At 62.2% G+C, this 54,685-nt stretch carries 58 protein-coding genes (1 of these 58 cut by a window edge); 39 read left to right on the plus strand and 19 right to left on the minus strand.

Translation table 11 applies throughout. The features are described from left to right. Positions 1-100: 100 nt before the first annotated feature. The gene (locus NKI49_RS25140; protein WP_352605297.1) at positions 101-1,072 is read right to left on the minus strand and encodes a hypothetical protein; all 972 of its coding nucleotides are present in this window, start codon (positions 1,070-1,072) and stop codon (positions 101-103) included. Positions 1,073-1,391: 319 nt separating this feature from the next. Next, complete coding sequence (locus tag NKI49_RS25145) at positions 1,392-2,420, minus strand: CapA family protein (protein ID WP_352605295.1); 1,029 nt, start codon at positions 2,418-2,420, stop codon at positions 1,392-1,394. Positions 2,421-2,568: 148 nt separating this feature from the next. On the opposite strand from NKI49_RS25145, the gene NKI49_RS25150 reads away from it, so the two are divergent. The 9 genes from NKI49_RS25150 to NKI49_RS25190 all read left to right on the plus strand — a co-directional run bounded on the left by NKI49_RS25150 (position 2,569) and on the right by NKI49_RS25190 (position 13,923). Beyond that, positions 2,569-3,825: a hypothetical protein gene (locus tag NKI49_RS25150; RefSeq protein ID WP_352605293.1), complete on the plus strand. Its 1,257-nt coding sequence runs from the start codon at positions 2,569-2,571 to the stop codon at positions 3,823-3,825. A 484-nt stretch (positions 3,826-4,309) separates the two neighbouring features. After that, positions 4,310-5,920, plus strand: a complete 1,611-nt coding sequence (locus tag NKI49_RS25155) for a DUF2778 domain-containing protein (RefSeq protein WP_352605291.1) — start codon at positions 4,310-4,312, stop codon at positions 5,918-5,920. Between the two features lie 128 nt (positions 5,921-6,048). After that, positions 6,049-9,336: an excinuclease ABC subunit UvrB gene (uvrB, locus tag NKI49_RS25160; RefSeq protein WP_352605289.1), complete on the plus strand. Its 3,288-nt coding sequence runs from the start codon at positions 6,049-6,051 to the stop codon at positions 9,334-9,336. Positions 9,337-9,683: 347 nt separating this feature from the next. Further along, on the plus strand, positions 9,684-10,589 hold the full coding sequence (locus NKI49_RS25165; protein ID WP_352605287.1) for a DMT family transporter: 906 nt from the start codon (positions 9,684-9,686) through the stop codon (positions 10,587-10,589). A gap of 237 nt (positions 10,590-10,826) precedes the next feature. After that, on the plus strand, positions 10,827-12,353 hold the full coding sequence (locus NKI49_RS25170) for an ABC-F family ATP-binding cassette domain-containing protein (RefSeq protein ID WP_352605285.1): 1,527 nt from the start codon (positions 10,827-10,829) through the stop codon (positions 12,351-12,353). A gap of 63 nt (positions 12,354-12,416) precedes the next feature. Beyond that, on the plus strand, positions 12,417-12,695 hold the full coding sequence (locus NKI49_RS25175; RefSeq protein ID WP_352605283.1) for a type II toxin-antitoxin system RelE/ParE family toxin: 279 nt from the start codon (positions 12,417-12,419) through the stop codon (positions 12,693-12,695). Positions 12,696-12,722: 27 nt separating this feature from the next. Then, positions 12,723-13,031, plus strand: coding sequence for a HigA family addiction module antitoxin (locus NKI49_RS25180; protein ID WP_140567050.1), 309 nt, complete (start codon positions 12,723-12,725; stop codon positions 13,029-13,031). A 128-nt stretch (positions 13,032-13,159) separates the two neighbouring features. Continuing rightward, positions 13,160-13,342: a hypothetical protein gene (locus tag NKI49_RS25185; RefSeq protein WP_352605280.1), complete on the plus strand. Its 183-nt coding sequence runs from the start codon at positions 13,160-13,162 to the stop codon at positions 13,340-13,342. A gap of 158 nt (positions 13,343-13,500) precedes the next feature. Next, positions 13,501-13,923, plus strand: a complete 423-nt coding sequence (locus NKI49_RS25190; protein WP_352605278.1) for a VOC family protein — start codon at positions 13,501-13,503, stop codon at positions 13,921-13,923. A 184-nt stretch (positions 13,924-14,107) separates the two neighbouring features. Here NKI49_RS25190 and NKI49_RS25195 read toward each other — a convergent pair whose 3' ends face one another. Together NKI49_RS25195 and NKI49_RS25200 are read right to left on the minus strand one after the other, a co-directional pair. Next, entirely contained in the window at positions 14,108-15,742 is a 1,635-nt protein-coding gene (locus tag NKI49_RS25195) for a tetratricopeptide repeat-containing sulfotransferase family protein (protein ID WP_352605276.1), read from the minus strand. 306 nt (positions 15,743-16,048) lie between these two features. Then, positions 16,049-16,246: a hypothetical protein gene (locus NKI49_RS25200; RefSeq protein WP_027024501.1), complete on the minus strand. Its 198-nt coding sequence runs from the start codon at positions 16,244-16,246 to the stop codon at positions 16,049-16,051. 319 nt (positions 16,247-16,565) lie between these two features. Between NKI49_RS25200 and NKI49_RS25205 the strand changes: the two genes are divergently transcribed. From NKI49_RS25205 to NKI49_RS25225, 5 genes are all read left to right on the plus strand, one after another. Beyond that, entirely contained in the window at positions 16,566-16,772 is a 207-nt protein-coding gene (locus tag NKI49_RS25205) for a cold-shock protein (protein ID WP_023809797.1), read from the plus strand. Positions 16,773-16,979: 207 nt separating this feature from the next. Next, positions 16,980-17,249 carry a hypothetical protein gene (locus tag NKI49_RS25210; RefSeq protein ID WP_027024500.1) on the plus strand — a complete coding sequence of 90 codons (270 nt, stop codon included), beginning with the start codon at positions 16,980-16,982 and terminating at the stop codon, positions 17,247-17,249. Then, entirely contained in the window at positions 17,246-17,494 is a 249-nt protein-coding gene (locus NKI49_RS25215) for a hypothetical protein (protein ID WP_352605273.1), read from the plus strand. The genes NKI49_RS25210 and NKI49_RS25215 overlap by 4 nt, the downstream gene beginning before the upstream one ends. Positions 17,495-17,572: 78 nt before the next feature. Next, positions 17,573-17,710, plus strand: coding sequence for a hypothetical protein (locus tag NKI49_RS25220; RefSeq protein ID WP_164482279.1), 138 nt, complete (start codon positions 17,573-17,575; stop codon positions 17,708-17,710). Positions 17,711-17,825: 115 nt separating this feature from the next. Further along, complete coding sequence (locus NKI49_RS25225; protein ID WP_352605270.1) at positions 17,826-18,035, plus strand: hypothetical protein; 210 nt, start codon at positions 17,826-17,828, stop codon at positions 18,033-18,035. Positions 18,036-18,149: 114 nt separating this feature from the next. Here NKI49_RS25225 and NKI49_RS25230 read toward each other — a convergent pair whose 3' ends face one another. Beyond that, positions 18,150-18,551 carry a Kazal-type serine protease inhibitor domain-containing protein gene (locus NKI49_RS25230; RefSeq protein ID WP_352605268.1) on the minus strand — a complete coding sequence of 134 codons (402 nt, stop codon included), beginning with the start codon at positions 18,549-18,551 and terminating at the stop codon, positions 18,150-18,152. 499 nt (positions 18,552-19,050) lie between these two features. Between NKI49_RS25230 and NKI49_RS25235 the strand changes: the two genes are divergently transcribed. The 3 genes from NKI49_RS25235 to NKI49_RS25245 all read left to right on the plus strand — a co-directional run bounded on the left by NKI49_RS25235 (position 19,051) and on the right by NKI49_RS25245 (position 20,329). Next, entirely contained in the window at positions 19,051-19,263 is a 213-nt protein-coding gene (locus NKI49_RS25235; RefSeq protein WP_006202520.1) for a cold-shock protein, read from the plus strand. A 244-nt stretch (positions 19,264-19,507) separates the two neighbouring features. Beyond that, positions 19,508-19,720, plus strand: a complete 213-nt coding sequence (locus tag NKI49_RS25240) for a cold-shock protein (protein ID WP_006202521.1) — start codon at positions 19,508-19,510, stop codon at positions 19,718-19,720. Positions 19,721-19,906: 186 nt separating this feature from the next. Further along, on the plus strand, positions 19,907-20,329 hold the full coding sequence (locus NKI49_RS25245; protein WP_352605266.1) for a BA14K family protein: 423 nt from the start codon (positions 19,907-19,909) through the stop codon (positions 20,327-20,329). Positions 20,330-20,482: 153 nt separating this feature from the next. On the opposite strand, the gene NKI49_RS25250 is transcribed toward NKI49_RS25245, so the two are convergent. The 3 genes from NKI49_RS25250 to NKI49_RS25260 all read right to left on the minus strand — a co-directional run bounded on the left by NKI49_RS25250 (position 20,483) and on the right by NKI49_RS25260 (position 22,714). Next, positions 20,483-21,121, minus strand: coding sequence for an MBL fold metallo-hydrolase (locus tag NKI49_RS25250; RefSeq protein ID WP_352605264.1), 639 nt, complete (start codon positions 21,119-21,121; stop codon positions 20,483-20,485). A gap of 238 nt (positions 21,122-21,359) precedes the next feature. Further along, a complete protein-coding gene (locus NKI49_RS25255) occupies positions 21,360-21,674 on the minus strand; it encodes a hypothetical protein (protein WP_352605262.1) in 315 nt (104 codons plus the stop codon). 146 nt (positions 21,675-21,820) lie between these two features. Continuing rightward, the gene (locus NKI49_RS25260) at positions 21,821-22,714 is read right to left on the minus strand and encodes a branched-chain amino acid aminotransferase (RefSeq protein ID WP_352605260.1); all 894 of its coding nucleotides are present in this window, start codon (positions 22,712-22,714) and stop codon (positions 21,821-21,823) included. 262 nt (positions 22,715-22,976) lie between these two features. Here NKI49_RS25260 and NKI49_RS25265 point away from each other — a divergent pair, with 262 nt between their 5' ends. The 4 genes from NKI49_RS25265 to NKI49_RS25280 all read left to right on the plus strand — a co-directional run bounded on the left by NKI49_RS25265 (position 22,977) and on the right by NKI49_RS25280 (position 26,972). After that, positions 22,977-23,510 carry a MarR family winged helix-turn-helix transcriptional regulator gene (locus NKI49_RS25265; protein ID WP_352605258.1) on the plus strand — a complete coding sequence of 178 codons (534 nt, stop codon included), beginning with the start codon at positions 22,977-22,979 and terminating at the stop codon, positions 23,508-23,510. Then, positions 23,497-24,216 (plus strand): response regulator, encoded by a 720-nt coding sequence (locus tag NKI49_RS25270; protein ID WP_352605256.1) that lies wholly within the window; start codon positions 23,497-23,499, stop codon positions 24,214-24,216. The genes NKI49_RS25265 and NKI49_RS25270 overlap by 14 nt, the downstream gene beginning before the upstream one ends. A 45-nt stretch (positions 24,217-24,261) precedes the next feature. Further along, positions 24,262-25,677, plus strand: coding sequence for an ATP-binding protein (locus NKI49_RS25275; protein ID WP_352605254.1), 1,416 nt, complete (start codon positions 24,262-24,264; stop codon positions 25,675-25,677). A 272-nt stretch (positions 25,678-25,949) separates the two neighbouring features. Beyond that, on the plus strand, positions 25,950-26,972 hold the full coding sequence (locus tag NKI49_RS25280; RefSeq protein ID WP_352605252.1) for a glycosyltransferase family 4 protein: 1,023 nt from the start codon (positions 25,950-25,952) through the stop codon (positions 26,970-26,972). Positions 26,973-27,068: 96 nt separating this feature from the next. On the opposite strand, the gene NKI49_RS25285 is transcribed toward NKI49_RS25280, so the two are convergent. From NKI49_RS25285 to NKI49_RS25295, 3 genes are all read right to left on the minus strand, one after another. Beyond that, positions 27,069-27,428, minus strand: coding sequence for a tRNA-binding protein (locus NKI49_RS25285; RefSeq protein ID WP_352605250.1), 360 nt, complete (start codon positions 27,426-27,428; stop codon positions 27,069-27,071). Between the two features lie 16 nt (positions 27,429-27,444). Beyond that, positions 27,445-27,945, minus strand: a complete 501-nt coding sequence (locus NKI49_RS25290; RefSeq protein ID WP_027024488.1) for a type III secretion system chaperone family protein — start codon at positions 27,943-27,945, stop codon at positions 27,445-27,447. A gap of 323 nt (positions 27,946-28,268) precedes the next feature. Next, positions 28,269-28,571 carry an accessory factor UbiK family protein gene (locus NKI49_RS25295; RefSeq protein WP_352605247.1) on the minus strand — a complete coding sequence of 101 codons (303 nt, stop codon included), beginning with the start codon at positions 28,569-28,571 and terminating at the stop codon, positions 28,269-28,271. A gap of 226 nt (positions 28,572-28,797) precedes the next feature. Here NKI49_RS25295 and NKI49_RS25300 point away from each other — a divergent pair, with 226 nt between their 5' ends. From NKI49_RS25300 to NKI49_RS25330, 7 genes are all read left to right on the plus strand, one after another. Then, complete coding sequence (locus NKI49_RS25300) at positions 28,798-29,034, plus strand: BrnA antitoxin family protein (RefSeq protein WP_352605245.1); 237 nt, start codon at positions 28,798-28,800, stop codon at positions 29,032-29,034. Positions 29,035-29,182: 148 nt separating this feature from the next. Further along, positions 29,183-30,043 carry a prolipoprotein diacylglyceryl transferase gene (lgt, locus tag NKI49_RS25305; RefSeq protein WP_352605243.1) on the plus strand — a complete coding sequence of 287 codons (861 nt, stop codon included), beginning with the start codon at positions 29,183-29,185 and terminating at the stop codon, positions 30,041-30,043. Next, positions 30,040-31,143 (plus strand): class I SAM-dependent methyltransferase, encoded by a 1,104-nt coding sequence (locus tag NKI49_RS25310; protein WP_352605241.1) that lies wholly within the window; start codon positions 30,040-30,042, stop codon positions 31,141-31,143. Before lgt ends, NKI49_RS25310 begins: the two co-directional genes overlap by 4 nt. A gap of 117 nt (positions 31,144-31,260) precedes the next feature. Further along, positions 31,261-32,055 (plus strand): peptidoglycan editing factor PgeF, encoded by a 795-nt coding sequence (pgeF, locus tag NKI49_RS25315; protein WP_352605239.1) that lies wholly within the window; start codon positions 31,261-31,263, stop codon positions 32,053-32,055. Continuing rightward, a complete protein-coding gene (locus tag NKI49_RS25320; protein WP_352605237.1) occupies positions 32,055-33,206 on the plus strand; it encodes a M24 family metallopeptidase in 1,152 nt (383 codons plus the stop codon). Before pgeF ends, NKI49_RS25320 begins: the two co-directional genes overlap by 1 nt. A gap of 38 nt (positions 33,207-33,244) precedes the next feature. Further along, entirely contained in the window at positions 33,245-33,874 is a 630-nt protein-coding gene (locus NKI49_RS25325; protein ID WP_352605235.1) for a hypothetical protein, read from the plus strand. 125 nt (positions 33,875-33,999) lie between these two features. Then, positions 34,000-34,935 carry a ribose-phosphate pyrophosphokinase gene (locus NKI49_RS25330; RefSeq protein WP_352605233.1) on the plus strand — a complete coding sequence of 312 codons (936 nt, stop codon included), beginning with the start codon at positions 34,000-34,002 and terminating at the stop codon, positions 34,933-34,935. Here the strand turns inward: NKI49_RS25330 and NKI49_RS25335 are convergent. Continuing rightward, positions 34,932-35,822 (minus strand): AraC family transcriptional regulator, encoded by an 891-nt coding sequence (locus NKI49_RS25335; RefSeq protein WP_352605231.1) that lies wholly within the window; start codon positions 35,820-35,822, stop codon positions 34,932-34,934. The two genes, NKI49_RS25330 and NKI49_RS25335, sit on opposite strands and share 4 nt — an antisense overlap. Before the next feature lie 153 nt (positions 35,823-35,975). On the opposite strand from NKI49_RS25335, the gene NKI49_RS25340 reads away from it, so the two are divergent. Further along, positions 35,976-37,214 (plus strand): MFS transporter, encoded by a 1,239-nt coding sequence (locus NKI49_RS25340; protein WP_352605229.1) that lies wholly within the window; start codon positions 35,976-35,978, stop codon positions 37,212-37,214. Between the two features lie 75 nt (positions 37,215-37,289). Here the strand turns inward: NKI49_RS25340 and NKI49_RS25345 are convergent, their stop codons facing one another. Continuing rightward, entirely contained in the window at positions 37,290-38,147 is an 858-nt protein-coding gene (locus NKI49_RS25345) for an alpha/beta fold hydrolase (protein WP_352605227.1), read from the minus strand. Between the two features lie 150 nt (positions 38,148-38,297). Here NKI49_RS25345 and NKI49_RS25350 point away from each other — a divergent pair, with 150 nt between their 5' ends. Then, on the plus strand, positions 38,298-38,729 hold the full coding sequence (locus tag NKI49_RS25350) for a MarR family winged helix-turn-helix transcriptional regulator (protein WP_352605225.1): 432 nt from the start codon (positions 38,298-38,300) through the stop codon (positions 38,727-38,729). Between the two features lie 80 nt (positions 38,730-38,809). On the opposite strand, the gene NKI49_RS25355 is transcribed toward NKI49_RS25350, so the two are convergent. Continuing rightward, entirely contained in the window at positions 38,810-40,816 is a 2,007-nt protein-coding gene (locus NKI49_RS25355; RefSeq protein WP_352605223.1) for a putative bifunctional diguanylate cyclase/phosphodiesterase, read from the minus strand. Positions 40,817-41,104: 288 nt separating this feature from the next. Here NKI49_RS25355 and NKI49_RS25360 point away from each other — a divergent pair, with 288 nt between their 5' ends. The 6 genes from NKI49_RS25360 (at position 41,105) to NKI49_RS25385 (ending at position 47,321) form a co-directional block, all read left to right on the plus strand. Continuing rightward, positions 41,105-42,139 carry a class I SAM-dependent methyltransferase gene (locus tag NKI49_RS25360; protein ID WP_352605221.1) on the plus strand — a complete coding sequence of 345 codons (1,035 nt, stop codon included), beginning with the start codon at positions 41,105-41,107 and terminating at the stop codon, positions 42,137-42,139. A 463-nt stretch (positions 42,140-42,602) separates the two neighbouring features. Next, on the plus strand, positions 42,603-43,247 hold the full coding sequence (locus NKI49_RS25365; RefSeq protein ID WP_352605219.1) for a 50S ribosomal protein L25/general stress protein Ctc: 645 nt from the start codon (positions 42,603-42,605) through the stop codon (positions 43,245-43,247). A gap of 23 nt (positions 43,248-43,270) precedes the next feature. Further along, the gene (pth, locus tag NKI49_RS25370; protein WP_352605217.1) at positions 43,271-43,999 is read left to right on the plus strand and encodes an aminoacyl-tRNA hydrolase; all 729 of its coding nucleotides are present in this window, start codon (positions 43,271-43,273) and stop codon (positions 43,997-43,999) included. A gap of 86 nt (positions 44,000-44,085) precedes the next feature. Beyond that, the gene (gene ychF, locus NKI49_RS25375) at positions 44,086-45,189 is read left to right on the plus strand and encodes a redox-regulated ATPase YchF (protein ID WP_352605215.1); all 1,104 of its coding nucleotides are present in this window, start codon (positions 44,086-44,088) and stop codon (positions 45,187-45,189) included. Positions 45,190-45,286: 97 nt separating this feature from the next. Next, positions 45,287-46,198, plus strand: a complete 912-nt coding sequence (gene yddG / locus NKI49_RS25380) for an aromatic amino acid exporter YddG (protein ID WP_352605213.1) — start codon at positions 45,287-45,289, stop codon at positions 46,196-46,198. Positions 46,199-46,397: 199 nt separating this feature from the next. Then, complete coding sequence (locus NKI49_RS25385) at positions 46,398-47,321, plus strand: three-Cys-motif partner protein TcmP (RefSeq protein WP_352605211.1); 924 nt, start codon at positions 46,398-46,400, stop codon at positions 47,319-47,321. Here the strand turns inward: NKI49_RS25385 and NKI49_RS25390 are convergent. Next, positions 47,276-48,028 carry a DUF5131 family protein gene (locus NKI49_RS25390; RefSeq protein ID WP_352605209.1) on the minus strand — a complete coding sequence of 251 codons (753 nt, stop codon included), beginning with the start codon at positions 48,026-48,028 and terminating at the stop codon, positions 47,276-47,278. The two genes, NKI49_RS25385 and NKI49_RS25390, sit on opposite strands and share 46 nt — an antisense overlap. Positions 48,029-48,427: 399 nt before the next feature. On the opposite strand from NKI49_RS25390, the gene corA reads away from it, so the two are divergent. The 3 genes from corA (at position 48,428) to NKI49_RS25405 (ending at position 50,465) form a co-directional block, all read left to right on the plus strand. After that, complete coding sequence (gene corA / locus NKI49_RS25395) at positions 48,428-49,402, plus strand: magnesium/cobalt transporter CorA (protein WP_352605207.1); 975 nt, start codon at positions 48,428-48,430, stop codon at positions 49,400-49,402. Positions 49,403-49,527: 125 nt separating this feature from the next. Beyond that, positions 49,528-49,998, plus strand: a complete 471-nt coding sequence (locus tag NKI49_RS25400) for a MaoC family dehydratase (protein ID WP_352605205.1) — start codon at positions 49,528-49,530, stop codon at positions 49,996-49,998. Next, positions 49,995-50,465, plus strand: coding sequence for a MaoC family dehydratase (locus NKI49_RS25405; RefSeq protein ID WP_352605203.1), 471 nt, complete (start codon positions 49,995-49,997; stop codon positions 50,463-50,465). The genes NKI49_RS25400 and NKI49_RS25405 overlap by 4 nt, the downstream gene beginning before the upstream one ends. A gap of 163 nt (positions 50,466-50,628) precedes the next feature. On the opposite strand, the gene NKI49_RS25410 is transcribed toward NKI49_RS25405, so the two are convergent. From NKI49_RS25410 to NKI49_RS25425, 4 genes are all read right to left on the minus strand, one after another. Next, positions 50,629-51,174 (minus strand): adenine phosphoribosyltransferase, encoded by a 546-nt coding sequence (locus tag NKI49_RS25410; protein ID WP_352605201.1) that lies wholly within the window; start codon positions 51,172-51,174, stop codon positions 50,629-50,631. A 176-nt stretch (positions 51,175-51,350) separates the two neighbouring features. Next, complete coding sequence (locus tag NKI49_RS25415) at positions 51,351-52,496, minus strand: alpha-hydroxy acid oxidase (RefSeq protein ID WP_352605199.1); 1,146 nt, start codon at positions 52,494-52,496, stop codon at positions 51,351-51,353. Positions 52,497-52,680: 184 nt separating this feature from the next. Then, positions 52,681-53,553 carry a cytochrome c1 gene (locus NKI49_RS25420; RefSeq protein WP_352605197.1) on the minus strand — a complete coding sequence of 291 codons (873 nt, stop codon included), beginning with the start codon at positions 53,551-53,553 and terminating at the stop codon, positions 52,681-52,683. Between the two features lie 27 nt (positions 53,554-53,580). Beyond that, positions 53,581-54,685, minus strand: partial view of a cytochrome b gene (locus tag NKI49_RS25425; RefSeq protein WP_352605195.1) — the 3' portion only. It continues 197 nt past the right edge of the window; only the last 1,105 of its 1,302 coding nucleotides appear in the window; its start codon lies off the right edge, out of view — the gene reads right to left on this strand; its stop codon occupies positions 53,581-53,583.

A 54,685-nucleotide genomic window follows, 5' to 3' on the forward strand; every position in this document is an offset into this window, starting at 1 on the left:
CCAACCGCTCCAAGCGGCGGACATCCCTTGCCCGCAGCTCAAGTGCCCGCAAAATCGCTGCTGCCAGCCTCGCGCCGAAAGACTGTGTGAGATATCCGGGCTAACTCGTCGCCTCATCCCTCGCGCCGATCTTGCGCACGAGTGCCGCCGTCGCCAGCATGGCGCCCATGTCCGATATCATCGGCGCGACATGCCTGACGTAATCGAGTGGCACCGAAATATCCGGCAGCTCGAAGAAGTTCTTCGCCTGCGGCAACAGCAGGAAACCGTCGCTGCCGTTGAGGGCGACGCGGGCTGGTTCGTCCGGCCAGGTTTCGCCCAGCCATTTCAGCGCCTGCGCCAGCCGGCCGGCCACCAACGGCCGCGCCGCCTCGACATTGTCGGTGCGGAACTCGTAGACGGCATCGAGTTCCGGCACGCCGGACGGCAATTCCTGCATCTTGGCTGCGAACATGCCGCGAAAGAACCCGACGACCGCATTGGTCCGGCGCGTCGCCACCAGCACCCCTGGAAACGGTTCGATCGCTTCGAAAGCGACAATGACACCCTTGAAGACTGTCGATGAATCCTTGCCCGACCCTATTCGCAGTTCTGCTTCGTAAAGCTCGAACGGAAACTCTTCGTAGCGGCCCGAAACGACATCGTCGAACGACTGCCGGTTGAAGGCGCCGACCGCCTCGCGCGGCAGCCGGTCGAAAGAGTTCGGCTTCCCTCCATGCTGGTAACGCATATCCGCGATGAAGCCGAAGATGATCGGCAGCAGCGTCTCGCGGAACGATTGCTGCAGCCGCGTCGCCGGTTTCATGGCCTCGAAATAGAGCACGCTCGAAGCCACCAAGCCGATGCCATAGAGAAACACATGTGGCGTCGAGAACCATTGCTCGTTGGGATCGGCGACCTTGTTGAACAGCCAGGCGACAAGCGCCACGAACACCAGCGCCAGGCCGACGAACAGCGGCACCCGCCAGCGCACCTGCCGCACAGCCGAGGCCCGCGCCGCCTCATAGCTCTCGATGTCTTTCCGGATGCCGGCCGTGACCGCCTCGCTCGGCATGAAGCCCGCTGTTTCCATCGCCACCCCCGCAAGCCTCGACAAGGTCATAATAGCTGGTTTTGTGCACTGTATCGACGGCAATGCTGCGATACGGTGCCTGTTAGAAGAACGCCGCGCCGCCCCTCATCGCCCTGCCGGGCACTTCTCCCCGTATAGTGACGGGGAGAAGGACGCTTCCGCGAAGGATTTCGCCAATTTCCAACGTTGCAGAAAGGGTGCCGAGGTTGCGGTCAGCCCCTTCTCCCCGTCGCTATACGGGGAGAAGATGCCGGCAGGCAGATGAGGGGCAGCGCCATAATAGGCGATTGGCGAATGCACCTATCCTTCCGCTGCAACACTACGGAAAGATCGCGCCCAGCCGCCTCTCGACCTGTCCCCTCATCGCACCCTCCAACCCCTCCACCGGCACCAGCCGCTCATGATCCCCGCTCCGCAGCCGCACAAAGGGATGCAGCCGATATGACGCGATCCTGCCGCGGGTGCCGGCATCGGCGCTGACATCGACGACGAATATGCCACCGATACGACCGGGCCATGGCTGGCGGGCAAAGGCGGTCCCCAGGAAATCGCCAAGTCCATAAGCGGCGACCGTGCCGTCGATCCGCTCCACCGGCTGAAGGACATGGGCATGATGACCGACGATCAGCCCGGCGCCCTGCCCGGCCAGCCGCCTGGCCAGCGCCTGCGTCTCGGCGTGCGGGAAATGCCGGAACTCCCAATCCCAATGCGGCACCGCGCAAAGAAGATCGAAACCGTCGCGCGGCCATCCCGCCGGGTCGCTGTCCATCGACACGCGGCCGGCAAACAGGTCTTCATCGGCATTGCGCCACAGCGTAAAAGCGGCAAAACCCAATGTCAGTGGTCCGATTTTGACAGGCTGCACCGGGCCACCAGCAGCCAGGCCGATGGTGCGGATGCCGAGCCGCTTCAGCGCCGCCACCGTCTCGCCGAAGCCGGCGACGCCCTGGTCGAGCACGTGATTGTTGGCCAGCGACAAAACGAGTTTTTCGCGAGCAATGCCTACCACCGCCAGCGCCTCCGTCAGAAACCGTTCGGTCATCGCATGGCGCGTGCCAAGCAGGGTGCCAAGCACAGCGCTCGGCCGGTCTACGATCGGACTTTCACAATTGCCGATCACCAGATCGGCGGAGCCCAGCAGCTTCGCGATCGCCGGATCGCATTGCGGCGCGCTGCGGTTGGCCACCGCCGAGATGTCGCCGATGAAGGCGAGCCGCACCGTCCGATCTGGCAGGGTTGCCATCAGCGTCCCCTCTGCCGGCGCAAACGTATCGATGTCACCGCCAAGCGACGGCTTCAGGAAACGCGGCAGCCAGGACAGCTTGTAGGAGAGCGGATAATTCGACACGCCATGCCCAATTTGTTTGCCCTGTTTAGACCGTCCGTCGCACGGGTTGAAGCGCATCCGTCGACAATCGTATCGCAGCACCGCCAGCGAGGCGCGATGGCGGAAATCTGTGTATGGTCGTTCACGGTCAATGCATGGGAGGGGAAAGATGACACGAATAGCAAGCCTGCTGGCATCGGCTTTCATGGTGCTCGTACCGCTGTCGTATGCGTCGGCGGCCATGCCCGAAGCGGCAACCGCTTTGTTCGAGGCAAAGACCGTGGCCGCGCGCGACAGTGCCCTGGCTACGCTCGAGGCCGCCGCCTCAAAAGATCCCGCATCGGCCTATGCCGCCGGCGCGGGCGAATTCTTCACCGCGCTGGAACTGCTGGCCAGCGGCTTGCGCCGGCATGGTTTCGAAAGTCCGCGATCCTTCATGCTGCCTTTGATGCGCCTGCCAGTGCCCGACAATCCCAATCCCGAACCGCTGACCTACGAACAATTCCGCGCCATCCTGGTTGCTTTCCGCGACCGGCTGGAAAAATCCGCCGCCACGCTTGGGGCGGTGCCGGCCAATGCCGATATCGGCATGGTCATCGACCTCACCCATGTCGGCATCGACCTCGACGAAGACGGCACGATCGCGCCGGATGAAAGCATGGCCGCGATCATCGCCTCGCTGTCGCGCGGCGGCAGCGCGCCGGACGATGCGGCACTCGCGCTTACCTTCCGCTTCGACCGCGCCGACGGTTACTGGTTGCAGGGTTACGCCGAGTTCCTGATGGCGCAGGCCGATTTCTGGCTGGCGCATGATTTCAAAAGCACCTTCGACGGCTCCTTCCACATGCTGTTCCCGCGCGCCAAACTGCCGTTGCAGGATATCCTCGTGCCGCCGAGCGGCGACATGGGCAGCAGCATCTTCTCCTCGGAATGGCGGATCGCCGATTTCATTTCGCTGGTGCATCTCGTCAACTGGCCAGTGGTCGAGCCGGAGCGCCGGCAAGCGGCGCGCCGCCATCTGCTCGAAATGATCCGGCTGTCGCGCGAGGACTGGAAGGCGATCCGCGCCGAGACCGACAATGTCCGCGAATGGCTGCCCGGCCCGCAGCAGAAGGGCGAGAACCAACTGACGGGCCTCGAAGTCGGCGAAGAGCAGGTCGCGGCCTGGCTCGCCGCCCTGACCATGGCCGAGGACCTGCTCGAAGGCCGCATGCTGCTGCCGCACTTCCGCATCGCCGGCAAGGGCATCAACATGAAGCGCTTCTTCGACGAACCGAAGCCCTTCGACCTCGTTCTGTCGATCACCGGCCCAGCCATCGCGCCTTATCTCGAAAGCGGCAGCATCCTCTCGAGCGACGATTTCGACCAGATCCAGCGCGAGTTCGGCGGCAGTGGGTTCCTGACTTTTGCGCTGTGGTTCAACTAAGGCCTCGCCGCGGAATTTCGACACCTGTCGGCCGCCTTGGTGCCGGCCAATTTCCTGCTTTGTCTCCAGCCGTCCGGCCGCGGAACTTGTGGCCCGCGGACAACAGTTTCGCCGGTGCGGCAATGTTTCGGCGATGCGGATTGGCAAGCGTTCCTGGTCGCATGACTCGCCGGATCGCCCTCCGCATATATTAGCAATGACTGTTTTGCTTGACTTGGGCGTCAAAAGCGGGCAGCAAAACAGCCTTGGATGGGCTGCAATACCGCGTTCATGGTCGTGGACAAGCCTTCTTTGGCACAAAGTCCACGTCTCTCGTTTGGTTTTGAGAGGGATTGGTTAACCAACTTTGTCCATATTTTGAAGCAGTCGGCAACTAACGACAGGCGCGGCAAACGCGTCGGGGACCACCTGGGATCACTCACAGAATGGTCGTCGCGGCTATCACAGCCGCGGACGTGGGAGCCGATTGGAGCAAGATTGGTGTATGGCGTTCTTGAGTAAGAAAATTGTCGGGGACCAGCGTTGGCAGGGCGAAACCGCTTGCGACGCGCCACGTTCCTCCTCCTTCACCCCTGAACGGATCGTCCGCTGGATCGCGGTGCCCGGCGTCAGCGCCGCCGTGGGCCTGTGGCTGATCGGCACCATGGCTGGGCTGAGTTCCGTCGGCGCCTCGTTGTCGGCGACATCAGGCGGCCTGCCGCAGACGCTGTCGACGCCGGGATCGCTGGCCCTGGCCGATCCGCTGAAGCAGCGTTTCCTGAGATCCTCGGCACCGTTCGTGCTGGCCAATGCCCATGGCGGCGCGCAGGCCTTGCACGACCATGCCGTGCAATGCGGCGCCAGCTGCTTCAAGCTGGCCCGGCTGAGCCCTCATACCGAAAAATCCGCGCGCCTCGTGGCGCAGGCAAAGCCAGCCCCTGTGGCAAAGTCGAAATCGCAGGAGCGTTTCGAACGCATGGAAGCGTCGCTGTCGCCGAGCAAACTCGCCGCTGCCTTCGCCAGTACCGGCAAACCTGCCGTCACAGCCGACGCCCGACCCCTGATTTCCCGCGCCGCGCCGCAAGTCGCGCAGGCGTCCCTGGGGCCACCCGCCAACATGGTGGCCAGCCTGTCGGACGATATGCCGGCTCCGGCAGCGGAACGCTTCGCGCGGATGGACACCGGCTCCGCCGTCGTGCAGACCGCGCCCTTGCCTACGGGCTTTGCCCAGTCGGAAACGCCAAGCGACTCGCAATTGGCGCTCCCCCTCGTCGAATCGCTGCCGGTCGAGGACGAGGCGTTCGCCTCGCCGCTGCCGATGACCGAATCCTCGGCCGATGTCGCGGTTTCGCCTGTCGAAACCCAGCAGAACCAACCCGGCGATGCCGCCTCGCTGCCGGACGCGCTCACCGACGATGTGCCGCTGCCAACCCGTCGCCCGCAATACGACAAGCCGGAGCCATCGAAGTCCGTGGAGCAGGACAAGCCGGCTCAACAGCCCAACGTCGCGCAGCAGAAGCCGGAGCCTCAGGCAAAGCCGGTCCAGCAAGCCCAGCCGACAAAGCCAATCCGGCAAGGTCGGCCGGCCGATGGCGGCGACGCGTTGGCCTATGCCAAGCCGGATACGCCTGCGGGCGGCCTCGGCCGGGCATTCAAGAACCTGTTCAACTCGCCAGGGTCCACGAGCGGTGCCAGCAATGGCGTCGCCGTCTACGACATCAGCGCCGGGACCGTCTACATGCCTGACGGCTCGAGGCTCGAGGCGCATTCGGGCGTGGGCGCCATGGTGGACCAGCCGCGCTATGCCGACCAGAAGAACCGCGGACCGACACCGCCCAACACCTACAATCTGTCGCTGCGCGAGTCGCGCTTTCATGGTGTCGAAGCCTTGCGCCTGACACCGGTCGATGGCCGCAACAAATACAATCGCGACGGCTTTCTGGCCCACACCTACCTGCTTCGGGGCCGCTACGCCCAGTCCAGTGGTTGTGTCGCCTTCAAGGACTATGCGCGTTTCCTCGCCGCCTTCAAGAAGGGCAAGATCAAGCGCCTCGTCGTCGTGCCGCGCCTGTCGTCTTCGCCGACGCGGGTCGCGTCCGCCGCCAGGGGCGCGTAATACCGACAGGCATTCGGCCGAACCTTCCCGCCTGCTCCTGACAGCCTACTGTCAGGAGCCGAGTTGTTCGGTACGCCTCTCGCCACCGCGCTCTTTCCATTTTGGCCAAGACCTCCCATATTCGGCACATGGCCAAATCCCCTGGTAAAAGAACGCCGCCGACGGCGAATGACGACCGCGCCGCGCCGAAGCGGCGCAGCCCGCTGACCGATTTCCTCGACGCGTCGGAGCCGTTGCACAAGGGTGGCTTCGCCGAGATGCCGCAGCCCGATCTGTCGGGCACGCCGCTGGCCGGCTCGATCGCCGATTGGGCCGACCAGATCGAGCAGGAAGCCGAACGCGAGGGACACCTAATCTCCCCCCTCGAGGGGGAGATGTCGCCGAAGGCGACAGAGGGGGTCGGCAAAGGAAGCGCTCGACACAAAGAAGCGTCGAGCCCGGTCGAACCGACCCCACCCGGCGGCTCCGCCACCACCCTCCCCTCAAGGGGGAAGGACAGCGCCAAGTCGAAGAAGATCCCCGAGCGCTCGGCCGCAGCCGGGCGCACCGCACGCGGTACGTCGATGGGCGGCGCCGCCTCGGCCAGGGAGCGGGCGGCCGCCGGCCTCAACCCCGTCGCCGGCCTCGATGTCTCGCTGGAAGAAGCCGAGACGATGACGTCGAGCGGCGTCACCGCGACGGTGGCTGCGCTGTCGGCATTGATCGAATCGGGCAATCCGCTGCACAAGGACGGCGTCCTGTGGACGCCGCACCGCCCGGACCGGCCCGAGAAATCGGAAGGCGGCATCGCCATCAAGATGGTGTCGGACTTCGAGCCGGCCGGCGACCAGCCGACCGCCATCAAGGATCTTGTCGAAGGCATCGACAACAACGACCGCACCCAGGTGCTGCTCGGCGTCACCGGCTCGGGTAAAACCTTCACCATGGCCAAGGTGATCGAGGAGACGCAACGTCCTGCCCTGATCCTGGCACCCAACAAGACGCTGGCCGCGCAGCTCTATTCCGAGTTCAAGAAATTCTTCCCGGAAAATGCGGTGGAGTATTTCGTTTCCTACTACGACTATTACCAGCCTGAAGCCTACGTCCCGCGCACCGACACCTTCATCGAGAAGGAATCCTCGATCAACGAGCAGATCGACCGCATGCGCCATTCGGCGACGCGCTCGCTGCTCGAACGCGACGACGTCATCATCGTCGCTTCCGTGTCCTGCATCTACGGTATCGGCTCGGTCGAGACCTATACGGCGATGACCTTCCAGATGCAGATCGGCGACCGGCTCGACCAGCGCGCTCTGCTCGCCGACCTCGTCGCCCAGCAATACAAGCGCCAGGACATCAATTTCGTCCGCGGCTCGTTCCGCGTGCGCGGCGACACGATCGAAATCTTTCCCGCCCACCTGGAAGACCGCGCCTGGCGCATCTCGATGTTCGGCGACGAGATCGAGGCGATCACCGAGTTCGACCCGCTGACCGGCCAGAAGACCGGCGAGCTGAAGAGCGTCAAGATCTACGCCAACTCGCACTATGTGACGCCGCGCCCGACCCTGAACCAGGCGATCAAGTCGATCAAAGAAGAGCTCAAGCAGCGGCTGGTCGAGCTTGAGCGCGCCGGCCGCCTGCTCGAGGCACAACGGCTGGAACAGCGCTGCCGCTTCGACCTGGAGATGCTGGAAGCGACCGGCTCCTGCGCCGGCATCGAGAACTATTCACGCTATCTCACCGGCCGCCAGCCTGGCGATCCGCCGCCGACGCTGTTCGAATACATTCCCGACAATGCGCTGGTCTTCATCGACGAAAGCCATGTCACCGTGCCGCAGATCGGCGGCATGTATCGCGGCGACTTTAGGCGCAAGGCGACGCTGGCCGAATACGGCTTCCGGCTGCCGTCCTGCATGGACAACCGGCCGCTGCGCTTCGAGGAATGGGACGCCATGCGGCCGCTCTCCGTCGCCGTCTCGGCGACGCCGGGCGGCTGGGAAATGGAACAGGCCGGCGGCGTCTTCGCCGAGCAGGTCATCCGTCCGACCGGCCTGATCGACCCGCCGGTCGAGGTGCGTCCGGCGAAAAGCCAGGTTGACGATGTCGTCGGCGAGATTCGCGAGACCACAAAGGCCGGCTACCGCACGCTGGTCACCGTGCTGACCAAGCGCATGGCCGAGGACCTGACCGAGTACCTGCACGAACAGGGCGTGCGCGTCCGCTACATGCATTCCGACATCGATACGCTGGAGCGCATCGAGATCCTGCGCGATCTGCGCCTCGGCGCCTTCGACGTGCTGGTCGGCATCAACCTTTTGCGCGAAGGCCTCGATATCCCCGAATGCGGCTTCGTCGCCATTCTCGACGCCGACAAGGAAGGCTTTTTGCGCTCTGAGACCTCGCTGATCCAGACTATCGGCCGCGCCGCCCGCAACGTCGACGGCAAGGTCATCCTCTACGCAGACCAGGTCACCGGTTCGATGGAGCGGGCGATGGCCGAGACCAACCGCCGTCGCGAGAAGCAGATGGAATGGAACGCGGCCAACGGCATCACCCCGGAATCGGTCAAGTCGCGCATCTCCGACATTCTGGACTCGGTCTACGAAAAGGACCATGTCCGCGCCGATATTTCGCAGTTCACCGACAGCGCCGGCGCCATGATGGGCAACAATCTCAAGGCCCATCTCGACGCGATGGAAAAACAGATGCGCGACGCCGCCGCCAATCTCGACTTCGAGAAAGCGGCGCGCATCCGCGACGAGATCAAGCGGTTGCGCGAGATGGAACTGTCGATCTCCGACGATCCGCTGGCCAAATATGCCGACATGGAAAGCCCGGTCTCGGGCCGCGAAAAGGGCAAGCACAACAAGGGCGTGGCCAAGCATCGTACAGCAGAAGAACAGGAGCGTTTCCGCAAGCTCGACGAAGCACGCGCCGGCGAAGAGGCAGTCAAGGCTGCCCGGCCCAACCTCTTCCGCAAGCCGGCGCTTGACGAAATGGGCGCCGATGGCGCGGTGCCGGTGAAGAAGCCGCTTTTCGCCAAACCCTCCATTGACGACATGGGTCCGGGTACCGACATGCCGACGCCGGCCGGTGCGGTCTCCCGTTCGCTGTTCAAGAAACAGTCGGTCGAAGAAGCACACGGCTCCGACTTCGGCATTCCCGGTGACGCCACCAAACCGCTGTTCAAGAAGAACTCGCTCGATGAAATGACCGTGCGGCGGACCGAAAAACCGGTCGAAGGAAAGGTGCCTGCCAAGCCACAGCCAATCTCCCCCCTCGTGGGGGAGATGTCGGGCAGGACAGAGGGGGGCGCGAAGGAACGCGACGACAAACCAATCGTGCGCCAGCGCGCTGGCATCGGCTCCTACGAAGATCCGGGCGATGCCCGCCGCGAGAAACGGCGGCCGGGGAAGACGGGCAGGCCGGGACGGTAGCGATCCTTCGCGCCCCCCTCTGTCCTGCCCGTCCTCCGCAGCAGCTGCGCTGCAGCTGCGGAGGGTGGACCGGACATCTCCCCAACGAGAGGGGAGATTGGCAGCTTCCGCCGCAAGCGCTTTCTTTTCTCCGTTGAAAACTAAGCGAAAGCAGTCGTGTCATCCGATTTCCCCTCGGCGGGGAAATGTCCGGCAGGACAGAGGGGGCGCGCTGTACCGCCAACCCAGCGTAACCGGCAACTCCCCTCCTGCACGATGCGCACGCCCTTGCAGCGAGCATGCGGAAACGGTAGGTCGACCGCACGGCTTCCACTCCGGAAGCCAACCTCTCACCAGCCACCACACCCATGAAACCCAAGGACATCGCCGCCTACGTCTTCCTGGCCGTCACTTGGGGATTGTCGTTCCTGGTGCTGCTCAAAGTGGTGCATGCCTTTGGCTGGGTCGGCGCGGTCACGCTGCGGTCGCTGACCGCCGGCATCACACTCTTTCTGCTGGCCGCCGCGACCCGGCGCAGGCTCGATTTCAGCGCCGGCTGGCGGCACTTCGCCGTGGTCGGCGCGACGACGGTCGCCGCGCAGCTGATCGGCCTGTCCTATGCCACGCCGCGCATCGGGACGGCCATGGCGGCGATCCTCGTTACCGCGATCCCGCTGTTCTCGATGATCATTAGCCAGTTGTGGGGGCTTGAGCGCATCACCATTCGCGGGCTGGCTGGGCTTCTGCTCGGTGCCACCGGTATTGTCGTTCTGGTTGGCTTCCCCGCAATGCCGGTCACCGCCTCCTTCGCGCTCGGCTGCGCCGCCTCGCTTTTCAGTTCGTTCTCGGCCGCCTTCGGCAGCAACTACGCCAACCGTCATCTGCGCTCGGCGGGCTCACTCGAACTCACCAGCGCCGCCTTCCTGCTCGGCGGGCTGATGACCCTGCCGCTGCTTCTCGCCGTGCCGGTGCCGGCGATGCCGCGCGCCATCGACTTCCTCCATCTTGCCATTCTCGCCTGCGTGATGAGCGCGATGACCTACGTCGTCTATTTCCGGCTGGTTGCCAGCATCGGCGCCACCAGGACGATCAGCGTCGAGTTCGCGGTCACCGTGATTGCGGTGCTGGTCGGCACGGTCGTGCTCGGCGAGTCGCTAACCATCGTCCAGGGCTTCGGCGCGGCGGCGATCATCGGCGGCTGCATACTGGTGCTGGATCCCTTCCCGCGGCGCGTGAAAGCGGCACCCTTGCCCTCCGCCCCGCCTTTGGTATAACCAGTCACCACACTCAAACGTCTTGAAAGGAGGGCTGCGTGTTTATTGATCACCATCGTCAGCGTGGCCCAATTTCTGCCCTGCGAGCTTGCTTGCAGGGCTGACTAGGGACGGTCCGGGTTTTCCCGCTTCGATTTTTTGGTCTGCCTTCGTGGTGCCGCAACGCCGAGCCTGCTGGCCGGCACGCGCACCGTCAAAGTGCATTGAGCCGGATTCCGGCAAGACCAGAGAAATCAAATGGCCCTGATCAGCCTCAAATCCCTCGGCGTCACCATGAGTGCGCCGCTCTTCTCCAATCTCGACCTCACCATCGGCACCGGCGACCGGCTCGGCATCGTTGCCGCCAATGGTCGTGGCAAATCGACCTTGCTCAAATGCCTGACCGGCGAGATGGAACCGACCTTTGGCGACATCACCCGCACGCGCGGCTTGCGCGTCGGCCATGTCGAGCAGTCCGTTCCCCCTGCCCTGCTTGGCCGCACCTTTCACCAAGTGGTGGCCGATGCCTTGCCGCCGGACCAGGCCGAAAGCGAGATGTGGCGGGTCGATGTGGTGCTGGATTCACTCGACGTGCCCGAGCCGATTCGCGAGCGGCCAATGCAGGCCCTGAGCGGCGGCTGGCAGCGGCTGGCGCTGATTGCCCGCGTCTGGGTTACCGATCCCGACGTGCTGCTGCTCGACGAGCCTACCAACCATCTCGACCTTGCCCGCATCAGCCAGCTTGAAACCTGGCTGAATACGCTGCCGCGTGAAGTGCCGGTCGTCATCGCCAGCCACGACCGTGCCTTCCTCGACGCCACCACCAACCGCACCCTGTTCCTGCGCCCGGACCAGTCGCCGGTGTTTTCCCTCCCCTACTCCCGCGCAAGGGATGCAATGGACGAGCTAGACGCCTCGACCGAGCGCAAATTCCAGCGCGATATGAAGGTGGCGCAGCAACTGCGCCGGCAGGCCGCCAAGCTCAACAACATCGGCATCAATTCGGGCAGCGATCTGCTGACGGTCAAGACCAAACAGCTCAACCAGCGGGCGGAGCGGTTGGAGGACGCCGCGGCGCCGGCGCATCGCGAAAAATCGGCGGGCGCCATCAGGCTCGCCAATCGCGGCACGCATGCCAAGGTGCTGATCACGCTCGACGACGCGGAAGTGGAAACGCCCGACGGCACGCTGCTGTTCAGGACCGGCAAGCGCCACATCTGCCAGGCCGACCGCATCGTGCTGCTCGGCCGCAACGGCGTCGGCAAGTCGCGCTTCATCACGTTGATCCGCAACGCCATCCTCGATCCCGACACGGTGCGGAACCTCAAGGTGACGCCGTCGACGGTGCTCGGCTACAGCGACCAGGCACTGTCCGGCATCAGCGGCGACGACACGCCGCTGGCGATGGTCTCGCGCCGCACCGATGTCGGCGAGCAGCGCGCCCGCTCGCTGCTTGCCGGCGCCGGGGTTAGCATCGAGATGCAGGAGCGCAGGATCGGTGTGCTGTCCGGCGGCCAGAGGGCGCGGCTGATGATGCTGGTGCTGAGGCTCGCCAACCCCAATTTCTACCTGCTCGACGAGCCGACCAACCATCTCGACATCGACGGCCAGGAAGCGCTGGAAGCCGAACTGCTCGCCCATCAGGCGAGCTGCGTGCTCGCCTCGCACGACCGCTCCTTCATCCGCGCCATCGGCAACCGCTTCTGGCTGATCGAGAAGCGGCGGCTGACCGAAGTCGAGGACCCCGAGGAATTCTTTCGTTCGGTGGCCGAAGCGGCGGGGTAGGTCGGTTTGTAAATTATCCGCTTACAGCCCTTGAATTGTGTAAGCGATCTGTTTACATACGTCATGATCAAGTCCTTCAGGAACAAGGCGCTGTCGGACCTCTTTCAAACCGGGAAGACCGGCAAGATCGACGCCAAGATGCACAAGCGCATTCTTGTCCGGCTTGACCGTCTGGAAGCTTCAGAGAAGCCGGAGGAGATGAACCTTCCCGGCTTCGACTTCCACCCGCTGAAGGGCTTCGATCCGATCCGCTACGCCGTCCACGTCAACGGACCGTGGTGCATTACGTTTGAATTCGACGGCAAGGACGCCGCCCGCGTCGATTTCGAGCAGTATCACTGAGGCGGCCAGATTGGAGAAGTTCGACCTATGAGCGTGCACGAGCCGACGCGTCCGATCGAGCGCTGCCCCTCCCACCCGGGAGCGCTGCTTGAGGACATTATCCCGGCAACCGGAAAGACCAAGGTGGAAATTGCAAATCTGCTCGGGATCTCCCGGCAGCAACTCTACGACATCATCCGCGAAAAGAAGCCGGTTTCGCCGGCTGTGGCCGCCCGCCTTGGGAAGCTGTTTGGCGACGGCGCTGCGATATGGCTTCGAATGCAGGCAGCTTTCGATGCCTGGCATGCTGAGCGTGAGGTTGATGTTTCAGCTATTCCGACGCTCAAGGTTGCGTAGGCCGTTGCGCTCGAATGAGAAATCAAACGTCGTGAGAAAAATTTCGACAACCTGTCGGATCGCCTGAACCTGCCTCGTCCTTGGGATGCCGACACGATGATGCCGGCGCCAACCCAGGGAGAACTACCATGTCGGTCCTGTCATCCATCGGTCGCATCGCAACCCAATATGCGGCGGCGCGCGCCCGCCACCGCAGCGAACGCATCCTGCTTTCGCTGCCCGCCGAATTGCGCAAGGACATCGGCTTTCCGGATATTCTCGACACGCGGAACAGCCGGCGCGCAACCATCTTCTCGGCCAAGGTCATATGATCGCGTCCAGCCGACGAAGGTGCCCGTCTTTCAATCCCGCCGCTTGCCTGGTCTCTCCCGGCCCGGGCTTCGAAATTAGTTCGGCGACCATGTAGGATTGCCGCGGACTCATCCGTCTTTTGGTGGCAAGGCCAAACCAACGTGAAGAGGAACACGCAATGACCGACCAGACCCCCGTTCAGCCAAGCGCCAAGGTGCTCGGCGGATTGACCCCCTATCTCCAGGTGGACGGCGCCTTCAAGGCCGCCGAGTTCTACCGCGAGGCCTTCGGCGCCGAGCAGGTCTTTGCCTATCCGGCCGACGAACAGGGCCGCACCATGCATATCCATCTCTATGTCAACGGCTCGACGCTGATGCTTTGCGATGCCTATCCCGAGCACGGCCATCCGCATCAAAAGCCGCAGGGTTACACGCTGCAGCTGCATCTCCAGGACGACAACATCGATGCCTGGTGGCAACGCGCCGTCGATGCCGGCTGCGAAATCGTCACGCCGCTGCAGGTGATGTTCTGGGGCGACCGCTGGGGTCAGCTGAACGATCCGTTCGGCGTGGCCTGGGCGATGAACGCACCGGTGAAGTAAGTTCAACGAGCAGCATTCCCTGTCCCCGGGGAGCGATCTGCTCGCCAGCGCCGGGTTGCATCCCTGCCGGCCCGGCGCTCGATTTCAGCAAAAGGACCAACTGGCGCAACGCGAGGGTTGCCAGATCGTAGACGTTGGAGATTGGCCTGAGCCTCCGTCGCTTCGGCCAATCTGTGACAAGTCGCTAATCCAGCTTGTCCAGCAGCGGCTTGAGCCGATCGCCATAGCGCTTCCACAGGTCGACCGATCCCTGATACATCGGCTGGCGGATTTGCGCGGCGGAAGCGGTGCGCACCGGCCGGTCGGTCTCGTGGAACGACAGCACCGCATCGTTCCACGGCAGGCCGAGATGGGCAATGAGCGCCCGGGTCTGCCCTTCCTGGTCGGCGACGAAATCCTCGTAGCGAACATCGTGCACGACGCCGGGCAGCACGGCGCGCCAATGCGCCATGATGTCGGTGTAGAGGTTGTGGAAATCGGCGAGTTCGCCGAGATCGTAGCCGTAGCGGTGGCTGTCGCCGCGGAAATGCACCTTGTAGATCGACAGGCACGTCGCCGCCGCGTCGCGCGCGCAATGGACGATCTTCGCCTTCGGCAGCATCAGGTGCAGGAAGCCGATCAGCAGGAAGTTGCCGGGCATCTTGTCGGTGACATGCTTGAAGCCGGGATAGCGGGCATGCAGCATGTCGAGATAGGCCTCGCCAGCCTCGGCGAATACCTTGTCGGGCATGTCCGCGATGCCTGGGGGGAAGCCGCCCTTCATCGTCAGTGGAAACTGCTTGCCGACCACCGTCTTCAGGATGCTGAGCTCGCCCGCACCATAGACCTGGGGATGGCTGGCGATGATCTGCTCGACCAGCGTCGTGCCGGAGCGCGGCATGCCGACGACGAAGATCGGCGTGTCGTCGCTGATTGAACTCGGCCTGTGCTTTTCGAAGAAGGCGGCGTCGAAGGTCGCCTTCATCGCCTCGAACTCGGCCCGCGTCCTGGCTTTGTCGTAGTCGATGCCCTTGCGGCGGATCGCGTTGCCTTCGGCGAAATAGTCGAAGGCACGCGGATAATCCTTGAGGTCGTCATTGGCCTTGCCGAGACCGAAGGAAAGCTGCATGCGCGCCACGCTGTCCTGTGGTGCCTTGGCGTGTTGGACCTCCATGCCGGCCAGTTCGGCGTCGCGCTCCTTCTGGCGCTTGACCTGCGTCAGCATCAGCCAGGCTCTCGCCATGCCGGGGTCGACCGCCAGCGCCTGCCGGAACAGATCGGCCGCCTCGTCGAGCTTGCCCTTTTCCATCAGCCCGACGCCCAGCCCGTGCAGCAGGTCGGCATCCTTGGGCCGGATCGACAGCGCCTCGCGGAAGACGGCCAATGCTTCGTCCAGGCGCCCGGCTTCCTGCAGCGTCTCGGCAAGCCCGATGCGCGCGCGGACATGGAAGGGATTGCGCCCGACCGTGCCGCGATAAATATCCTCGGCGCCCTCGAACTGGCCGAGCTGCTTCAGCGATGAGCCGAGATTGTCGCGCGCCGCCAATTGGTCGGGCCGCAGCGCCACCGCTCTGCGGAAGCAATCGACGGCGGCGGCCACCTGGCCGAGGTCGCGCAGCACGGTGCCAAGATTGTTTTGAAAGTCGGGATTCCCCGGCTGCAAGCGCACCGACTGCTCGATGAGATCCAGCCCCTCGGCGCCGCGTCCGGTCTGGTGCAGCAGCAATCCCAGGAAATGCGCCGCGGCGGCGTGATTGGCCTTGCGCGCCAGCACCTGCCGGTAGATTGCCTCGGCCTCAGGGCGCCGGCCAGCCTGATGCAGCTGCAGCGCCTGCTGCACATACTGGTCGAGCCCCAGCGGCGGTTGACCGCCTGAGCCTGAATTGGCGCCCGCCGCTCTTCTCTGATCTCTGTTGATGGGAAACCTGCCGTGTTTTTCCGCCTGCCGCGATCTAAAGCAATTCCAGGAAAAGTGTGAAACGCTTTTCCCGGGAAAAGCGCACAGCGCTTTCCCTTGGGAATTGCGCCAAAACAAAGAGCTAGAGCGGTTCGGCGTTTCAGTGAAACGATGAACCGATCTAGGCCATTGCCGCGGCAGGTTCAAGGCTTCGCTTGGTGTCTCGCCCTTTCCGTCAACCGGAAGAGATCAAATCAGCCGGTTGGTCTCCGCCACCTGCCTGGCGCGCCGGACCGTTCCATCGGTGTCGGCAATCCTTTGCCTTGCCGCCTCGTCGCTCCTGACAGCCAGCCGCAGCGACTGGATTACGGCCGGTTTTACCATCGCCGGATTTGCGGTCGGCGTGATCATTGCGGCGGGGCCCGCCGGTGCTCTTACGGAAATCATAAGACTCATCCCTTTCATCGAAGAATAAAATTAAACTATATTGAGAAATATTCCTGCTTTATCTTCAAACAATTTCTTGAAGTTGCCGGATTTATATCATCATTTTTCTGACGTTTACACCAAGAATTTTTTTAATAAAATCCGATTTTCTTTCAAATAGCCTTGATTAAATTGCGACAAGAGCCTATCTTCATAAAATCGCTTTGGCCAGAATTGGCATCTCGCGGCGTCAGAAATTGTCGATCCGCCAGTCTCACTCCAGATCATCGATACCGGGCGCGCGGCTCGGCGATCATCTCTCATTCTTCGAAAGACACCCATGAACACCGGAACCGTAAAATTCTACAATGGCCAGAAGGGCTTCGGCTTCATTCAGCCGACCGATGGCGGCAAGGACGTTTTCGTCCATGTCAGCGCGCTGGAGCGCGCCGGCTTTCCCGGCCTTGCCGAAGGCCAGAAGCTGCAATTCGAGTTGGAACGTGACACCAAGGGCCGCGAGTCGGCCGCCAATCTGCAACTGATCTGAACAGGCCGAATTCTATGAACGCTGACCACGGATGTACTGGCAGCTCTCGAAAGCGGCCTATTTCCAGCGATTGCCGGAAATAGGAAAGCGGGGAACGTCCCCGCTTTTTTGCTTTCAGTACCGCTGCTTTACATGCCGCCGCGACGCGTAAGACACCTCCGACTGATACCGCGAAAGCATCAACCCCGGAGAGTATCACGGTAAGACATGCCGGACCGCACCACCCATTCCATCGCGCATTTCGCAGCACCCTTCGTGCTTGGCGGACTGGAAGGACAGCTGCCGGCCGGCGACTACGACATCGATCACGACGAAGAGCTGATCGAGGGCATGTCGCGGCTTGCCTGGCGCCGCGTCGCCACCTTCATCCATCTGCCGGCTAGGGCGGTGAAACGATCGACCACCAGCCAGCTTGTCGCCATCGATTACCTCGAACTCGAAACAGCGCTGAAGCGCGACCGGGAGAACGCAGCATGATCCGTTTCCAGCAGAATGCGCGCCCGCGCACCGACACACCCGCACACCTCTTCGTCATCGGCCAGACAGTGCGCATGAAGAGCCGCACCGGCCTCGTCCAGAAGACCGCGGAACTGTTCCAGATCAAAAGCAGGCTGCCGGTCAAGGACGGCTCGCCGCAATACCGCATCCGCAGCGAGCAGGAGACGCACGAGCGGGTCACCACGGAAGACAATCTCGAACCGGTCGACAATCCGGTTGTCTGAGACGATCCGGTTGTCACTGACAATCCGGTTGTCTGAGGCCCCACCGTACGCCAAGTCAACACGCATCAGGAGCGCCAAATGTCCAAGGGTCAACAGCGAAGCAACCGCGAAACGCGCAAGCCGAAGAAGGATAAGGTCGTGGCCAAGCCTGCCTCCCCGTTTGGTTCGTCAGTCAAGCAGGCCGAGAGCAGCCTGAAGCCGAAGTCCAAGGGCTGACAGCCCCAGGGGCGCCAGGAGCGCCTCGTGTGGGCGCGCTTCGTGCCCTCTCCGTCGCCAACTGTTGTGAGGCGGCGGACTACGAACTGCCCGCGCGCGCTACCACGGAGCCTACTTGAACTTCGTCAGCGAGTTCTACCGATCGCGCGACGCCAACGAAGCCACGCCCGACAGGGTGTCGCTGGAAGTGCCGAACCTGCGCAAGGGGCCATCGCACTATTTCACACTCTGGCCATGCCGCAGGATCCTCGACCGCCTGCGCATTTCCGATGAGAACGGCGGAGAGCTGTATGCCGGCCCTGCCGATGAGGCCTGTCCGGCGTAGAGAAGCGACGTTTGCCGCATGGGCCCCATAAACTTCATACCGGAGAAGATCTATCGGACCGTAACCAGCATCTGCCTTCTCCGGAGTTTCGGAGAAGGCAAGGCAGACCGCCTCTCAGCATGGTCCATCGCCGACGATGCGGTAATCCGCGGCGCGGGCTTCGCAGGCGTTGGGGAAGCTGCGCAGCTCGCCATGCCGGCGGGCGCACACCGGAGCGTATTCGCGGGTGCAGAACGTCTGCTCTTCGCCACCGCCACCATCGCGGCACGGACCATCGCGCACGATGCGGTAGCCGGCACGGTCGGCAAGACAGCTATTGGCGAAGGTCTGGCGATCGCCGCCGCGCCTTGCGCAGACCGGCTCGTATTGCTTGGTGCAGTATTGCGGTTCGGGCCTTGGCGGACGCGGGCGCGGTCCCGGTCCATCATCGACGACCACGGTGCAAGCGGCAAGAATTGACGACAACAACAGGATGGCAAAACTTTGCTGGGAACAAAGTGCCGTCGGAAATTTCATGTTGATCTCTCCCTCTATTCCATCCCGATCGCGATCCTCGCCATTCTCTTGCCAAATGCAATCCTCGTTTGCAGTTCGCGGAAGCTGCGGCTGGAGCCTGGCGCGCATCGGTCGCGCGTTCGCCAGCCATCCCTGGCCCATGCGTGATTGTGCCCGTGGGCCGATGACCCATCCGGCGCAGGGGCCTATCTGCGGCCGGTCGACGCTCGGATCGGTCGATTTATGCGTCGGGATACGCCTATTAGGGCAGCCCACGGCGCTATCTTGCAACCTTCACGTTTCCGTGCGATAAATTCCGTGTTCGGGCATTTGCGACCCGGAGAGCGGAACGTTTTGGACGACCTTTCCCCGATACTGTGAATCTCTGACGGCCCCGTTTTTCGGCGGGGGGTTTGACCATGCGCCAATGCATGACTGCCGAAGCAACCACCGGGAACTGCCCTCGACGCCAGGTGGCGGGCAGGACCACCAAGACTGAACGGGTGAAGGAGTTTCCCCAATGGCCCAGACCGGCACCGTTAAATTCTTCAACGCGACCAAAGGCTTCGGTTTCATCACGCCCGACGGCGGCGCCAAGGACGTGTTCGTCCACATTTCAGCGATCGAGGCCTCGGGCCTGCGCACGCTGGTCGACGGCCAGAAGGTCACCTTCGACGTCGAGCCGGATCGCATGGGCAAGGGCCCGAAGGCGGTCAATCTCCGCGCAGCCTGAGCACCGGCGCGCCGCACGTCCTGTGGGATGTGCGAACGAGACTCCAGGGCCTTGACCAAGGCTTGGACACGCGAACAGATTTTTGAAAGGCGCGGCGATTTTCGGCGCGCCTTTTTCATGTCGCGGCGCAGCATAAGTGCCCGCAAAACTTTCTCTTGCCGATGACGCTAAAATAAAGGACAAATTTCCATTCGGGCATCTGCCGGCCCGAGACTGGAGTTTATGGGATCAAAGGGAGCTTCCCATGCCGCAGACCGGCACCGTCAAATTCTTTAACCACGCCAAGGGCTTCGGCTTCATCACACCGGATGATGGCGCGAAGGATGTCTTCGTCCATATTTCGGCCGTGCAGGCGTCGGGTCTTCCCGGTCTCGAAGATGGGCAGAAAGTCACATTCGACACCGAGCCGGACAAACGCGGCAAGGGTCCGAAGGCCGTCAATCTGTCGATCGGCTAAGCCGAACGACGTCGCTCCAGCAGGCCAGGGTCCGCCCCCCCCGGAGCGCGTAATTTTTCGTCATATGGCGGGCGTGACAGATAAAAACCCGTTCAGCCCCCGTTCAGCCACGGTCTCATATTAGTCCTTCGTAAAGCCGGACCGCATCCCCGAAAGTCATAGGGGGCCGGCACGAAGGAGATCGATATGAACCGGATTTTCAAGACAGCCGTGCTGTCGGCTGCCGTGGTTGCCACCACGCTCGCCACCCTGCCCGTGGCCAACGCGGGTGACTGGCGCCGTCACGGCCATCACGGCGACGGCGATGCGATTGCCGCCGGCGTCCTCGGCCTCGCGGCCGGCGCGCTCATCGGCGGCGCGTTGGCCAATGACCAGCCGCCCAGCTACGACAACGGGTACGACGACGAATATTATCGCGAAGTGCGACCGCGCCCTGCCCCGGTCCGCCGCTACTATGCGGAGCCGAGGGTTGTCTACAATGAAGGCTACGCCGAGCCGTGGACGCGTGACTGGTACGATTACTGCTCGGACCGCTACCGCACGTTCAACGCCCGCACCGGCACGTTCACCGGCAATGACGGCGAGCAGCATTTCTGCACTGCCAACTAAACTAGGGCTTCCCTGCCCCAAAACAAAAAAGCGCTGTCCGCGAGGTCAGCGCTTTTTTGTTGTTCGGCTCCATGAGCGGAAGGAGATGTGGATGCCGGCAGGCAGGCAAGCAGGCAAGCAAGCAAGGGGCAGGCCAACCTTCCAAACAGGAATTTAGGTCAGAAACGGATTGGTCCGCCGCTCCTCGCCGAAACGGCCGCCGGGGCCATGGCCGCAGATGAAGCCGATGTCATCGCCGAGCGGCAACAGTTTTTCCTTGATCGAGACGATGAGCGCCGCGTGATCGCCGCCCGGCAGGTCGGTTCGGCCGACCGAACCGCGAAACAGCACGTCGCCGACATGGGCGAACTTGGCCGCGCGATTGTAATAAACGACATGGCCGGGCGCATGGCCGGGGCAATGCAGCACCTCGAACACATGGCCGCCGAACGACACCGTCTCGCCCTCGGTGAGGAATCGGTCGGGCACGCAATTACGCGAGCCGTCGATGCCATAACGCCTGCCTTGGGCTTCCAGATTGTCGAGCAACAGCTTGTCGGCTTCATGCGGCCCGATGATCTCGATGCCGAGCGCCTCTTTCAGCTCCATGGCGCCGCCGGCGTGGTCGATATGGCCATGCGTGATCCAGATCGCACCGGCCGAGATTGCATTGTCCTTCAGCACCGTCAGCACCTTGTCGATGTCGCCGCCGGGATCGACGACGACGCCCTGCTTGTCGTCCACGTCGAACAGAATGGTGCAGTTCTGCTGGAACGGCGTGACCGGCACGATGCCGGCATTGAGCTGACCCATGATCGTCCTTTCGATAACCCTTGGCCGTGATGTAGAGCAATTCCAGGAAAAGTGTGAAACGGTTTTCCGTCCGGAATTGCGCCAACAAAGAGGTAGAGCGGTTCGCCGTTTCCGTAAGACCATGGAACCGCTCCGGCGGGTTACGGGCACCCACCCGAAAGACGAACATTCGATCAGTCCAAAAACAGAAATGGGCGGCCGAGGCCGCCCATTTGAAAGAGGCCAAGGATTGAATGGCTTACTTCTTCATGGCGCCCATGACCGCACCGAGAATGGCGGTCAGGATCGCGCCGCCGCCGGCTCCGCCGACGATGTTTTGCAGGTTGAGCGCGCTGCCCAGGCCGCTCGTGGCAGCCGCTGCCGCCGCCGGCTCGACCGCGCCGCCAAGCAGGCTGCCGAGGATCGCCGCGCCCCCGACGCCGCCAATGGCTCCGGCCAGGATTTTAGGAAGCTGCCCCATCGCCGCCGTCTTGATCGCCGCGCCGACCGCCTGACCACCAATGATGCCTGTAATGATCTGAACGATGATCGGAAGAAGCGTGTTCATGTCCATATTACCAGTCCCTCCATAGCTGCCAGCCTCCCGGGCCGACACCATTATGGAGACGCCGAAATCGAGGAAAGTCAAATGCAGAAACGCTGAAATAAAAGGGGCGGCCCGAAAACCGCCCCTGCTTGCGCGAAAAGCTGTGACTTTCGTTATTCTGCGGCGATCGCGTGCTTCGGCTGAACGGCGGCAGAATAGTCATTCATAAGGTTCTTGGCGATTTCACCGACTTCGAATCGGTAAGGTCCGATCTCCGAAACCGGCGTTACTTCCGCTGCCGTTCCGGTCAGGAAGCACTGTTCGAAGCCTTCGAGTTCTTCCGGCAGGATGGCGCGTTCGATCACCTCCAGGCCGCGATCCTTGGCAAGGCCAATAACCGTGCGGCGGGTGATACCGTCGAGGAAGCAGTCGGGCTTGGGTGTGTGGATCGTGCCGTCCTTGACGAAGAAGATGTTGGCGCCGGTCGCTTCCGCGACCTGGCCGCGCCAGTCGAGCATCATGGCGTCGGCATAGCCCTTGGCTTCCGCGGCGTGCTTGGACATGGTGCAGATGATGTAGAGGCCGGCGGCCTTCGATTTCGACGGCGCCGTGCGCGGGTCGGGCCGACGCCATTCCGCGATGTCGAGGCGGATGCCTTTCAGCTTCTGCGCCGGATCGAAGTAGCTCGGCCACTGCCAGATGGCGATGGCGCAGTTGATGCGGTTGTTCTGCGCCGAAACGCCCATCTGTTCGCTGCCGCGCCAGGCGATCGGCCTGACATAAGCGTCCTGAAAACCTTGCTTCTTCAGAAGCGTGGCGGACGCATCGTTGAGTTCTGATACCGAGTAGGGAATCTTGAAGCCGAGCAGCCGCGCCGATTCATGCAGGCGCTCTGTATGCTCGTTGAGCTTGAAGATCTCGCCGCCATAGGCGCGCTCACCCTCGAAGACGGCGCTGGCATAATGCAGGCCGTGGGTCAGCACGTGGATCTTGGCGTCGCCCCATTGGACGAACTCGCCATTCATCCAGATGAAGCCGTCCAATTGGTCGAAGGGAACGGATGCCATGGTAACCTCCCGCGAGCCGCGGCCCGCATATCATTGTATCGTTACGTGTTCTTTTTTGACCGCGCCATGTGGTTGGAGACGCCGGCCGGTGTCTCGAAGCGTAAGCGGATAATCGCGCCCTGGCAAACTCAGGAAGTTCCGGAAAAAACCGGCTTGGCTTGCCTTTTCGTTCGCAATCCGCCCAAAAGCTTGTCAAAAATTACCATTGCGGGGAAATTACGTCAATAGTACTGACATAATCTCTCTTCCCCATGGAGAACCGATGACGGATCGAAGCCAAGCAGCCGGGAAACCAATCAGGACCGCGATGTCAGTCGAGGACGGCATCGATTTCGCCCTCATTGAGCTGTTTTTCTTCGCCTATCGCGATTTCACCTCCGATCCGGATCAGATCCTGGCCGATTACGGCTTCGGCCGCGCCCATCACCGGGTGCTGCATTTCGTCAACCGCAGGCCGGGCCTGACGGTCGCCGAACTGCTGGACGTGCTCAAGATCACCAAACAGAGCCTGGCGCGCGTGCTCAAGCAGTTGATCGACACCGACCATGTCGTGCAGTTGCAAGGTCCGCGCGACCGCCGCCAACGCGAACTCTATCCAACGGCCAAGGGTCGCGCGCTGGCGCTGGCGCTGGCGCGGCCACAGTCGCGCCGCATCCGTGCTGCATTGGAAGATTCCGGATCCGCCGAACGGGCCTCGGTGGAACGCTTCCTCGAAGCGATGGTCAATCCGGAACTGAGAACTCAGATCGACATTGGGTCCGCAAAAATGTCAGGGAAAAACCATGGAGAGCATTGAAAGGCCCGATCATGCGGCCGCACCCGATGACGACGCGCCGCATCTGCTTGTGGTCGATGACGACACCCGTATCCGCAACCTTCTCAAGCAGTATCTGACCGAAAACGGCTTTCGCGTTACCGTCGCCGGCAATTCCGACGAAGCCCGCCGCAAGCTCGCCGGCCTCGACTTCGACCTGCTTGTGCTCGACGTCATGATGCCCGGCGAGACCGGCGTCGACCTTACCAAGGCGCTGCGGGCCGAAAAGAACGTGCCGATCCTGATGCTGACCGCCCTGTCGGAAACCGACAGCCGCATCAACGGGCTCGAGGCCGGTGCCGACGACTATCTGCCCAAGCCGTTCGACCCGCGCGAGCTGATCCTGCGCGTCAACAACATCCTGCGCCGCGGCGGCCCGGCGACGACGCCCAAGGTGGAGCAGCTGGTCTTTGGCCCCTACACCTTCCAGATCGCCAGGCGCGAACTGAAGCGCGGCGGCGAGGCGCTGAAGCTGACGGACCGCGAGCAGGAGATCCTGGCGATCTTCGCGGCACGCGCCGGCGAGACGATCCCGCGCCACGAACTCGTCGGCGACGATTCGGAGGTCGGCGAGCGTACCATCGACGTCCAGATCAACCGGCTGCGCCGCAAGATCGAGCGCGATCCCTCCAACCCTGTCTGGCTGCAGACGGTGCGCGGTATTGGGTATCGGCTCAGCGTGGAATAGAGTGCCGACCGCGGCCCGGACGGCCGCGGCGAGTGAAATGAGCCAATGGCGACCACGGAATTGGAACAGCCGGGACCTGATGGCTTGAGCGCGCGTGCGACACGTCTGCTCAAGGCGGTGCCGCGCGTCTGGAACCGGTTCTGGCGCCTCGTTTCGCTTTATATGCCCAAGCGCCTCTACGCGCGCTCGCTGATCATCGTCATCGCGCCGATGATCCTGCTGCAATCGGTCGTCGCCTTCGTCTTCATGGAGCGCCACTGGGCAACGGTGACGCAACGCCTGTCGCAGGCCACCGTGCGCGACATCGCCGCCATCATCGACATGATCGAGACCTATCCGCACGATGCCGACTACGCCAACATCATCCGCGTCGCCCAGGACCGCATGCAGCTGAAGGTCGACCTCTTGCCGCCCGACCCGCTGCCGCCGCCCGGCCCCAAACCGTTCTTCTCGATCCTCGACGACGTTCTCTCGTCCGAGATCACCCGTCAGATCAACCGCCCGTTCTGGATCGACACGGTCGGCAATTCCAACATCATCGAGGTGCGCGTCCAGCTTGAGAACAGGGTGCTGCGCGTCTTCGTGCGCCGCAGCCAGGCCTATGCCTCGAACACTCACATCTTCCTCATCTGGATGGTCGGTACGTCGCTGGTGCTGCTGATGATCGCCATCCCCTTCCTGCGCAACCAGATCCGGCCGATCCTGACCCTCGCGGAAGCCGCCGAAAGCTTCGGCAAGGGCCGGCCGATGCCACGCGATTTTCGGCCGCGCGGCGCCGAAGAGGTCCGCCGCGCCGGCTTTGCCTTTATCCAGATGCGCGAGCGCATCGAGCGCCAGATCGAACAGCGCACAGCCATGCTCACCGGCGTCAGCCATGACCTTAGAACCATTCTCACCCGCTTCAAGCTGCAGCTGGCGCTGGCCGGCGGCAAGGCCGAGACGAAGGCGGCACTGAACCAGGACATCGACGACATGCAGTCGATGCTCGAAGGCTATCTCGCCTTTGCCCGCGGCGAGGCTTCCGAGGACACCGGACGTTTCGATCTGGAAACCTATTTCCAGAAGCTGGGCGAAGAGGCGCGGTTGCGCAAATGCAAGCTGACGACGGCGCTCTCGGGCGACCCAATCGTGCACGTGCGGCCCAACGCCTTCGCACGGCTGCTGTCCAACGTCATCGGCAACGCATTCCGCTATGCCAAGACAGTGGAGGTCAACGCCAACCATGGCCGCGGCTCGCTGCTGGTCACCATCGACGACGACGGTCTGGGCATTCCGGCCGACAAGCGCGAAGACGTCTTCAAGCCCTTCTTGCGGCTCGACGAGGCCCGCAATCTCGACGCCAGCGGCACCGGGCTTGGCCTGTCGATCGCCCGCGACATCGCCCGCAGCCATGGCGGCGACATCACGCTGGAGGACAGCCCGCTCGGCGGATTGCGGGCGGTGATCAAGGTTCCGGCCTGACCGGAGCATGATCCCGAAAAGTAGAACCGGTTTCGGACAAACGGAAACCGTTGTCCAGAGATCATGCTCAACCAACGACTGCTTCATCCGCCCGTCATGAAATCATGGTGAAGAGCGCGCATGAAGCGCGCGACATCAGTTGATTCGGCCTTGCCGCCACACTTCGATCCCGTGCCCGCCCGGGTGCGCTGGAGCGAAGCGAGGGCGGCAGGCTGGTCGCCGTTCCGGCATCTTTTCAAGATAACAGTCGACCTTTCCAGCAAAGGGCCGCCATGCGCATATTGATGGTAACCGACGCCTGGCGCCCGCAGGTCAACGGCGTCGTCCACACGCTGGAGCGGCTCACCGAAACGCTGAAATCCTTCGACGTCACGGTCGATTTCCTGACGCCGAACATCTTTCGCACCTTGCCCTTGCCCACCTATCCCGACATCCGGCTGGCGCTGACCACGCCCGGCCATGTCGCGCGCCTGATCGATGCCTACAAGGCCGACCACATTCACATCGTCACCGAGGGTCCGCTCGGCATCATGGCGCGGCGCTATTGCCGCAATGCCGGCCGTCCGTTCACCACCAGCTATCACACGCGCTTTCCCGAATATCTCAGCGCCCGACTGCCGGTGCCGGAAAGCTGGACCTATCGCTGGCTGCGCGATTTCCACAATTCCGGCCAGGGCACGCTGGTCGCCACCCAGTCGCTAGCCGACGATCTTTCGGCGCGCGGCTTCAACAAGCTCAGGCCGTGGACGCGCGGCGTCGACACCGACCATTTCCGGCCCGACAAGAGGAAGGACCTCGGCTTTCCCGGCCCGGTGTTCCTCTGCGTCGGCCGCGTCGCCATCGAAAAGAACCTCGCCGCCTTCCTCGACCTCGATTTGCCTGGCAGCAAGGTGGTCGTCGGCGAAGGTCCGGAACTGGCCAGGCTCAAGGCCAAATACAAGCAGGCGCATTTCCTTGGCCACCGTCCCAATGACGAACTGGCGGAGATCTACGCCTCGGCTGACGTCTTTGTCTTCCCCAGCCGCACCGACACGTTCGGCAACGTCATCATCGAGGCGCTGGCCAGCGGCACGCCGGTCGCCGCCTATCCGGTGACCGGGCCGATCGACATCGTCGGCGACGGCTTTGGCGGCGCGGTCTCGAACGACCTGCGCGAAGCATCACTCGCAGCTCTCAATGTCGACCGCGCCGAGGCCCGCGAACGCGCCATGCGCTACAGCTGGAAAGCCTGCGCGGAAATGTTCCTCGATACAGTCCAGGAAGCGCTGGGCACGACGCGGAAGCTAGCCGCCTGACCGAGCGTCGCAGGCTCGCGGAGCCGCTCCTTACTTCGTCATCCACGGGTGGAGCGGGAGCGCAGCGACACGGCGCAGACCCAACGGTGACGAAAGCTAAAATAACCTGCCGCCATCCGGCACCTTGCGCTCGATGGCGCCGAGAACCACCGCGCCTTCCTCGTCGGGAAAGCCGAGGGTCAGCACTTCCGACATGAACGGCCCGATCTGGCGCGGCGGGAAATTGACCACCGCGAACACCTGACGGCCGACCAATGTCTCCGGCGTATAGTATTTGGTGATCTGCGCCGACGACTTCTTGATGCCGATATCAGCGCCGAAATCGATCTTCAGTTTGAATGCCGGCTTGCGCGCTTCCGGAAACGGCTCGGCCTCGACGACCGTACCGGCACGGATGTCGACACGATCGAAATCGGCAAAACTGATCTCGGGCTTGCGCCCGCTGCTCGAACTCATTTTCGTCTACCGTGGTTCAGGCGTTGCCGTAGGTCTCGAACAGCACACCGGCCAACGCATCCTTGGCCGAGGTTCCCGACCAGACGACGAACTGGAACGCCTGGAAATAGCATTCGCAGGCTTCCAGCGCCGACGACAGCAACACCTCGACCTGCTGGCTCGAAGGCTCGACCCCGCCGGCCAACAGCAGCGACTGGCGGAACATGATCGCGCCCTCCTGCTCCCAGAGGTCGAAATGGCCGAACAGCATCTGCTCGTTGATGAGCGACAAGAGCCGCATCACCTCCAGCGCGCGGGTCTCCGGCACTTTGATGTCGAAGGCGCAGGCCAGATGCAGCGCCTCGAAATCCTCCATCCAGGAGAAGGAAACGTGATAGTCCGTCCAGCTGCCGGCAACCGAGATCGAGATCTCGTCGTCGCCGGCCCGCTCGAAGGACCAGTCATTGTTGTTGGCCACCTGCTCTATGACATCCACCGGATGAATTTCGCGGGAGAATTCGAGTTCGAGAAGTTCCATGGAATGCTTCCTGTCGTTCTGAGGAGCGCCGCCACACGCTCCGCGGGAGGGCACACACAACGAACAATCTTGTCTTGAACTCGGACGGCCAGGACTTCTAAACGCAAAGACCCCAGACCGGACCCCACCGCCCGGCCACATGACCCTGCTCCGAATCATGCAACAAATTCAGTCTATTGATCGGGAGTCGCGTGAACAGCCCAATTTTTCGCACCGCGTCATTCGCATGTGGAAAGCCGCTGTCACAAAGATTCATGCAACGCCGTTAAGCGATTCACGGCAAAGCGCTTTTCGGGATCGGGCCATGTGGAAAAGTTTAACGATTATTTTTTCGCGCGCGGCTTTGCCGCCGCCGCTGGTGCGGCGTCGCCGGCCAGTTCGGCAAGCCTGGCCTCGAGCGCTTCGATGCGTGCGGCAAGCCGGGTGTTTTCTTCCCTGGCCTTGGCGGCCATCTCCCGCGCGGCCTCGAATTCCTCGCGCTGCACCACGTCCATCGAATTGAGAATACGCTCCGCCTGCCCCTTGAAGGCGGTCTCCACCTCACGACGCACGCCCTGGGCGGCACCCGCGGCATCGGTCATCAGCTTGGCGAATTCATCGAGAATGCGGTTCGGTCCGGTCGACATGGCAAATCCTCGCTTGCTGCAATTGACCTAGTGGCGCCGCGTGCGGAATGCAAGAACGTTGAGGCTTGGCGCGGCCTCTGCGTTGCTATGGCGCATGACCGCATGAGGAGTACCGCGCCTATGGAAAGCTCTTAGACGGTCCTGAGCTGTACTTGATAGCGCCAAGTCGCCTATTGTGATGTCTTCGTCTCATTCGCGTCAAGCACGCTTCAATCAGGGTCAATCAATGGCAACGCCCCCGCGCCGACCGACAAATCCGATGGCAGCCGCCGAAGCCGCCTTCAAGCCGGTCAAGAAGCCGGCAGCTCCACCTCGCGAACCCTCAACCGCGCCGAACGTCAGAGAGCTCGTTTCCATCAGGATAGATCGCGCCGTGCTGGATTATTTTCAGGAAGACGGTCCCGGCTGGCAGGACAGGATCAACGATGCGTTACGACAATTGGTGACCGCCAAGCGAGGTTGAGCACGGCCACCGCAGGGATACTGCACGGCGCAATGGGCCTTAAGCGCTCTTGTTCCCCGAAAATTGACGGCGTCCACCTTGCCTTGACCCTGCCAAAACCCTGCCGCATGGTCCGCGGCCGAACGCGATCGCAACCGAGAGCTTCCCGTTGAACGAATATTTCCTGCTGCCCCTGTCCTCGCTGCCTTTTCCCAACATCAACCCGATCCTCGTCCAGATCGGGCCGCTGGCGGTGCACTGGTACGGCGTCGGCTACATCGTCGGCATCCTGTTTGCCTGGTGGTATGCCAAGCGGCTTGCCGGCAATGCGAGGCTGTGGCCCGACGGCATCGTGCCGATGAAGCCGGAGGACCTCGACGATTTCATCGTCTGGGCGGCCATCGGCGTCGTGCTGGGCGGCCGCACCGGTTATGTGCTGTTCTACGACCTGGCGCGTTATATCGCCCAGCCGCTCGACATCTTCGCGGTCTGGCAAGGCGGCATGTCGTTCCATGGCGGGCTGCTGGGCGTCATCCTCGCCATGACGCTGTTTTCGATCAAGCGCGGCATCCGCACGTGGTCGCTGTTCGATGTGGTGGCCGCCGGCGTGCCGGTCGGCCTCGGCCTGGTGCGCGTCGCCAACTTCATCAATTCCGAACTCTGGGGCCGGCCGACGGATGTGCCCTGGGCGATCGAATTTCCCAATGGCGGCCCGTTCACCCGCCATCCGAGCCAGCTCTACGAGGCCCTGCTCGAAGGGCTCGTTCTGTTCATCGTGCTGCGCATCCTCACCCATTGGCGCCTCAAGCTGAAGACGCCGCGCTTTGTCGGCGGCGCCTTCATCTGCGGCTATGGACTGTCGCGCATCTTCGTCGAGTTCTTCCGCGAACCCGACCAACAGCTCGGCTATCTCCTTGCCACCAACTGGTTGACCATGGGCATGATCCTGTCGTCGCCAATGGTGCTGGCCGGCATCTGGGCCATGGCCACCGCCAAGCCGGTGACGCAATCGCAGCCGCAGGCGACATGACACGGCTGAAGACACGTATCGTCGACCTGATCGGGGCCTTGGGGCCGATTCCGGTCAACGAATACATGGCGCTGTGCCTGTTCGATCCCAAGGACGGCTACTACACGACGCGCGAACCTTTCGGGGCCGATGGCGACTTCGTTACCGCGCCCGAGATCAGCCAGATGTTCGGTGAGCTCGTCGCCGTCTGGCTCCACCAGGCCTGGGTGGCAGGTGGCCGGCCGATGCCGGTCAGCATCGCCGAGATCGGCCCCGGCCGCGGCACGCTGATGAAGGACATGCTGCGCACCTTGTCGCGGCTTGATCCGGAACTGGCCAATGGTGCTGGGTTCGCCATGATCGAGACCAGCCCGCGCCTGACAGCGGTCCAGAAACAGACGCTTGGCGCGACACCGTTCGCGGTTCGTTGGCATGAGACCATCGACACGCTGCCGCGAAAGCCGCTTCTCATCGTCGGCAACGAATTGTTCGACGCCCTTCCCATCCACCAGTTCGTCCGCGCCGGCGCCGGCTGGCGCGAGCGCATGGTCGGTCTCGACGACGCGGGCGACCTTGGCTTCTTCGCCGGCGTCGGCACGGTCGACCCGGCGCTGCTGCCCGCCGACGCCGCCGGCGCGCCGCAAGGAGCGATCGTTGAAATCGCTCCCGCCCGCTCGGCCCTGATGGCGGCCATTGCCGAGCGCATATCCAGCGACGGCGGCGCCGGTTTGTTCCTCGATTATGGCCACCTGCAGCCAGGTGTCGGCGACACTTTGCAGGCTTTGCGCAGGCACGATCACGAAGATGTGCTGGCCAATCCGGGCGAAGCCGACCTCACCGCCCATGTCGATTTTTCCGTCCTTGCCGCAACTGTGCGCGCCTATGGCCTCGATGCCCATCTGTCGACCCAGGGTAATTTCCTGCTCGGCATGGGCATTCTTGAGCGCGCCGGCCGGCTCGGCGCCGATGTCGGCCAGGCCGCGCGCGATAAGATCGCCGGCGATGTCGAACGCCTGGCCGGTCCGCAAGCCATGGGCGAGCTGTTCAAGGTGCTTGCCGTGCTGCCGCGCGGCGTGGCCGCCCCACTCTTTGCCCAGACACGCTTTGCCACGGCGGATTGACTTTTCACTGCTGCGCCTTCCAATCTCCTGTCCCGCCAATGAGCGGCCGAACCTCACCCCGGGCCTAGTCGGGAACTTCACCTTGACGAAAGCGCCCACACGGACAACAACGCCCGCATGTTGATTCAGACCAAACCGGATCCCGTTCGGTCGCCGCTGCTGGACAAGGCGCAGGCACAAGGCATCCGCCACGGCTATTTCACCCGCGCAGGCGGCGTCTCGACCGGTATCTACCAGGGCCTCAACATCGGCACCGGATCGAATGACGACCAGGCGCTGGTAGCCCAGAACCGCGCCCGCGTCGCTGCCTGGATGGGTGTTCCGGCGAACCATCTCCTGACTGCCTGGCAGATCCATTCGCCCGACGTCATCGTCGTGAGGGAACCCTTTGCCGGCGAGCGGCCCAAGGCCGACGCCATCGTCACCGACCGGCCCGGCATCGCCATCGGCGCCTCGACCGCCGATTGCGGCCCGGTGCTGTTTGCGGATGCCGAGGCGCGCATCATCGGTGCCGCGCATGCCGGCTGGAAAGGCGCTTTCACGGGCGTGCTCGAAAACACCCTTACGGCCATGGAAACGCTCGGCGCCCGGCGCGAGCGCATCGTTGCCGTGCTTGGTCCTTCCATCGGCCCGGAAAACTACGAAGTCGGGCCGGAATTCGTCGGCCGCTTCGTCGAAGCAGATGCTGAAAACATCCGCTACTTCGCACCTTCGGCAAATCCCGGCCATGCGATGTTCGATCTCAACCGCTACACGGTCGACCGGCTGGCCAAGGCCAGCGTGACGGCCGAGAGCCTCGGCCGCTGCACCTATGCCGAGGAAGATCTGTTCTACTCCTACCGGCGCACCACGCACCGCAAGGAACCCGATTACGGCCGGCAGGTTTCGGCAATCGTTTTGGAGAAGCAATAATGGCGCTGCATTTTGAACGATCGGAGTTTGACGCGCGGCGCGACCGGCTGATGATCGAGATGGCCGAAAAGAAGCTCGACGCCATCCTGCTGTTCGCGCAGGAGAGCATGTATTGGCTGACTGGCTATGACACGTTCGGGTTCTGCTTCTTCCAGTGCCTGGTGGTGAAGGCCGACGGTTCGATGGTGCTTCTGACCCGCTCGGCCGACCTGCGCCAGGCGCGCCACACCTCCATCATCGACAACATCGTCCTGTGGACCGACCGGGATGGCGCCAATCCGGCGATCGACTTGCGCAATCTGCTCAACGATCTCAACCTGCTCGGCGCCCGCATCGGCGTCGAATACGACACCCACGGCCTGACCGCCTACAATGGCCGCCGGCTGGACGAGCAGTTGCAGACCTTCGGCCAGATCGCCGATGCTTCCGGTATTGTCGGCCGGCTGCGGCTGTTCAAGAGCCCGGCCGAGGTCGCCAAGGCCGAGAAAGCCGCCAATCTCTCCGACGACGCACTGGACGCGGCGCTGCCGCTGATCAAGCAGGGCGGCGACGAGGCTCTGGTCCTGGCCGCCATGCAGGGCGCGATCTTCGCCGGCGGCGGCGATTATCCGGCCAACGAGTTCATCATCGGTTCCGGCGTCGACGCGCTGCTCTGCCGCTACAAGGCCGGCCGCCGCAAGCTCACCAAGAACGACCAGCTGACGCTCGAATGGGCCGGCGTCTTCAACCACTACCATGCGCCGATGATGCGCACGGTGCTGACCGGCAAGGTTTCGAAGCGCCATCAGGAGCTGTTCGACGCGGCGCGCGCGGCACTTCTGGCCGTCGAGAAGGCTATGACGCCGGGCAACTCTTTCGGCGACGTCTTCGACGCCCACTCCCGCACCATGGAAGCACATGGCCTGACCAAGCACCGGCTGAACGCCTGCGGCTACTCGGTCGGCGCGCGCTTCACCCCGTCCTGGATGGACATGCCGATGTTCTACCAAGGAAATCCCGAGCCGATCGCGCCCAGCATGACGCTGTTCGCCCACATGATCATCATGGATTCCGAGACCGAGACGGCGATGACGCTTGGCAGGACCTACCTGACCACCGAATCGCAGCCGAAGCCGCTCTCCCGCCATGATCTCGACTTGATCGTGCAGTGAATCCACAATGCGTTCTTCGCCAAGGAGTTAGAAAGCAAATGAGACGATCGCATGTGACGACCGTGTCATTGCTTGTGGCATCGGCCCTGACCGCCTGCACCAATGCAAAGGACGTGCTCGAGCCTTCCGCCATCACTCCGCCGGCGGTCTCGTCGCAGCCCGCCCCGGCAGCCCAGGGCGGCACGGCAGCCGTTGTTCCCGCGCCGGCGCCATCACCAGCCGCATCTGCCGCCGCGGCATCGGCAAGCCCGGCCCCGCCCGCCCAGAGTGCCGCCATCCTCGCCAGGACGCGCCTGCAGATCGCGCCGATCGTCGGCGCTTCGGTGGAAGCCGCCACACCGCTGACGGCGGAATTGCAGACGCGCGCCAGACAACGTGGCATCACGCTAGCCGGCAGTGCCGACCAGACCCCGACCCATGTGCTCAAGGGCTATTTCTCGGCGATGTCGGAAGGCAAGAATACCACCATCATCTATGTCTGGGACGTCTACGACCCTGCTGGCAACCGTCTGCACCGCATCAACGGCCGGCAGAAGGCGCCCTCGGTCAATTCCGCCGACAGCGGAGGCGGCGATAGCTGGAAGGCGGTGGCGCCGGCCACCATGCAAGCGATCGCCGACCAGACCATCGACCAGTTCGCGGCGTGGCTCGGCGGCAAGGCGGGCTAGAGTGTGGCCGCCTGGCGATGGCGCGAAGTTTTCCTAGGATTAGCCGGCGGATTCCCGATCTCGGCGCTTGCAATACCGGCGCGGACCGCTAAAAGCCCGGTGAAAGCCTCCACCAGGAACGGTGCATGAAACTCTTCGCGGGCAATTCCAACAGGGTGCTGGCCGAAGCGGTCGCCCGCTATCTCAACGTCCCGTTGGGCAAGGCCAGCGTCAGGCGCTTTGCCGACCAAGAGATTTTCGTCGAAATCCAGGAAAACGTGCGCGGCGAGGATGTCTTCATCCTGCAGTCGACCTCGTTTCCGACCAACGATCATTTGATGGAACTGCTCATCATGATCGACGCCTTCATGCGCTCGTCGGCCAAGCGCATCACGGCGGTGATTCCCTATTTCGGCTATGCCAGGCAGGACCGCCGTGCCTCCGGCCGCACGCCGATCTCGGCCAAGCTGGTCGCCAACATGATCACCCGCGCCGGTGTCGACCGCGTTCTGACGCTCGACCTGCATGCCGGCCAGATCCAGGGCTTCTTCGATATCCCGACCGACAATCTGTTTTCCGTGCCGGTCATGGCCCGCGACGTGAAGGCGAAGTACAAGCAACTCGGCAATGTCGTCGTCGTATCGCCCGACATCGGCGGCGTGGTGCGGGCCCGCGCGCTGGCCAAGCGCTTCGACGCGCAACTTGCCATCGTCGACAAGCGGCGTGAGCGTCCCGGCGAATCGGAAGTCATGAACATCATCGGCGCGGTCGTCGGCAAGGATTGCCTGCTGATCGACGACATCGTCGATTCGGGCGGCACGCTGTGCAACGCCGGCGATGCGCTGCTGGCCAACGGCGCCACCAGCGTCACCGCCTACATCACGCACGGCGTCTTGTCGGGCGGGGCAGTTGCCCGCATCAGCAGCTCGAAGCTGCAGGAATTGGTGATCACCGATTCCATCCAGCCGACGCAAGGCGTGCTCGACGCGCCCAACATCCGCGTCATCTCGATCGCCGACCTGATGGGCGAAGCGATCTCGCGCACGGCGACCGAGGAATCGGTGTCGAGCCTGTTCGACTAACCACTCGACGGCAGCAATCTGGTTCCGGCATCGGGCGCCGACCGCCGAACACCTTCGCCGCTGTCGCGCGCGCCGCGCATATAGCCGCGCGGCGACGCGCCCAGCATACGCTTGAACATGGTGATGAAGGCCGGCACGCTGTCATAGCCGAGATCGAGCGCCACCCGCGTGATCGGCTCACCATCGGCGAGCCTCGGCAGCGCCGCGAACAGGCACGCTTGCTGGCGCCATGTCGACAGCGACAGTCCGGTCTGGCGATGGAAGGCGCGCGTGAAGGAGCGTCGGCTCATGCCCGCGGCATCCGCCCATTCGTCGATCGTCGCGTGCGGCGAAGGAGCCGCCACGAAACGCCGGCACAGCGCCGCCAGCCTGGGATCGGATGGGAACGGCAGGCCGAGCGGCCGCTCCGGCAGTGTCGGGATTTCGTGCAGCAGGAGATTCATGATCAGCCCGCCTCGCCCTTCCAGCACGCCGCCTTGCGGCAGTTTTTCCGATTCCACGATCAGGCTGTGCATCAGGTCGGTGATGCCGACGACGCGCAATCCTTTCGGAAGCCCGGGGATCGCTCCCGGCATGACGTAGACCGAGCGCATCGAGACATCGCCCAGCATCTCGACGGAATGCTCGGTACCCGCAGGAATCCACATCGCGTGGTCGGGCGGCACCATCCAGCGCCCATGCCGCGTCGTCACCAGCACGACACCGACCAGCGCATGCAGCAACTGGCTGCGGCTGTGGCGGTGTAGCGGGACATGGTATCCGTCGGGATATTCGGTCGGCAACGCCACCGCCGGCCCGGCCACTTGCTCCAGCCATTGCCAGCGACGCTCGTGCAACTGCTCGAGATCGGCGTTGCCAGCGTGAAAGATTTCCCTGCCGTGCGGCATTGGCTATGGCCCACTTGCGAAACTATTGGACCAAACCACGAAAGAAGTCGTCCCGCAAGCAGCCTATAAGGCAACCCGTCCCCTTAAGGCGGCCGCGGAGCGTCCGCCAGCTTGCCTGCGGTTGTAACCGCCAAAAAGACTACGGAGCCTGCCTTGACCGATACGACAGCCACCAGCGTCGCGCCACCAGCAGCCAGCCACGCTTCAGCCCAGGCGACGGCCTTCACCGTCATCCTGGCGGTAAGCTTCTGCCATTGCATCAATGACATCATGCAGTCGCTGCTGTCGGCCATCTATCCCTTGCTGAAAGAGAACTACGGCCTCGACTTCTGGCAGATCGGCCTGTTGACCTTCACTTTCCAGGTGACCGCCTCTCTGTTGCAGCCGCTGATCGGCATGATCACGGACAAGCGGCCCATGCCTTATTCCTTGCCCTACGGCATGGCATCCTCGCTGATCGGCCTGATCGTGCTGGCCTATGCCGGGCATTATTCGCTGCTTCTGATCGGCGCCTCGCTGATCGGCATCGGCTCGGCGATCTTCCATCCGGAATCCTCGCGCATCGCCCGCTTCGCGTCCGGCGGCCGGTTCGGCCTGGCGCAATCGCTGTTCCAGGTTGGCGGCAATTTCGGCCAATCCATGGGGCCGTTGCTGGCCGCCTTCATCGTCGTGCCCTTCGGCCAGACCAGCATTTCCTGGTTCGCCGTCGGCTCGCTGATCGGCATCGTCATCCTGTGGCAGGTCGGTGGCTGGTACAGCCGGTTGCGCGCAACGCAGGCCAATCGCAAGACGGCCAGCTTCGTCTCACCCTTTCCGCGCCGCAAGGTGATGGGTGCACTGCTGGTGCTGACGCTGCTGGTACTCACCAAGAACGCCTATATCTCGAGCCTCGCCAGCTACTACACCTTCTATTCCATGCATAAATTCGGCGTTTCGGTGCAGATGTCGCAGGTCATGCTGTTCCTGTTCCTCGGCGCTTCGGCGCTGGGCATATTGCTCGGCGGCCCGTTCGGCGACCGCTACGGACAGAAGGCAATGATCTGGTTTTCGATCGTCGGCGTACTGCCCTTCACGCTGGCCCTGCCCTACGCCAACTTCGAATGGACCATGGTGCTGACAGTGCTGATCGGACTGATTCTGTCGTCAGCCTTCTCCAACATCGTCGTCTTCGCGCAGGAACTAGTGCCGGGCCGCGTCGGCATGATCGCCGGCATCTTCTTCGGCTTCGCCTTCGGCATGGGCGGTATTGCGGCTGCCGTGCTCGGCGTCGTCGCCGATCTGAAAGGTATCGATTTCGTCTTCCAGATCTGTTCGTATTTGCCGCTGCTCGGCCTGCTGACCGTGTTCCTGCCGAACATGAAGGAAGCCAGAAAGGCGGAGGCGATCGCGTAGATCGGGTGAACCTGAATCCGCGCAAAGAAAAAGCACCTGGCGACGGGTGCTTTTTCTGTTTCGTTCGAAGATTTCCTAAGCCTTGAAGAAGGCCAGCAGGTCGGCATTGATGATTTCGGCATGGGTGGTGGCCATGCCATGCGAGTAGCCCTTGTAGACCTTGAGCTCGCCCTTCTTGAGCAGCTTGATAGCCAGCAGCGCCGAGTCGGCTATGGGCACGATCTGGTCGTCGTCACCGTGCATGACCAGCACCGGCACGTCGATCTTCTTCAGGTCCTCGGTGAAGTCGGTTTCCGAGAAGGCCTTGATGCAGTCGTAATGCGCCTTGGTGCCGCCCATCATGCCCTGGCGCCACCAATTGTCGATGATCCCTTGCGACACCTCCGCGCCCGGGCGGTTGAAGCCATAGAACGGGCCGGCCGGAACGTCGCGGAAAAACTGGGCGCGGTTGGCCGCCTGGGCGGAGCGGAAACCGTCGAAAACCTCGAGCGGCAGACCGCCGGGATTGGCCGCGGTCTTGAGCATGATCGGCGGCACCGCGCCGATCAGCACAGCCTTGGCGACACGGCCGCCGGAACCGTACTGGGCGACATAGCGCGCCACCTCGCCGCCGCCGGTGGAATGGCCGACATGGATGGCGTTCTTGAGATCGAGATGCGCGACAAGCGCCGCTACGTCGGCCGCATAGGTGTCCATCTCGTTGCCGGTATCGGTCTGGGTCGAGCGGCCATGGCCGCGCCGGTCATGGGCGACGACCCGGTAGCCCTTCTCCAGGAAGAACAGCATCTGGGCGTCCCAATCGTCGCTGCTCAACGGCCAGCCATGATGGAAGACGACCGGCTGACCGGTCCCCCAATCCTTGTAATAGATCTGCGTTCCGTCAGTGGTGGTGATCGTACCGCTGCCGGAACTGGGCTTGGTCTGCGAGGTCATCTCACTCTCCTCTATTGTTGTCGCGATAAACGATATCGCGATAACAATAAGGGTAGCCCGACTCGAAACCGCTGTCCACGGAAATATGTATCGCGATACCATTTTTCGTGATATCAAATTGCATGCCCATTCGGCAACAAGGAATGCGCCGTGCCTCTCCCGTTGGACAATCAGCTCTGCTTCACGCTCTACGCTACGAGCATGGCGATCAACCGCACCTACAAGCCCATGCTGGACCAGATGGGGATAACCTACCCGCAATATCTGGTGCTCAACGCGCTTGCGGAGGCTGACGGCATGTCGGTCGGCACGATCGCGCACCGGCTCGCTTTGGAATCGAGCACGGTAACGCCGCTGGTGAAGCGGATGGAACAGGCTGGGCTGGTGACCCGCCAGCGCAGCCAGACCGACGAGCGCCAGGTGCAGGTCGATCTGACCGCAGCCGGTCGTGCGCTCCTCGTTCAGTGCAACTGCCTGAACGAGACCTTGGTCGAGCGGTCGGGAATGACCCTGGCACAGCTCGATGCGCTGAACCGGCAGATCCAGGCGTTGCGCAATGCGTTGAGCGGCGGCCAATCATAGCCGAAACAGTCGCATGGCGGTCATGCAGCGGCTGAAACGGGCGTCGCAGACAAGCCAAAAGGCCTAGGTGGGCGCCGCCGTCATGCGGATTTGAGAACCGTAAACGGGCGTTTATGGATAACCCGCTTTGTCTGGAAACTTCCGGCGGGAGCGGGACGGCCGACACGAAAGCCCTGAACCTTGTCTATGCCGAATTCACGCATAAGGGCCATCTGCTCGTCGGTTTCCACTCCTTCGACCAGGATTTTGTGGCCACGATTTCGGACCAGCGAAATAATGTCCTGGAGCATTGCCACGCCCCTCGGGGTGCCGCAGTCGTGAAGGAACGAACGGTCGATTTTCACCGTGTCGAAATCGATCAGACGAAGCCATGACAGGCCCGCGAAGCCCGTTCCGAAATCATCCAGCCATATCCTGATCCCAAGCAGCTTCAGGTCGCTGATGCAGCGAAGGATGTCCGAATGCATCTCCATCTCCAGTCCTTCGGTGATTTCGAAGGCCAGCCTGCTGCCGGCAACGCCGGTCTCGCCCAAAATGGTCGCGACGGATGTCGCGAAACCCGGCGTCTTCAGCTGGATCGGCGATACGTTCACGCTGACGACGCGGACGTGATCGTCCGCCAGAAGTTCGGCGCAGACTGTCCTTATTGCCCAGCGCCCGAGTTCCAGGATGGCGCCGGTTCGTTCGGCGACGGGAATGAACAGGCTCGGCGGGACCGATGTGCCGTCCAGCATCTTGAGGCGCATAAGGGCTTCCACGGCTTCAACCCGCCCCGACGCGACCTCCTGGATAGGCTGATAGACCAGTGAGACGAGATCCTGGCCGATCGCGATCTTGAGCAAAGCCGCGATGTTCTCGCTCTCGTCGCTGCTCTGGGGATCGGTTGGATCGAACAGCCGCGCGCAATTTCGGCCACCGGCTTTTGCCAGATAGAGCGCACGATCGGCCTCGTGGATGATCTTCTCCAGCTTGGCACCGGTCTGCATCCTGGTGAATGCCGCGCCAACGCTCACGGTCACGACAGAGGTACCGTCCCGCCGCAGTTCGTGGGTAAGTGCCAGGCTCTCCACGGCGCGGCAAATGGCTTCCGCGATCTCCATGACCTGGTCCTTTTTCTCCATGCGGGCCAGGACGATGAATTCTTCACCGCCGTAGCGGCCGATCGTGCCGTTGTATTCCTTGATCAGATCCCTCAAGGCATTGGCGACGTGGATGAGGCAGCGGTCGCCTTCCTGGTGGCCGTAGCAGTCATTGAACTTTTTGAAGAAGTCGACGTCGATGAGCATCGCCACGAAGCTGGTGCCAACGCGTTGCCACTCACCCCAGTAATCCCGCAGCTTCTCGTCGATCGCCCGCCGATTCTCCAGACCCGTAAGCGGATCGGTCCGCGACAGCCTCAGCAGTGCCTTGCCGCGTTCGGTCGCTTCGTTGTGCTGAATTTTAGCTTCCAGGGCATTCAGGAAGACGTTGTAGCGCTCCTCATTCAGCTTCCAGTTCACGTATGACGTGAACGTGAAGCAAGAAATATAGAAGGTTCCAAATACCATTTTGTATGTCAGCGTAGAAGGTACAAAATAGTTTACGATATACAATATGATCAGAATTATACTCGAAGTTACAATCGAGACTTTGAACCTGAATGTAAAGAACAGGTTGGCACTCATCATGAAAATGGTGCCGAAGACCATGTAGTAATTGACGCTTTCCTTGTCCGCCCCCATCACCGCCGGGCACAACCAGCCAACATAGCCAAAGATGATGGCCCCCGCACAGGTCACATCAAGCCAATCTGTCCCGACTCCGTGACGAAGTTGCGCTTCCAGGATCATGAGCGCGGACAGCCCAACCGCGAAGCGCGCCATGATCGTATAGACCGCCACGTCTGGTATCAGCAGCATGTCAGTTGCCGAAAACAGCAGATAGATGGCAACGGCGATCCAAAGCCCTGGCCTGGCTTCCATTCTCCGCTTTGCCTGGGCTTCCCGCCGGTAAAGATTACGGAGTTCGTCCGATCCCGGCTCGTAGCGCAGTTCGTATGGCTCCGCATGAACCGCATCCGCCAACACGGATGGCGCGAGTTCGTTCATCACAACAAACCCTGCTTCCAGGGATTCCTGTATTCCGACCTCATTTTTAGCTTCTGCCCCCACGCAGGCCGGCTCCCTCGGACGCGATAGCGATTTCAACGCGCAACAATGCAATGGCGCGAAACAAGTTTTCGTTAACTCGAACCTGAAATTCGACTCGGTATATGACTAATCACTAATATGGTTCGCGAGAAATTAATCATAACGCTAAAAAGCGTCCGACCCGTCATTGGCAAGAGAAGCATTCTACGCAATAAGTTAACTGCCTGTTAACTATGGAGTCCCCGGGTGCAAACCGTTTTTGATGGCCAGAGCCTGATTACTGCCGAGATGATCGCCGACAATTTCCGTCGAGGAAAGCCCGAGCATCATGGCGAGGAGTTCGAGACGGCTCGCGCTGAACTTGCGCTCATCCTCCACGCGACACGTGAGCAAATCGAACAAGGAAAAGACCCCGCCGAGATCATTCGTCGCCTGATGTCGCACCTCAATGCGACGCGCTCCAAAGTTCATCCCGACGTTTGGCAAGCATTGATACCGGTGATGCAGAACCACCCGGTCCTGGAATATTTTCTCGAGGATCCGCTCACGCGGTGGTCCTTCAGCAAGCCTAGGGGCTATTCCGGCGACGCGCAGTTGCTCGACTACATTTATTGTGATCCGCACGTGGCCGAAAGCGTGGCAAACGCCTCCGAGATTGGCAAGGCACTCTATACCCATACCAAGGACGTCCCCTCATGCGTCGCGGCACGGGAACGACGCGATCTCCTGACCCGCTATGTCGATGAGATCGCTGACAAGAACGGACCGCAAGCCGAGGTCCTGGCGATCGCGGCCGGCCATTTGCGCGAGGCCAATCGTTCGTCCGCCTTGGCGGAGGGCCGCCTCAAGCGTTGGGTTGCGCTCGATCAGGATCCCCAGAGCATTGGGTTGATCGCGCGCGATTTCCAGGGCACCGCTGTCGAGGCCATAGACGGCTCGGTGCGAACCGTGCTCACAAGAGGCCACAAGCTGGGCAAGTTCGACTTGATCTATGCCTCCGGCCTTTACGACTACCTCGCGCACAACGTCGCGGTGAAACTCACCAAGACCTGTCTGCAGATGTTGAAACCGAACGGGACATTCCTCTTCGCCAACTACGCCGAGGGCAATCCTGACGCCGGGTACCGGGAGACGTTCATGGACTGGGTTCTGTTGCTGCGAACCGAGGCCGATATGTGGAACATCATCAACGCCAGCGTCGACCGCAATACCGTCGAGGCGCGGGTGTTCTTTGGCGAAAACCGCAACGTGCTGTATGGCGTCATCGAAAAGCGCGGCTAGCAGTAGGACCGCGCACCGGCGGACGCGAAGACTTCACACGCTTTTCGCCTGGAGCAATTCCAGGAAAAGTGTGAAACGGTTTTCCCGGGAAAAGCGCGTAGCGCTTTCCCTAGGGAATTGCGTAAAAAAAAGGGATTGAGCGGTTCGGCGGTTCCGTGAAACGGTGAACCGCTCTAAGACCACGGTTCGATCGAACCGTGGTCTCTAAAGTATAACACTGCCGATTGCCTCAGGCTGTCGCCTCAGGCTTGCACCTCCCGCCGCCTTCCGCTATAGAGCCGCCACCCGCGTAGACACCCTTGGAGGCAACGCGGCGGAAGGCTGCCTTCCCTTGTGATCCCGAACAAAGGTCCGCTTTACGCGGCTGCCGGCTTTCGGACATCCAGGTCTGGCGGCTTTCGACGTTTACGGTCAGGCAATTAGCCAACCGTGAGCGCTCCAGAACAAACCGAAAGGAAATGCCATGAGCCACGACACTTACGAGCTCAAGGCCGAAGCACGCGAACAGGTCGGTAAGGGGTCCGCCCGTGCAGTTCGCCGCAACGGTAAAGTGCCTGCAGTAATCTACGGTGACAAGCAGCCTCCCCTGGCGATCGCGCTCACCTACAAGGATATCTACTACAAGATCCATGGCGGCGGGTTCCTGACCACGATCGCCACGATCGATGTCGACGGCAATAAGATCCAGGTCCTGCCGAAGGACTTTCAGCTCGACCCGGTCAAGGATTTCCCTGTCCATGTCGACTTCCTGCGCATCGGCAAGGACACCGAAGTGAATGTCGACGTGCCTGTCCACTTCATCAACGAAGACAAGTCGCCCGGCATCAAGCGCGGCGGTGTGCTCAACATCGTGCGTCACGAAGTCGAGTTCCACTGCCCGGCCAACGCGATCCCGGAATTCATTACCGTCGATCTCACCGGCGCCGACATTGGCGACTCGATCCATATCTCGTCGGTCAAGCTGCCGGCCGGCGTCAAGCCTGTCATTTCCGACCGCGACTTCACCATCGCGACCGTCGCCGGTTCGTCGGCGATGAAGCCGGAGACGGAAGAGACGGCCGAGGCTGCACCTGAGGCGGCTCCCGCCGTCCCCGCCGAAGAGAAGTAACTTTTTCACGCCCGGAGCTGACGATGCCGCTTGTCTTTGCAGGCCTCGGCAATCCGGGCGCGAAATACGTGAACAACCGGCACAATGTCGGCTTCATGGCGGCGGACGCGATCGCCCGCCGCCATTCTTTTTCGCCCTGGTCGAAGAAATTCCAGGGCCTGATCGCCGAGGGTACGCTCGCCGGCGAGAAGATCATCCTGATCAAGCCGCAGACCTTCATGAACCTGTCCGGCCAGTCGGTCGGCGAAGCGCTGCGCTTCTACAAGCTCGACCTTTCCGCGCTCACCGTTTTCTACGACGAGATCGACCTTGCCGAGGGCAAGCTGCGCATCAAGACCGGCGGCGGCGCCGGCGGCCATAACGGCATCCGCTCGATCGACGGCCATGTCGGTAACGCCTATCGCCGCGTGCGCATCGGCGTTGGCCACCCTGGCGTCAAGGAAATGGTCCAGCATCACGTGCTCGGCGATTTCGCCAAGGCCGACCGCGAATGGCTCGATCCATTGCTGGACGCGATCGCCGACAACGCAGCCATGATCGTCAAGGGCGACGAATCCGGCTTCATGAACAAGGCCGCGCTCGCCGTTCAGGGCAAGGCAGCGGCCGAGCCGGAAAAGCCGGCGCAGAAACAGCCGGCCCCAAAACAGCAGAGCCACGTCCGCCAGGCACGGCCGCAACAGGCACCCGCCAAACTGCCGGAATCCGGGCCGATGGCCGCCATGCTGAAAAAACTGTTCGGCGGCAAGGATTGAACCCGGAGGACGAAGGGCTTGACGTTGATCGCCCCTATCGCCCATAGCCCTCATCAAATTTCGATTTCCCGATAGGACCGGACAAAATGGGTTTCAAATGCGGCATCGTTGGCTTGCCCAATGTCGGCAAGTCCACGCTCTTCAATGCGTTGACCAGGACGGCGGCGGCACAGGCCGCCAATTACCCGTTCTGCACCATCGAACCGAACACCGGCGAGGTGGCTGTGCCCGATCCGCGCCTGCAAAAGATCGCCGCGATCGGCAAGTCGAAGGAGATCATCCCGACCCGCATCTCCTTTGTCGACATCGCCGGCCTGGTGCGCGGCGCCTCCAAGGGCGAAGGGCTGGGCAACCAGTTCCTCGCCAATATCCGCGAGGTTGACGCCATCGTCCATGTCCTGCGCTGCTTCGAGGATGACGACATCACCCATGTCGAGGGCCGCATCGATCCCGTCGCCGACGCCGAGACCGTCGAGACCGAGCTGATGCTCGCCGATCTCGAGAGTCTCGAACGTCGCATCGCGCAATTCCGCAAGCGCGCGTCCGGCAAGGACAAGGAAGCCATGGCCGTGCTGCCGATGATGGAGGCAGCACTCGAGCTTCTACAGGCGGGCAAGCCGACCCGCATCCTGCTCAACGGCATCTCGGCGGAAGACCTGCGCATCCTGCAAGGGCTCAACCTTCTGACCTCGCATCCCGTGCTCTATGTCTGCAACGTCGCCGAGGCCGACGCCGCCGCCGGCAACGAGCACACCAGGGCCGTGGAAAAGATGGCTGCGGCGCAAGGTGCCGGCACCGTCGTCATCTCGGCGGCGATCGAGGCCGAAGTCGCCCAGCTCTCCGACGAGGAAGAGATGGAATTCCTGTCCTCGCTCGGCCTCGACGAGCCCGGTCTGAACAAGGTGATCCGCGCCGGCTACGAGCTTTTGCATCTCATCACCTATTTCACCGTCGGGCCGAAGGAGACGCGCGCCTGGACCATCCACAAGGGCGACAAGGCCCCGCAAGCCGCCGGCGTCATCCACACCGATTTCGAACGCGGCTTCATCCGCGCCCAGACCATCGCCTACAATGATTTCGTCACGCTTGGCGGCGAGGTGGCGGCCAAGGAAGCCGGCAAGGCGCGCGACGAAGGCAAGGAATATGTCGTCCAGGACGGCGACATCATGCTCTTCAAGTTCAACACTTGAACAGGCGAGACGGCGTTGCATTGCCGGCCGGGTGAGGCCGTACGCGACTGCACCGGCCCGGCTTTTCTGCTAGCCCGGTGAAAACGAAAGGGCGCGCATGAAAAGAACAATCCCGACCCTGGTCGGCTTCTCAGCCATTCTGACCTGGTCGTTCCTCGCGCTGCTTTCGACCGCCGCGGGGCCAATCCCGCCCTTTCAGCTGGCGGCAATGACATTTCTGCTCGGGGGCTCCGTCGGAGCGGCCAGTTGGGTTGTCCGCCCGTCCGCGCTGAAGTCGTTGCGCCAGCCATGGCAGGTCTGGGCGATCGGCACGGCAGGGCTGTGCATCTATCACTGCGCCTACTTTTTTGCCATCCAGTCCGCCCCGCCCGTCGAGGTGAGCCTGATCGCTTATCTCTGGCCATTGCTGATCGTCGTCTTTGCCGCCTTCCTGCCGGGAGAGCGGCTGAGGCCTTACCACATAGCGGGTGTGATCCTCGGCCTGGCGGGTGCCATCGTCGTGATCACCAAGGGCGGCAGCGTGGGGCTTGCCGACGGCGTGAAGCCGGGCCACGTCATTGCCCTGTTCTGCGCATTCGTGTGGTCCGGCTATTCCGTCCTGTCGCGCCGTTTCGGCCAGGTGCCGACCGACGTGGTGGCGGTGTACTGCCTGATCACCGCGGCGGTTGCCTTCACCCTCCATCTCGCGCTCGAGACCACGGTCTGGCCGCAGACACTGACGCAGTGGAACGCCATCGTCATTCTGGGTGCGATACCTCTCGGTGCAGGTTTCTACGCATGGGATTACGGCTGCAAGCACGGAGACATCATGATCCTGGGCGCGCTCTCCTATGCCGCGCCGCTGTTCTCGGTGATCGTGCTGCTGTTGGCCGGATTTGGCGCCTTCCACTGGTCCGTCGCGCTCGCTTGCGTGCTGATCACCGTCGGCGCGCTGACCGCAGCCAAGGACATGGTGTTCAAGCCGCGAAGAGAACCCGCTGCGAAGGAAACAGCGCGCGCCGTCCTGTAGGCAAGGCAGGCGCCTGCATCCGTAGTGGGCACGAGATTGCAAGACGGCAGCCTCGATATTGTAAAGCACGCCGCTATGGCGATCGTCATCTCGGTAGTGAGATCAATAAATCTCTATTTGCGCAATAGATACGTCGCCATGACATAGTTTCTTCTGGGCACTCCACTCATTCTGCGTATCGATGTACGAGGGTGGAGGGATGACGATGGTAACACACGTCTTTGGAGGGCCAGATACCCCTAAGAAGCTTCGTTGCTTACAGGAATATCTCCGAGCCTTTGCTATCGCCTTGCGCGATCAGGAATTCGCATGCGTTTACATCGATGCTTTTGCCGGCTCTGGGACTCGCACGGAAGTCCGCCCCGGTCTTCCTCTCTTCGGTTCAGAAATGGCAGAACCCGAAGAGGTAACCACACAAGGCTCGGCTAGGATTGCAATCGAAATCGACCCACCGATGCATTCTATCGTGCTGATCGAACAGGATAGCTCCCGTTTTGCACAGCTCGAGGAGTTGATCTCCGAATTTCCCGATCGCAAGATAATTGCTCGGAACGGGGATGCCAACGATCTTGTCCAACGCCTTTGCAAGCGCACAAATTGGCGTGGGCCGGAGACAGTCGGCCGTGGAATTCGTGGCGTTGTCTTCCTTGATCCCTATGGCATGGAGGTTTCCTGGGACACCGTGAAGGCCATCGCAGCAACAGAAGCCTTGGACTGTTGGTATTTCTTTCCCTTGTCAGGTCTATACCGAAATGCTCCCCATGATCCGGCAAAGCTCGATCCAGGCAAGCAAGCGAGTTTGGATCGCGTCCTAGGAGCGACCGATTGGCGTGACCGTTGGTATACTCATGAAAATGTCCGCCAAGATCTGTTCGAAACGAGCGGTCAAGCGGTTGGTCGAGCAGATGTGAATGCTATCGAAACCTATGTAAAGGGCCGTCTGCGCACAGTATTCAAAGGCGCTGTCTTGGATCCAGTTCGCCTTCATCACAAAAGCGGCGCACCACTGGCTTCGCTCTTTTTCGCGGTGTCAAACACGAGTCCGGCGGCCGTCACGCTAGCGACAAAGATGGCCTCTCATATTCTCAAATCAGGAAGGTTGTCCCAAAACCGATCGCGATAGGTGCGACCTGTTACCTTCTTGTTCTTACCGCCCCACTGTTTGAAGAAGAACGCTGTGTCCGCATCGGTGCACTGGTCGAAAATCTCATCCACCCATCGCGTATCTAGCGGCCGAGCTTGTGGCCCGCTTTCGCCTCCGACGATTGCCCAATGAATGCTTTTAAGATCAACGCCGGCGACAGAGCCGATTAGGGGTTCGAACGAAACAAATCTCACAGCCGCAGGAACCGCACGGAGTTCATCCAGCCTGTACAGCACCCGACTATCTTCGACACTGGTGCCGAGCCAGACGTTCGGAAGCACATTGAACTCGGGGGAGGAAAGTACCTCCGACATCCTGTCGGGCCGCTTCGTCAGAATTTGATAGGTGTGGCGAGGCGTTGCTGCCATGACCTGCCATATCTCAGCTATGAAGGCGGTTGGCACTTCCGTATGGAAGAGATCAGACATTGAGTTTACAAAGACGCGCTTGGGCTTTTTCCACTCTTGCGGAACGGAAAGCGATGCGTGGTCGAGCTTAATCTTGCCTGTCCATTTCGCTTTGCCGCCGCTTTTGCGTGTCACCCCCACATACTTGTCGACTCCCATGGCTTCAAGCCGAGCAGCCATCCTCATCGCGTAACAATTTGTGCATCCCGCAGTGAGGATGGTGCAGCCGGCGACCGGATTCCAGGTCGCGTCTGTCCATTCGATTGATGTTTCGGCCATCACATCACCTTCCGTGTTGATGGAAGAGTGGCATAAATATTATAAACGTCACTCTAAACATACCCTAGGAATTTTCTGGGCTCGTCGATCGCCTTCGGCGCCGTCTGGGCAATCGTGCTGCATCAGATACTGCCGAACTCCCGTTAGACGCGTTCAAGGAGGGCGGGCAATCCTGATGCCCGCCCGCGCCGGCCAATCATGAACAGCCATCCCTTGGAGCATCCACTGCCCGACGAGTTTCGGTGAGTGGCCTTGGCCGGCAAACCCCTGTCCGGGCTTGTCTTGATTTTGTCACGTCGCGAGTCTAAGCGGCAGGCGCACGCGACGAAGAACCGTGCAATCCGGCACGACGCGTCGATCCGAACGCACACCCTTTAATCCAGCAAGGGAGACCCGGCGATGATCAAGGCCTTCGTCGTGGACAATGATCGCCTGCGCGTCGTCGACGATCTCCTGGCAAACGGCGACACCATCGTCTGGGCCGACCTGCTCAATCCGACAAGGGAAGAGGAAGTCGCCATCGAGAGCTGGCTCGGCGTTGCAATTCCAACGCGTGAGGAGATGGAGGAGATCGAGATCTCGAGCCGCCTCTATGTCGAGGATGGCGCCTACTTCATGACCGCCACTCTGCCCGCCCAGACCGAGGTCGACGATCCGCTGATGTCGCCGGTCACCTTCGTGCTGGCCGGCACAAGGCTGATCACCGTGCGCTACCACGAGCCGAAGGCGTTCAAGACCTTTCCGCTGCGTGCCGAGAAAGTGGCGACCGGCTGCACCAGCGGCGATACCATCCTGATTGGCCTCCTGGAGGCGATCGTCGACCGTCTTGCCGATATCCTCGAGCGCGCCGGCCGCGACATCGAGGCGATCTCGCGTGATATCTTCCAGGCAACCTCGACCAAGGTTTCCAAGCGCAACCGCGATTTCCAGGAATTGCTGAAAGCCATCGGCCGCAAGGAGGACATCGCATCGTCGATCCGCGACAGCCTGATTTCGCTACAGCGCCTCGCTGGTTTTTTCGCCCATGCCTCGACCCGGACCAAGATGAGCAAGGACACCAAGGCGCGCATCAAGACGCTGTCGCGCGACGTGCTGTCGCTCGCCGACCATGCCACCTTCCTGTCGCAGAAGATTTCTTTCCTGCTCGACGCCACGCTCGGCATGATCTCGATCGAGCAGAACGCCATCATCAAGATCTTCTCCGTCGCCGCCGTCATCTTCCTGCCTCCGACACTGGTCGCCTCGATCTACGGCATGAATTTCGACGTCATCCCCGAGTTGAAGTGGGAGCTGGGCTATCCCTTCGCCATAGCCATGATGGTGCTCTCGGCGATCTTGCCCTTCTGGTATTTCCGGCGCCGCGGCTGGCTGTGATCCGGCCGGCAAGGCCGCCACGCCACGGCGTGGCGCTATAGAAATCTCTTGACCAAAGGCTGTTCGGCCTGCATCCGGGAACCCCGATCCATAGGGATCGAAGGTTCCTGAGCCGGATTTCAGACATGACCGCAAAAACCTGGGCCTATGAGGACTTCGTCGAGGGTGCCTCGTTCGACCTCGGCACCAAGCAGGTAAGCGCCGCCGAGATCATCGAATTTGCCAGCGAATTCGATGCGCAGCCGATGCATCTCGACGAAGAGGCTGGCAAGGCCAGCATCCTGGGCGGCCTCTCGGCTTCCGGCTGGCATACTTGCGCGATGTTCATGCGCCTGCTGTGCGATGCCTTCCTGCTGGACTCCACCTGCCAGGGCGCGCCCGGCGTCGATCAGGTCAAATGGAAGAAGCCGGTCCTGGCCGGCGATACGCTGAAGGGAAGCCTGGTTGTTCTGGCCAAACGCCAGTCCAAATCGAAACCGCAACTCGGCTTCGTGACCATGCGCAGCGAGCTGGTCAACCAGCACGGCGAAAGCGTCTTCGAGCTCGAGAATTCCGCCATGTTCCTCACGCGCGACGCAGCGGGGAGCCCAGCATGACATTGGACGAGTTCTTCCGCATCGGCACCACAGTCACGCTCGGCTCGCATAGATTCGAACCCGAGGCGATCAAGGCGTTTGCCCGCAAATACGATCCACAGATATTCCACATCGATGAGGAAGCCGCCAGGAAGAGCGTGCTCGGCGGTCTTTGCGCGTCCGGCTGGCACACCGCCGCCACCTGGATGAAACTCAATCTGCAAAGTGGCATGGACGGCGGCGGGGCTGAGTGGAACGGCCCCGGCCCGGTGCCGGAATTCGGCCCCTCGCCCGGTTTCAAGAACCTGAAATGGCTGAAGCCGGTCTATGCCGGCGAAGTCGTCACCTTCACGCGCACGGCCCTTTCCCACCGCCCGATCTCATCACGCCCCGGCTGGCGGCTGCTGTCGCTGCGTTCGGAGGCTTTCGATTCGACCGGCGACAAGGTGCTCGAGTTCGAGAGCGCCGTGCTGGTGAAGGTAGAGTAGTTTCTTCCTTCTCCACGTTTACGCAGAGAACGTGCCCGAAAGGCGGCTGAGGGGACGGCACCGACCGGGGATTCGCGCCGCCTCCCTGTCCTTCGCTATCGCTCCGGCGTTCGAGACCTTAGAAAGTCTATCGGAGGTTTTAAATTGCCTTCGGGCAAACCGGTCAATGCCCTTCGAATCCGATCAGCGTCCGAACCGGTACGTCGAGCGCCTCGAGCTTCTCGCGGCCGCCGAGATCCGGCAGGTCGATGACGAAGCAGGCGGCGAGGATGTCGGCGCCGATCTGGCGCAAGAGCTTGACCGCCGCTTCCGCGGTACCGCCGGTGGCGATCAAATCGTCGACCAGGATCACCTTCTCGCCCGGCGAAACGCCGTCCTTGTGCATCTCCATCTCGTCCAGCCCATATTCCAGGCTATAGGCGACGCGCACTGTATCGTAGGGCAGCTTGCCCTTCTTGCGGATCGGCACGAAACCCGCCGAGAGCTGATGGGCGATGGCGCCGCCGAGGATGAAGCCACGCGCCTCGATGCCAGCGATCTTGTCTATCTTTTGGCCGGCATAGGGATGCACCAGCTCGTCGATGGCGCGGCGGAAAGCGCGCGCATTGCCAAGCAGCGTGGTGATGTCGCGAAACAGGATGCCAGGCTTGGGGTAGTCCGGAATGGTGCGGATCGCGGCCAGCAGCGTGTCTTCGAGCGAAGGTTTCATGAGGCGGCTCCGGATGATCCAGCTGACAGGCGAAACGGCGCAGGGAGCGATCGTAACCCGGCGCTACCGGCAACGGCTAGCGCGATGTGGCGGCCGAGACAAGCGCATCCGGCAAAGGATTGGGTTTTGCCGGCGCGGCAGCCTTCCGCGTTCGAACGGATCGCCCTTGCCGCCGGCTACCTGAAGCGGAGATTGGCGCGCGACAATTGTCCGATCGAGCTGCAGCCCATCAGCTTCATGCCGCGCTCGATTTCGGCACGCATCTGCTCGAGCGCCCGTTCGACGCCCGGCTGGCCGGCCGCCGCCAGCGGAAACAGATAGTAGCGGCCGACACCGACCGCCTTGGCGCCGAGCGACAGTGCCTTCAACACATGCGTTCCGCGCTGCACGCCGCCATCCATGATCACGTCGATCCGGTCCCCGACGGCATCGACGACTTCAGCAAGCTGATCGAATGCCGCCCGTGAGCCATCCAGCTGCCGGCCGCCATGGTTCGACAGCACGATGCCGCTGCAGCCGATGTCGACGGCCCGCCTGGCGTCCTCCACCGACATGATGCCTTTGAGACAGAACGGACCCGACCACAGCCTGACCATCTCTGCGACGTCGTCCCACGTCATCGAAGGGTCGAGCATCTCGGTAAAGTAGCGGCTGATCGACATCGTGCCGCCGCCCATGTCGACATGTTCGTCGAGCTGCGGCAGCTTGAATCCCTCGTGGGTGAAATAGTTGATCGCCCAGGCGGGCTTCAGCGCGAACTGGGCCATTCCCGCGAGGTTGAGCTTGAAGGGAATGGCGAAGCCGGTGCGCTTGTCGCGTTCGCGGTTCCCGCCGGTGATGCTGTCCACGGTCAGCATCATCACCTCGACGCCCACCTGCTTTGCCCGTTGCATCATCGCGCGGTTCAGGCCGCGATCCTTATGGAAATAGAACTGGTAGACCTGCGGGCTGCTGCTGATCCCGCGCGCCTCCTCGAGGCTGACGGTGCCAAGTGAGGAGACGCCGAACATCGTGCCGTATTTGGCGGCGGCCTTGGCCACCGCGCGCTCGCCCTGATGGTGGAACAGCCGCTGCAAGGCGGTCGGCGAGCAATAGAACGGCATGGCCAGCTTCTGGCCCATCACCGTCACCGACATGTCGATCTCGCTCACCCCGCGCAGCACATTGGGGACGAGGTCGCAGCTCTCGAAACTTTCGGTGTTACGGCGATAGGTGACCTCGTCGTCGGCCGCGCCGTCGATATAGTTGAAGATCGGCCCCGGCAATCTTTGCTGCGCCATCCGGCGGAAATCGGAAAAATTGTGACAGTCGCTGAGCCGCATCATGGCACTCCAAACGCCCTATCGGCGATAAACGTTTCGCCGCCTTTCGAGCGTCGAATAGCGATCGCCTGCCGCGCTCCCAACCAGCTTGTTCGACCAGAAAGCGGCCGCCTCATGCGAGTCCCTTCGGCAAGCAGGAAGGGCGCCTCGTGGGCGCCCTTTCTTGATCTCCAGCTGGTGCGGCTTAGTGCGCCACGCCTTCCCACACCTTGCGCTTGGTAAGATAGACCAGCGCGCCGAACAGAAGCAGGAACACCAGTACGCGGAAGCCGGTTTTCTTGCGCGCTTCCATGTGCGGCTCGGCCGCCCACGCCAGGAACGCCGACACGTCGCGGGAGTACTGGTCGACGGTCTGCGGCGCGCCGTCGTCATAGGTGACCTGGCCGTCGGAGAGCGGCTTGGGCATCTTCAACGACACGCCGGACATGAAGTACGGGTTGTAGTGGGTGCCTTCCGGGATGACCATTCCGGCCGGCGGCGTCTGGTCGTAGCCGGTCAGGAGCGAATGGATGTAGTCGGGGCCGCCCGCATCATACTGGGTGAAGATGTCGAAGACGAACTGCGGAAAGCCGCGTTCGACGCCGCGCGCCTTGGCCAGCAGCGACATGTCGGGCGGAGCAGCGCCGCCATTGGAGGCAGCGGCGGCTTCGTCATTGGCGAACGGCGCCGGGAAATGGTCGGACGGCTTGCCGGGACGGTCGAACATGTCGCCGGCATCGTTGGGGCCGTCATGGATGGTGTATTCGGCCGACAGCGTCTTGATCTGCGCGTCGGAATAGCCGAGGTCCGAAAGCGTGCGGAACGCCACCAGGTTCATCGAATGGCAGGCCGAGCAGACTTCCTTGTAGACCTTGAGGCCGCGCTGCAGCTGCGCCTTGTCGTAGGTACCGAACGGGCCGGTGAAGCTCCAGTCCATTTCCTTCGGCTCGTCGATCGGGAAATGCGTCGGAGCGGCCGCGTTGTGCGCCTCTTCGGCTGCGATCGCCCAAGTGCTTGCAGCCCCGGTGCCGGCGGCCACAAGGCCGGCCAGCGCCAGCGAGGTGAGAATCTTCTTCATGCCAAATCCCCTTAGATTCTCTACCGCTCAGCCCTTGACCTGAGGCGCGGCCGTGGCGCTCGCCAGATGTCCGCTGCCGCCCTTGTTCTTTTCGAGCACCGCCTCGGTGATCGAGTTCGGCATCCTCCGCGGTGTCTCGATCAGGCCGAGCACCGGCAGGACGACCAGGAAGAAGACGAAGTAGAACAGCGTCGCCATCTGCGCCATGAAAACATAGCTGCCTTCCGCCGGCTGCGAGCCCAGCCAGCCGAGCAGGATGGCATCGATCACGAACAGCCAGAAGAACAACTTGTACCAGGGCCGGTAGACCGCCGAGCGCACCTTGGAAGTGTCGAGCCACGGCACCAGGAACAACATGGCGATGGCGCCGAACATGCACAGCACGCCGCCGAGCTTGGAGTTGATCGGCCCGATGTTGAAGGTGATGGCGCGCAGGATCGCGTAGAACGGCAGGAAGTACCATTCAGGCACGATGTGGGCCGGGGTCTTCAACGGGTTGGCGACCGTGTAATTGTCCGGGTGGCCGAGATAGTTCGGCAGGTAGAACACGAAATAGGCGAAGAAGAACAGGAACACGATCATGCCGAACGCGTCCTTGATGGTCGCGTAAGGCGTGAAGGCGACGGTGTCGGTCTTCGACTTGACCTCGATGCCGGTCGGGTTCGACTGGCCCACCACATGCAGCGCCCAGACGTGCAGCACGACGACGCCGGCAATCATAAACGGCAGGAGATAATGCAGCGCGAAGAAGCGGTTGAGCGTCGGATTGTCGACGGCGAAACCGCCGAGCAACAGCTGCTGGATCCAGTCGCCGACCAATGGAATGGCGCTGAAGAAGCCGGTAATGACGGTAGCGCCCCAGAACGACATCTGTCCCCAGGGCAGCACGTAGCCCATGAAGCCGGTCGCCATCATCAGCAGATAGATGATGCAGCCGAGGATCCAAAGCAGCTCGCGCGGCGCCTTGTAGGAGCCGTAATAAAGGCCGCGGAAGATGTGGATATAGACGGCGACGAAGAAAAACGAAGCGCCGTTGGAATGCATGTAGCGCAGCAGCCAGCCCGAATTCACGTCGCGCATGATCTTTTCGACGGAGCCAAAGGCGAGATTGGTGTCGGCCGTGTAGTGCATG

Source organism: Mesorhizobium sp. M0587, assembly GCF_040320945.1.
GTDB lineage: Bacteria > Pseudomonadota > Alphaproteobacteria > Rhizobiales > Rhizobiaceae > Mesorhizobium.

Excerpts from the sequence above, each read along its gene's own strand:
- NKI49_RS25140 (WP_352605297.1), bottom strand. The coding sequence starts at position 1,072 with ATGGAAACAGCGGGCTTCATGCCGAGCGAGGCGGTCACGGCCGGCATC.
- NKI49_RS25150 (WP_352605293.1), top strand. The coding sequence starts at position 2,569 with ATGACACGAATAGCAAGCCTGCTGGCATCGGCTTTCATGGTGCTCGTA.
- NKI49_RS25155 (WP_352605291.1), top strand. The coding sequence starts at position 4,310 with ATGGCGTTCTTGAGTAAGAAAATTGTCGGGGACCAGCGTTGGCAGGGC.
- uvrB (WP_352605289.1), top strand. The coding sequence starts at position 6,049 with ATGGCCAAATCCCCTGGTAAAAGAACGCCGCCGACGGCGAATGACGAC.
- NKI49_RS25165 (WP_352605287.1), top strand. The coding sequence starts at position 9,684 with ATGAAACCCAAGGACATCGCCGCCTACGTCTTCCTGGCCGTCACTTGG.
- NKI49_RS25170 (WP_352605285.1), top strand. The coding sequence starts at position 10,827 with ATGGCCCTGATCAGCCTCAAATCCCTCGGCGTCACCATGAGTGCGCCG.
- NKI49_RS25175 (WP_352605283.1), top strand. The coding sequence starts at position 12,417 with ATGATCAAGTCCTTCAGGAACAAGGCGCTGTCGGACCTCTTTCAAACC.
- NKI49_RS25180 (WP_140567050.1), top strand. The coding sequence starts at position 12,723 with ATGAGCGTGCACGAGCCGACGCGTCCGATCGAGCGCTGCCCCTCCCAC.
- NKI49_RS25185 (WP_352605280.1), top strand. The coding sequence starts at position 13,160 with ATGTCGGTCCTGTCATCCATCGGTCGCATCGCAACCCAATATGCGGCG.
- NKI49_RS25190 (WP_352605278.1), top strand. The coding sequence starts at position 13,501 with ATGACCGACCAGACCCCCGTTCAGCCAAGCGCCAAGGTGCTCGGCGGA.
- NKI49_RS25200 (WP_027024501.1), bottom strand. The coding sequence starts at position 16,246 with ATGATTTCCGTAAGAGCACCGGCGGGCCCCGCCGCAATGATCACGCCG.
- NKI49_RS25205 (WP_023809797.1), top strand. The coding sequence starts at position 16,566 with ATGAACACCGGAACCGTAAAATTCTACAATGGCCAGAAGGGCTTCGGC.
- NKI49_RS25210 (WP_027024500.1), top strand. The coding sequence starts at position 16,980 with ATGCCGGACCGCACCACCCATTCCATCGCGCATTTCGCAGCACCCTTC.
- NKI49_RS25215 (WP_352605273.1), top strand. The coding sequence starts at position 17,246 with ATGATCCGTTTCCAGCAGAATGCGCGCCCGCGCACCGACACACCCGCA.
- NKI49_RS25220 (WP_164482279.1), top strand. The coding sequence starts at position 17,573 with ATGTCCAAGGGTCAACAGCGAAGCAACCGCGAAACGCGCAAGCCGAAG.
- NKI49_RS25230 (WP_352605268.1), bottom strand. The coding sequence starts at position 18,551 with ATGAAATTTCCGACGGCACTTTGTTCCCAGCAAAGTTTTGCCATCCTG.
- NKI49_RS25235 (WP_006202520.1), top strand. The coding sequence starts at position 19,051 with ATGGCCCAGACCGGCACCGTTAAATTCTTCAACGCGACCAAAGGCTTC.
- NKI49_RS25240 (WP_006202521.1), top strand. The coding sequence starts at position 19,508 with ATGCCGCAGACCGGCACCGTCAAATTCTTTAACCACGCCAAGGGCTTC.
- NKI49_RS25245 (WP_352605266.1), top strand. The coding sequence starts at position 19,907 with ATGAACCGGATTTTCAAGACAGCCGTGCTGTCGGCTGCCGTGGTTGCC.
- NKI49_RS25250 (WP_352605264.1), bottom strand. The coding sequence starts at position 21,121 with ATGGGTCAGCTCAATGCCGGCATCGTGCCGGTCACGCCGTTCCAGCAG.
- NKI49_RS25255 (WP_352605262.1), bottom strand. The coding sequence starts at position 21,674 with ATGGACATGAACACGCTTCTTCCGATCATCGTTCAGATCATTACAGGC.
- NKI49_RS25260 (WP_352605260.1), bottom strand. The coding sequence starts at position 22,714 with ATGGCATCCGTTCCCTTCGACCAATTGGACGGCTTCATCTGGATGAAT.
- NKI49_RS25265 (WP_352605258.1), top strand. The coding sequence starts at position 22,977 with ATGACGGATCGAAGCCAAGCAGCCGGGAAACCAATCAGGACCGCGATG.
- NKI49_RS25270 (WP_352605256.1), top strand. The coding sequence starts at position 23,497 with ATGGAGAGCATTGAAAGGCCCGATCATGCGGCCGCACCCGATGACGAC.
- NKI49_RS25275 (WP_352605254.1), top strand. The coding sequence starts at position 24,262 with ATGGCGACCACGGAATTGGAACAGCCGGGACCTGATGGCTTGAGCGCG.
- NKI49_RS25280 (WP_352605252.1), top strand. The coding sequence starts at position 25,950 with ATGCGCATATTGATGGTAACCGACGCCTGGCGCCCGCAGGTCAACGGC.
- NKI49_RS25285 (WP_352605250.1), bottom strand. The coding sequence starts at position 27,428 with ATGAGTTCGAGCAGCGGGCGCAAGCCCGAGATCAGTTTTGCCGATTTC.
- NKI49_RS25290 (WP_027024488.1), bottom strand. The coding sequence starts at position 27,945 with ATGGAACTTCTCGAACTCGAATTCTCCCGCGAAATTCATCCGGTGGAT.
- NKI49_RS25295 (WP_352605247.1), bottom strand. The coding sequence starts at position 28,571 with ATGTCGACCGGACCGAACCGCATTCTCGATGAATTCGCCAAGCTGATG.
- NKI49_RS25300 (WP_352605245.1), top strand. The coding sequence starts at position 28,798 with ATGGCAACGCCCCCGCGCCGACCGACAAATCCGATGGCAGCCGCCGAA.
- NKI49_RS25310 (WP_352605241.1), top strand. The coding sequence starts at position 30,040 with ATGACACGGCTGAAGACACGTATCGTCGACCTGATCGGGGCCTTGGGG.
- pgeF (WP_352605239.1), top strand. The coding sequence starts at position 31,261 with ATGTTGATTCAGACCAAACCGGATCCCGTTCGGTCGCCGCTGCTGGAC.
- NKI49_RS25320 (WP_352605237.1), top strand. The coding sequence starts at position 32,055 with ATGGCGCTGCATTTTGAACGATCGGAGTTTGACGCGCGGCGCGACCGG.
- NKI49_RS25325 (WP_352605235.1), top strand. The coding sequence starts at position 33,245 with ATGAGACGATCGCATGTGACGACCGTGTCATTGCTTGTGGCATCGGCC.
- NKI49_RS25330 (WP_352605233.1), top strand. The coding sequence starts at position 34,000 with ATGAAACTCTTCGCGGGCAATTCCAACAGGGTGCTGGCCGAAGCGGTC.
- NKI49_RS25335 (WP_352605231.1), bottom strand. The coding sequence starts at position 35,822 with ATGCCGCACGGCAGGGAAATCTTTCACGCTGGCAACGCCGATCTCGAG.
- NKI49_RS25345 (WP_352605227.1), bottom strand. The coding sequence starts at position 38,147 with ATGACCTCGCAGACCAAGCCCAGTTCCGGCAGCGGTACGATCACCACC.
- NKI49_RS25355 (WP_352605223.1), bottom strand. The coding sequence starts at position 40,816 with ATGAACGAACTCGCGCCATCCGTGTTGGCGGATGCGGTTCATGCGGAG.
- NKI49_RS25365 (WP_352605219.1), top strand. The coding sequence starts at position 42,603 with ATGAGCCACGACACTTACGAGCTCAAGGCCGAAGCACGCGAACAGGTC.
- pth (WP_352605217.1), top strand. The coding sequence starts at position 43,271 with ATGCCGCTTGTCTTTGCAGGCCTCGGCAATCCGGGCGCGAAATACGTG.
- ychF (WP_352605215.1), top strand. The coding sequence starts at position 44,086 with ATGGGTTTCAAATGCGGCATCGTTGGCTTGCCCAATGTCGGCAAGTCC.
- yddG (WP_352605213.1), top strand. The coding sequence starts at position 45,287 with ATGAAAAGAACAATCCCGACCCTGGTCGGCTTCTCAGCCATTCTGACC.
- NKI49_RS25385 (WP_352605211.1), top strand. The coding sequence starts at position 46,398 with ATGACGATGGTAACACACGTCTTTGGAGGGCCAGATACCCCTAAGAAG.
- NKI49_RS25390 (WP_352605209.1), bottom strand. The coding sequence starts at position 48,028 with ATGGCCGAAACATCAATCGAATGGACAGACGCGACCTGGAATCCGGTC.
- corA (WP_352605207.1), top strand. The coding sequence starts at position 48,428 with ATGATCAAGGCCTTCGTCGTGGACAATGATCGCCTGCGCGTCGTCGAC.
- NKI49_RS25400 (WP_352605205.1), top strand. The coding sequence starts at position 49,528 with ATGACCGCAAAAACCTGGGCCTATGAGGACTTCGTCGAGGGTGCCTCG.
- NKI49_RS25405 (WP_352605203.1), top strand. The coding sequence starts at position 49,995 with ATGACATTGGACGAGTTCTTCCGCATCGGCACCACAGTCACGCTCGGC.
- NKI49_RS25410 (WP_352605201.1), bottom strand. The coding sequence starts at position 51,174 with ATGAAACCTTCGCTCGAAGACACGCTGCTGGCCGCGATCCGCACCATT.
- NKI49_RS25415 (WP_352605199.1), bottom strand. The coding sequence starts at position 52,496 with ATGCGGCTCAGCGACTGTCACAATTTTTCCGATTTCCGCCGGATGGCG.
- NKI49_RS25420 (WP_352605197.1), bottom strand. The coding sequence starts at position 53,553 with ATGAAGAAGATTCTCACCTCGCTGGCGCTGGCCGGCCTTGTGGCCGCC.